The 57671-nt window shown below is 59.3% G+C and carries 43 protein-coding genes and 2 pseudogenes; 20 read left to right on the top strand and 25 right to left on the bottom strand.

Features of this window, described 5'->3' with window-relative positions:
• Positions 1-23 precede the first annotated feature (23 nt).
• From NG698_RS19465 to NG698_RS19440, 6 genes are all read right to left on the bottom strand, one after another.
• Positions 24-263, bottom strand: a complete 240-nt coding sequence (locus NG698_RS19465; RefSeq protein WP_252611798.1) for a hypothetical protein — start codon at positions 261-263, stop codon at positions 24-26.
• Between the two features lie 507 nt (positions 264-770).
• Positions 771-1952: a cellulase-like family protein gene (locus tag NG698_RS19460; RefSeq protein ID WP_252611797.1), complete on the bottom strand. Its 1182-nt coding sequence runs from the start codon at positions 1950-1952 to the stop codon at positions 771-773.
• 54 nt (positions 1953-2006) lie between these two features.
• Positions 2007-2933 carry a carbohydrate ABC transporter permease gene (locus tag NG698_RS19455; protein ID WP_252611795.1) on the bottom strand — a complete coding sequence of 309 codons (927 nt, stop codon included), beginning with the start codon at positions 2931-2933 and terminating at the stop codon, positions 2007-2009.
• Positions 2930-3877, bottom strand: a complete 948-nt coding sequence (locus NG698_RS19450) for a carbohydrate ABC transporter permease (protein WP_252611794.1) — start codon at positions 3875-3877, stop codon at positions 2930-2932. Before NG698_RS19450 ends, NG698_RS19455 begins: the two co-directional genes overlap by 4 nt.
• 75 nt (positions 3878-3952) lie before the next feature.
• Complete coding sequence (locus NG698_RS19445) at positions 3953-5230, bottom strand: ABC transporter substrate-binding protein (protein WP_252611792.1); 1278 nt, start codon at positions 5228-5230, stop codon at positions 3953-3955.
• A 132-nt stretch (positions 5231-5362) separates the two neighbouring features.
• On the bottom strand, positions 5363-6370 hold the full coding sequence (locus tag NG698_RS19440) for a sugar kinase (protein ID WP_252611790.1): 1008 nt from the start codon (positions 6368-6370) through the stop codon (positions 5363-5365).
• Positions 6371-6510: 140 nt separating this feature from the next.
• On the opposite strand from NG698_RS19440, the gene manD reads away from it, so the two are divergent.
• Positions 6511-7731: a D-mannonate dehydratase ManD gene (gene manD / locus NG698_RS19435; RefSeq protein ID WP_252611788.1), complete on the top strand. Its 1221-nt coding sequence runs from the start codon at positions 6511-6513 to the stop codon at positions 7729-7731.
• A gap of 14 nt (positions 7732-7745) precedes the next feature.
• Here the strand turns inward: manD and NG698_RS19430 are convergent, their stop codons facing one another.
• Positions 7746-8585, bottom strand: coding sequence for a FadR/GntR family transcriptional regulator (locus NG698_RS19430; RefSeq protein ID WP_252611787.1), 840 nt, complete (start codon positions 8583-8585; stop codon positions 7746-7748).
• A 91-nt stretch (positions 8586-8676) separates the two neighbouring features.
• Here NG698_RS19430 and NG698_RS19425 point away from each other — a divergent pair, with 91 nt between their 5' ends.
• From NG698_RS19425 to treS, 4 genes are all read left to right on the top strand, one after another.
• On the top strand, positions 8677-9726 hold the full coding sequence (locus tag NG698_RS19425) for an alcohol dehydrogenase catalytic domain-containing protein (RefSeq protein ID WP_252611784.1): 1050 nt from the start codon (positions 8677-8679) through the stop codon (positions 9724-9726).
• Positions 9727-9787: 61 nt separating this feature from the next.
• On the top strand, positions 9788-10441 hold the full coding sequence (gene eda, locus NG698_RS19420; protein WP_252611783.1) for a bifunctional 4-hydroxy-2-oxoglutarate aldolase/2-dehydro-3-deoxy-phosphogluconate aldolase: 654 nt from the start codon (positions 9788-9790) through the stop codon (positions 10439-10441).
• The gene (locus tag NG698_RS19415; protein ID WP_252611781.1) at positions 10438-11532 is read left to right on the top strand and encodes a lactonase family protein; all 1095 of its coding nucleotides are present in this window, start codon (positions 10438-10440) and stop codon (positions 11530-11532) included. The genes eda and NG698_RS19415 overlap by 4 nt, the downstream gene beginning before the upstream one ends.
• Before the next feature lie 468 nt (positions 11533-12000).
• Positions 12001-14244 (top strand): maltose alpha-D-glucosyltransferase, encoded by a 2244-nt coding sequence (treS, locus tag NG698_RS19410; RefSeq protein WP_252611779.1) that lies wholly within the window; start codon positions 12001-12003, stop codon positions 14242-14244.
• A 321-nt stretch (positions 14245-14565) separates the two neighbouring features.
• On the opposite strand, the gene NG698_RS19405 is transcribed toward treS, so the two are convergent.
• The 4 genes from NG698_RS19405 to NG698_RS19390 all read right to left on the bottom strand — a co-directional run bounded on the left by NG698_RS19405 (position 14566) and on the right by NG698_RS19390 (position 19804).
• Positions 14566-14775, bottom strand: a complete 210-nt coding sequence (locus NG698_RS19405; RefSeq protein WP_252611777.1) for a hypothetical protein — start codon at positions 14773-14775, stop codon at positions 14566-14568.
• Between the two features lie 166 nt (positions 14776-14941).
• Positions 14942-16456, bottom strand: a complete 1515-nt coding sequence (locus tag NG698_RS19400; RefSeq protein ID WP_252611775.1) for an APC family permease — start codon at positions 16454-16456, stop codon at positions 14942-14944.
• 684 nt (positions 16457-17140) lie between these two features.
• Entirely contained in the window at positions 17141-17800 is a 660-nt protein-coding gene (locus NG698_RS19395; protein ID WP_252611773.1) for a ThuA domain-containing protein, read from the bottom strand.
• Between the two features lie 213 nt (positions 17801-18013).
• Positions 18014-19804 (bottom strand): thiamine pyrophosphate-binding protein, encoded by a 1791-nt coding sequence (locus tag NG698_RS19390; RefSeq protein ID WP_252611771.1) that lies wholly within the window; start codon positions 19802-19804, stop codon positions 18014-18016.
• Between the two features lie 372 nt (positions 19805-20176).
• Between NG698_RS19390 and hisD the strand changes: the two genes are divergently transcribed.
• The 3 genes from hisD (at position 20177) to NG698_RS19375 (ending at position 24027) form a co-directional block, all read left to right on the top strand.
• Positions 20177-21472 (top strand): histidinol dehydrogenase, encoded by a 1296-nt coding sequence (gene hisD / locus NG698_RS19385; protein ID WP_252611769.1) that lies wholly within the window; start codon positions 20177-20179, stop codon positions 21470-21472.
• The gene (locus tag NG698_RS19380) at positions 21469-22923 is read left to right on the top strand and encodes an aspartate ammonia-lyase (protein WP_252611767.1); all 1455 of its coding nucleotides are present in this window, start codon (positions 21469-21471) and stop codon (positions 22921-22923) included. Before hisD ends, NG698_RS19380 begins: the two co-directional genes overlap by 4 nt.
• A gap of 138 nt (positions 22924-23061) precedes the next feature.
• Positions 23062-24027 (top strand): alpha/beta hydrolase, encoded by a 966-nt coding sequence (locus tag NG698_RS19375; RefSeq protein WP_252611765.1) that lies wholly within the window; start codon positions 23062-23064, stop codon positions 24025-24027.
• A gap of 720 nt (positions 24028-24747) precedes the next feature.
• On the opposite strand, the gene NG698_RS19370 is transcribed toward NG698_RS19375, so the two are convergent.
• Positions 24748-25773: a Gfo/Idh/MocA family protein gene (locus NG698_RS19370; RefSeq protein ID WP_252611763.1), complete on the bottom strand. Its 1026-nt coding sequence runs from the start codon at positions 25771-25773 to the stop codon at positions 24748-24750.
• Positions 25766-27034, bottom strand: a complete 1269-nt coding sequence (locus NG698_RS19365; protein ID WP_252611761.1) for an MFS transporter — start codon at positions 27032-27034, stop codon at positions 25766-25768. The genes NG698_RS19370 and NG698_RS19365 overlap by 8 nt, the downstream gene beginning before the upstream one ends.
• A gap of 425 nt (positions 27035-27459) precedes the next feature.
• On the opposite strand from NG698_RS19365, the gene NG698_RS19360 reads away from it, so the two are divergent.
• On the top strand, positions 27460-28404 hold the full coding sequence (locus NG698_RS19360) for a LysR family transcriptional regulator (RefSeq protein WP_252611759.1): 945 nt from the start codon (positions 27460-27462) through the stop codon (positions 28402-28404).
• A 15-nt stretch (positions 28405-28419) separates the two neighbouring features.
• Here the strand turns inward: NG698_RS19360 and NG698_RS19355 are convergent, their stop codons facing one another.
• The 4 genes from NG698_RS19355 to NG698_RS19340 all read right to left on the bottom strand — a co-directional run bounded on the left by NG698_RS19355 (position 28420) and on the right by NG698_RS19340 (position 33297).
• Positions 28420-29652, bottom strand: coding sequence for a glycosyltransferase (locus tag NG698_RS19355; RefSeq protein ID WP_252611757.1), 1233 nt, complete (start codon positions 29650-29652; stop codon positions 28420-28422).
• A gap of 543 nt (positions 29653-30195) precedes the next feature.
• A complete protein-coding gene (locus tag NG698_RS19350; RefSeq protein ID WP_252611805.1) occupies positions 30196-31302 on the bottom strand; it encodes a substrate-binding domain-containing protein in 1107 nt (368 codons plus the stop codon).
• 76 nt (positions 31303-31378) lie between these two features.
• On the bottom strand, positions 31379-32155 hold the full coding sequence (locus NG698_RS19345) for an ATP-binding cassette domain-containing protein (protein ID WP_252611754.1): 777 nt from the start codon (positions 32153-32155) through the stop codon (positions 31379-31381).
• Positions 32156-32196: 41 nt separating this feature from the next.
• Positions 32197-33297: an ABC transporter permease gene (locus NG698_RS19340; protein WP_252611752.1), complete on the bottom strand. Its 1101-nt coding sequence runs from the start codon at positions 33295-33297 to the stop codon at positions 32197-32199.
• 218 nt (positions 33298-33515) lie between these two features.
• On the opposite strand from NG698_RS19340, the gene NG698_RS19335 reads away from it, so the two are divergent.
• A complete protein-coding gene (locus tag NG698_RS19335) occupies positions 33516-34496 on the top strand; it encodes a sugar ABC transporter substrate-binding protein (protein WP_252611750.1) in 981 nt (326 codons plus the stop codon).
• A gap of 141 nt (positions 34497-34637) precedes the next feature.
• Entirely contained in the window at positions 34638-36194 is a 1557-nt protein-coding gene (locus NG698_RS21840) for a GMC oxidoreductase (RefSeq protein ID WP_252611748.1), read from the top strand.
• A gap of 690 nt (positions 36195-36884) precedes the next feature.
• Here NG698_RS21840 and NG698_RS19325 read toward each other — a convergent pair.
• The 5 genes and pseudogenes from NG698_RS19325 to NG698_RS19305 form a co-directional block, all read right to left on the bottom strand.
• A complete protein-coding gene (locus NG698_RS19325; RefSeq protein ID WP_252611747.1) occupies positions 36885-37256 on the bottom strand; it encodes a hypothetical protein in 372 nt (123 codons plus the stop codon).
• 443 nt (positions 37257-37699) lie between these two features.
• Positions 37700-38206 (bottom strand): annotated as a pseudogene (locus NG698_RS19320) (recombinase family protein).
• Positions 38207-38424: 218 nt separating this feature from the next.
• The gene (locus tag NG698_RS19315; protein ID WP_252611745.1) at positions 38425-39093 is read right to left on the bottom strand and encodes an HAD family hydrolase; all 669 of its coding nucleotides are present in this window, start codon (positions 39091-39093) and stop codon (positions 38425-38427) included.
• 40 nt (positions 39094-39133) lie between these two features.
• The gene (locus tag NG698_RS19310) at positions 39134-39913 is read right to left on the bottom strand and encodes an SDR family NAD(P)-dependent oxidoreductase (protein WP_252611743.1); all 780 of its coding nucleotides are present in this window, start codon (positions 39911-39913) and stop codon (positions 39134-39136) included.
• Positions 39914-40039: 126 nt separating this feature from the next.
• Positions 40040-40798, bottom strand: coding sequence for a DeoR/GlpR family DNA-binding transcription regulator (locus tag NG698_RS19305; RefSeq protein ID WP_252611741.1), 759 nt, complete (start codon positions 40796-40798; stop codon positions 40040-40042).
• A gap of 907 nt (positions 40799-41705) precedes the next feature.
• Here NG698_RS19305 and NG698_RS19300 point away from each other — a divergent pair.
• The 6 genes from NG698_RS19300 (at position 41706) to istB (ending at position 46711) form a co-directional block, all read left to right on the top strand.
• A complete protein-coding gene (locus NG698_RS19300) occupies positions 41706-42044 on the top strand; it encodes a DUF3892 domain-containing protein (RefSeq protein ID WP_252611739.1) in 339 nt (112 codons plus the stop codon).
• 97 nt (positions 42045-42141) lie between these two features.
• Positions 42142-42948 (top strand): adenylate/guanylate cyclase domain-containing protein, encoded by an 807-nt coding sequence (locus NG698_RS19295; protein ID WP_252611737.1) that lies wholly within the window; start codon positions 42142-42144, stop codon positions 42946-42948.
• Between the two features lie 15 nt (positions 42949-42963).
• Positions 42964-43575, top strand: coding sequence for a type II CBASS E2 protein (locus NG698_RS22110; RefSeq protein ID WP_509908529.1), 612 nt, complete (start codon positions 42964-42966; stop codon positions 43573-43575).
• Positions 43576-43666: 91 nt separating this feature from the next.
• Positions 43667-44140, top strand: coding sequence for a Pycsar system effector family protein (locus NG698_RS22105; protein ID WP_509908528.1), 474 nt, complete (start codon positions 43667-43669; stop codon positions 44138-44140).
• A gap of 376 nt (positions 44141-44516) precedes the next feature.
• Positions 44517-45983 carry an IS21 family transposase gene (gene istA, locus NG698_RS19290; RefSeq protein ID WP_252611735.1) on the top strand — a complete coding sequence of 489 codons (1467 nt, stop codon included), beginning with the start codon at positions 44517-44519 and terminating at the stop codon, positions 45981-45983.
• The gene (gene istB / locus NG698_RS19285) at positions 45980-46711 is read left to right on the top strand and encodes an IS21-like element helper ATPase IstB (RefSeq protein WP_252611733.1); all 732 of its coding nucleotides are present in this window, start codon (positions 45980-45982) and stop codon (positions 46709-46711) included. Before istA ends, istB begins: the two co-directional genes overlap by 4 nt.
• A gap of 1318 nt (positions 46712-48029) precedes the next feature.
• Here the strand turns inward: istB and pntB are convergent.
• The 3 genes from pntB to NG698_RS19270 all read right to left on the bottom strand — a co-directional run bounded on the left by pntB (position 48030) and on the right by NG698_RS19270 (position 52478).
• Positions 48030-49550, bottom strand: coding sequence for a Re/Si-specific NAD(P)(+) transhydrogenase subunit beta (gene pntB, locus NG698_RS19280; RefSeq protein WP_252611731.1), 1521 nt, complete (start codon positions 49548-49550; stop codon positions 48030-48032).
• Positions 49547-51106, bottom strand: a complete 1560-nt coding sequence (locus NG698_RS19275) for a Re/Si-specific NAD(P)(+) transhydrogenase subunit alpha (RefSeq protein ID WP_252611803.1) — start codon at positions 51104-51106, stop codon at positions 49547-49549. The genes pntB and NG698_RS19275 overlap by 4 nt, the downstream gene beginning before the upstream one ends.
• Positions 51107-51251: 145 nt before the next feature.
• Positions 51252-52478 (bottom strand): lipase family protein, encoded by a 1227-nt coding sequence (locus NG698_RS19270; protein ID WP_252611729.1) that lies wholly within the window; start codon positions 52476-52478, stop codon positions 51252-51254.
• Between the two features lie 569 nt (positions 52479-53047).
• Here NG698_RS19270 and NG698_RS19265 point away from each other — a divergent pair.
• The 3 genes and pseudogenes from NG698_RS19265 to NG698_RS19255 all read left to right on the top strand — a co-directional run.
• Positions 53048-54574: a class I adenylate-forming enzyme family protein gene (locus NG698_RS19265; RefSeq protein WP_252611727.1), complete on the top strand. Its 1527-nt coding sequence runs from the start codon at positions 53048-53050 to the stop codon at positions 54572-54574.
• 387 nt (positions 54575-54961) lie between these two features.
• Positions 54962-56317, top strand: coding sequence for an MFS transporter (locus tag NG698_RS19260; RefSeq protein WP_252611725.1), 1356 nt, complete (start codon positions 54962-54964; stop codon positions 56315-56317).
• Between the two features lie 701 nt (positions 56318-57018).
• Positions 57019-57671: pseudogene (locus NG698_RS19255) on the top strand (transposase family protein); the annotation flags it as partial.

Raw genomic sequence — 57671 nt, 5'->3', positions numbered from 1 at the left:
CGATAGCCACGTCGGGACCCACACTAGAGCCCAGTTGTAGGGAAAAGTCTTGTCCAAATCTGATAACCGCTGGCTTTGTCGATGTACTCGCGTGGGTGAGCGCCATCCGCTGCAAGCCACAGGCCCGAGGCATCTGGCATTGCCTCGTCCACCAAACCGCATCGGTAGAGCTTTTCATCAAGAAAGACCTGCACGGTCTCGCCGGGGAGAGACTGCCACTGGTCCGTACAATGCATGTTTTCAGGCGTGGTTTTGATGTTCACCGTTCTTTCCCTTCACGATCGTTGCGGGTTTCGTCTGCTTGTTGTCCGGCGCCTCCAGTCTGGCCGACCGAGCAAACGCCCCCTTGAAATGGGCGGGGCTTCGCAGGAATAAGTCCCTGCGAAGAGGCAGGTCCAGTCCATGGGGCTTTGGCTGAGATACCTCTTGTGATTTTCCTGACGACAACGTTGAGCCCTAGGCGAGTGCATGTGTTACTGAGGTCAGATCCCAGCCCTGCATCGCTTTTCGACGAGGATGATGTGACCGTTGCTGGCGAGTTCTTGGGCGCCGGCGGCAGGGAGGGCGAGGGTATTTCGTTGTTCTTGATCTCTTTCGGCATTGAAATGATGACTTGGCGCCACATGGAGTCGCTCCATAAATTGTCTAGCTGCCGGGCATTTCCCGCCGTCGTTCTTGGCTTCTGTAGTTTGTGCCTTCTGTATAGGCAGAGCGAGGGCGGTCGCTTAAGGGGTGAGCGACCGCCCTCGCTTTATGTTTCGAGGCGGGATTTAGCTGGGGGAGGTACGGGAAGCGGTGACCTCTGCCCGGCGATGCAGGCGTATATCCTCATCGATTGGTGCAGACTTGATGATCTGGGTGAGACGTTGGTGCCATTCGATGTCACGCCACATGCCGACGAACTGCGGGCCGCAAAAATTGCTGGTGGCCATTCCTACCCAACGGCCCTTCGAAGCGGCGTATTCGAGGCCTTTCGCTGTGAGGTCCTTGATCCAATCCCATTCCAGTCCCGGCCAGTCCTTGTAGTCCACCAGTGCCCAGCATTCGGTGATGTACAGGCCTTTGTGGGTTGCTCGTGACCAGTCGGCGATCTGATCGATCTCACGGAACAATGCAGCATCCCAGTGCGCTTTGTTGCTTTCATATTCTCTTCGGGCGTTTGCCACGACATTATCGAAGCCGATCGGATCGAAGCGTTCGAAGTTGTAGCCCACCCGCTTATGGAAGTCGCCGGTTTCAGGGTGAGACATCCAGATGTGGGGTTCCAGGACGTCGAAGGTTTCTACGTCCTGGTCCTTCCAATTGTCGAACTCATCGCTGAAGGAGTAGGTGTAATCGAGGTCGGGGTACTCGCGGCGTACGGCCTCGATAGAGTCGCGCATCCATGCTCCAACGCGGGGATCGGCGCGGCTGATCATTTCTTTGTAGGCTTCGCCCGTCTCGGGGTTTCGGATCGCCTCAAACAGATACGGTGCCCACACATCTGCCGGAAATTCATTGCACAAATCGACGTAGAGGATGGTGTCCAAAAGCCCGGCTTGATCGATGTGGCGGAGGGTGTCGATCCAGATCTGTGCCTGATCCTGGGCGGTGCGGATGTTCATGCGGGTGTTATCGCGGTCTTCGCGGTACCAGGTTGAGAGAGCGACAACGATATTGTGCCGTTTCGCTGCCCGGATAAACTCAAGCAGTTCCGGGAGGATCGTTACGTGAATTAGTGATTGTGCTCCCCAGCTTGTCTGGTTCCAAGCCGGTGGAAGTTCCCATTTACGTTCTGGATCGGCTGAGACCAGGTGTGGGTAAGCGTCGATACGGACCGCGTCGTAGCCGCGTTCTGCAAGTTCGCTGAGGGCCTGGTCCCAGTCTTCATATCCGGCTCCAGGCCAGCGGCGCTCAAGCCAGGAAAAGTCCCACATGGTAATTGCGTAGGGGCGATCGAATGGATGGCGCATCGCGCTGGATCTCCTTAGGTTTGCTTACGAAGGGTGTTTCGAAGAGATGGTGTGCTATCCCTTCAGGGCTCCCTGCATGACTCCCGATACGAGCTGCTTGCCGGCAACGATGAACAGAAGAATCAGGGGGAAGGTTGCGAAGATGGCTCCTGCAAGGATGATGGAGTAGTCCACGAAGTAGTTCGCCTGCAGAACCTTCAGCGCTACGGGCAGGGTAGGGTTCTGCGGGTTCAGAACAATGAACGGCCAGAAAAAGTTGGTCCAGGTCGCAACGAAGGTGAACAGTGCAAGCATGGTGGCCGCCGGACGGACGATGGGCAGGATAATCCGCCAGAAGGTGGTGAAGCTGCTGGCTCCGTCCACCCTCGCGGATTCAACGATTTCATCCGGTATGGTCTGCCCGACGTATTGAGTCATCCAGAACACCCCGAAAGCCGTTACCAAGCCTGGTATTATCACCGCGCCCAGGGTTCCTGTCCAACCGAAGTTGGACATCAAAATGAACAGCGGAACCACACCCAGTTGTGAGGGAACGGCGGTGGTTGCGATCACCGCGGTGAGAAGCCATTTTCTTCCCCTGAACCGCATCTTTGCGAATGCGAAGCCGGCAAGCGTGGAAAAGAACACGACTGAGGCCGCGGTGACCCCGGAAACAATGATGCTGTTGCGAAGTGCCGGCCAGAAATTGACGTTCGGGTTCTCGACGACGGATTGGACGTTCTGGACGAAGTTGCCCCCGGGGATCCAGGACATGTTCGGGTCGTTCACCGTTGTCGAATCACCGCTGCCGATCAGGAATGACCAGTACAGGGGAAAAACTGATGCCAGGACTACGAAGGACAGGAATCCATAGACCAGGAGGCTCGGCTTTCCCACGGCGCGCCGGTACCACTTGCGGCGGGACCGTGGGCGATCGTCCGGGCGCGGACTGCGTTCAGGTGCAGCGGCCCGGCTTGTTGGGGTTACGATGTTATGGCTCATTTGCGCTTTCCTTGACTGCTCGAAATGCGGCTACTGATAAACAGGTTGAGGAGTCCGATGACCACGATGATGAGGAAGAGTAGCCATGCCACGGCGGACGCGCGCCCGAAGTCCAGGTCTCGCCAGCCGAGGTTGTAGAGGTAGAGGGTGAGAGTGAGCCACTCTTTATCGGGACCACCGGTTCCGGCCAGGTCGTAGAGAAGCGCTTCATCGAAAATCTGCAGGCCGCCGATGGTCGCCGTGATAACGACAAAGATCGCGGTGGGTTTCAGTTGAGGCAGGGTAATGGAGAAGAACTGCCGAAAGGCGCCGGCTCCGTCGATCGTGGCTGCTTCGTAGTAGTCCCGGGGGATGGCCTGCATGCCTGCCAACAGGATTAGCGCGGCATACCCGGTCCATCTGAAGTTGACCATCGTGGCGATCGCAACATGGCTGGCCAGGACATCGTTGTGCCAGGCCACAGGACTCAGTCCAAAAGTACCTAGGACGTTGTTCACCAGACCGTATCGGTCCCCGAACATATTGCTGAAGATCAATGCGACTGCAACGGGCATCATCACGTAGGGCAGAAGGACCGCCATTCGCCAGAAGGTCGCGTTCCGCAAATTGCGGTCCAGTGCGGCGGCGATGACGGTGGCAATGATCAGCTGCGGCACGACCTGGATCACGAAAATGCTTAGTGTGTTGCGCAAAGCGATCCAGAAATCTCGTTCGTTCAGAACGCTCGTGAAGTTGTCCAGGCCCGCAAAATCGCCTTGTCCGCCCAGAAGGCTCCACTCGTTGAGGGAGACCCAGGCCGTATAGGCCAGCGGGAACAGTCCGACCAGCGCGAATAGAATGAAGAAGGGGAGTATGAAGATGTAAGGGGAGTACTTTACGTCCCAGCGCGCGGCCCTACTCCGCTTTTTTTTGTTCTGCTGTGTTCGCTCCTGAAGGATGGACACGCTGGCTCCTTTAATGATTTGCCAATTTGGTTTGATTACCGTGGAGGCTGGAGGCGCCAGCCTCCACGGTTTGGATTACTTCAGGGATTCGATTTCCTGAACAAATTGCTTCCAAGACTCGTCGGTGGTTTGGTTCCCACTCTGGACGCGGGAAATGGCTGAGCTTGCCGCAGCGGTGATTTGGGCGTGACGGGGACCCTTGAATGCGAAGTCTTTGATCGCTTGGGTCCTCTCGGTGAAGATTTCCCCTGTGGGCGCTCCGTTGAAGTATTCACTTGTGACTTCAGGCAGCTTGGGGGAATCGAAGGCCTGAACACGGCCGGGGAACGGACCGGCGACCTTGAAGGCTTCAATCTGCTGGGGGGCGGCTGTAAGCCAGGAAGCCAGCTGTGCCGCTTCCTCCGGATGCTTCGTCTGCTTGGGAACCGTCAGATAGGACCCACCGGCGTTACCTCCGCCATTGGGAAATACATTGGCGACGTTCCAGTTCTTTACATCCGGTGCAGCGCCCTCGATCAATCCGAGCATCCAGCTGGGGCACATCATCGTTGCGAAGTCACCACTGGCCATTCCGGTGTACCAGTCATCTGTCCACTGGTCGAATCCGGCCGAGAGCTCCGGCGCGACGGCCAGAGTTTCGCGGAAGGCTTTCTCTACTTCAGGGTTACTGGCCGCGATAAGCGTGCCGTCTTCCTTCTCGTAGGGATTAGCCATTTGCTGGATCGTGGCATCGTAGATGCTTTCGGCGGAATCGAACCATTTGGCGTCCTTGCTGCCGGCGGCGAACTTTTGGCCGACTTCGAAGTAGTGCTTCCAGTTTCCCTTAAGCAGCGCAGCAACTTCATCGGGAGCGGAGGGAAGGCCGGCCGCCTCGAGGAGGTCGCCCCTGTAGCAGATGGCAGAGGGACCAATGGCGACCCCGTAGGCGAACAGTTCGCCGTCCTCGGTTGTGACGGGTTTTTTCTGGAAGTCGACCCAGTCGCCGTATTCGGCGATGTCTTCTCCAGGAACTGGATGGAACTTGTCTGCGTACTGCCTCAGTTCGGTCGTCCAGTTGATCTCGATGGCTTCTACATCGGAGAGCCCGGACCCCGCCGCGAGTTTTGTAAAGAGATTGCTTCGTGCGGCCTCGCCATCGGCGGCGATGTTATGCGTTACGTCAATGTTCGGATGTTCGGCCTCGAACTGTTCGATCAGTTTGTCGGTGTAACCGAAGTTTCCGAACGTCGAGAGCGTCAGCTGCACTTTTCCGTTCTGATTTCCGGCGTCAGGGCTGCATCCGGACAGGACCAGCCCCAGTGCGCCGGCTGCGGCGATCGCGGTCAGGGCTGTCATTTTCTTGCGAGGGAACACTGTCACTCCTTTGTGGGCGGTGGTGAACTCAGCTGTTGAGAACGTATGCGATCAATCTACACTGGTATTACCGGCAAGGCCAGAGATGTCGCGATAAAACCTATGGCCTTTGTCCTGTTCCGTCTCGCTGCCTTACGGTCCGGTGGTTGGGCCCTGATGTGCCAATGGTGAACCGACGACCACCGAAGCCCAATCTTCGTCACTGAGAACCAACTTTTCCTCGATGTCCGGCGGCGGCGCCGCCATCTGATCGGCTGGCTGGCCTAGGACGTGTGCAGCCATCAGATGCCCGAGGCGCGCACTATGCCTTACTGATCGCCCCTGGGTGCGCCCAGCGATATAGCCAGCAGCGAAGGCGTCTCCGGCGCCAATGGGTTCGATCACGTTCACAGTGAGCGCCGGTATTGTGACAGGGCCGCCCCTGGTGTAGACGGTGACCGCGTGAGCATCGTCTTTGATGACAAGTTCGTCCGGTTCGGGGAACATGCTGCGCAGCTCTTCGGGGTCCCCTGTGTCGAACAGGGCCAGGGCCTCATCACTGCCCATGAACACTGTGTCGGAAGCTCGGATAAGGGGTGCAAGTGCAATCCGCGCCCGCTTCTTTTCGTCGTTCCACAAGGTTGGCCGCCAGTTGAGGTCGAAGCTTAAACGGAACGAACGCAAAGATCGGCTGGAGAGTCGACGGCAGAGTTCGGCTGTGGTCCCGGAGAGGGCCGGCGTGATTCCAGTAAGGTGCAGGAGGCCAATATCCGAGAGGGCGGCCGCTATAGGGGGTTCGTCCAGGAGGGACGGGGACATGGCACTTGCGGCAGACCCTGCCCTGTAATAGCGCATTCGACTCTTCGCGCCGGTCCGCTCCTTGATGTAAAGGCCGGTTTGGCGTGCGCCATCAAGGATGGTCGCCCGGGTGTTCACTCCCTGGCTGGTCAACTGCCCGAGAATATAACGCCCGAACTCGTCGTCTCCTAGACGGGAGATGAACCGGGCGTCTAGCCCCAGGCATGCGAGGTTGGCGGCCACATTCGCTTCAGCTCCTCCCACCGCGCGGGACAGCGACCCGGGTACAGAATCGTCCCCGGCCCAGAGGACCACCATCGCTTCCCCAAGGCAGGCGATCCCGCGGGACTTGTCGTACTGCATGAGTGGTCCTTCTGGTCGTGGGCTGGGGTATTGAGCTGGCTCTGTCGCCTTAGTACGGTTACGACTATAGTATGGTATTACCGGTTTGGCCACTTGTTGTTTGGACCATTCCTAACCGCCCCTTACTCCCAAGGAGAACAATGAAAATCGAGTCCGCGGAGGTATTTGTAGCCAGTCCTGGGCGCAACTACGTCACTCTGAAACTGACGACGGATACTGGGCTGACTGGTCTTGGTGACGCTACTTTGAACGGCCGGGAACTCGCTGTTGTGGCGTACCTGCAGGAGCACGTCGCGCCGCTTCTGGTCGGCCGCGATGCGCACGCGATCGAGGACACGTGGCAGTACCTGTACCGTGGCGCTTACTGGCGCCGAGGGCCGGTGACGATGGCGGCCATCGCTGCGGTGGATATGGCGTTGTGGGACATCAAGGCAAAGGCCGCGCAGATGCCGCTTTACCAACTCCTGGGTGGGCCTAGCCGCACGAAGCTCCGCGCTTATGCCCACGCGACGGGATGGTCGACCGGAGAACTGATCGCATCAGTGCAACAGCGCATTGATGAGGGGTTCACTGCCGTGCGGATACAGCCTGGCGTTCCGGGCCTCAACCGCACCTACGGGGTCAATGGTGCTGGAAGCGCACTTGGCGCCTACGAACCGGCCGCGCGCCTCGCACTTCCTGAAGAGGAGGACTGGGACACGTCGGCGTATATGCGCCACATCCCAGGGGTCTTCGGAACGGTGCGGGATAAGTTCGGCCCGGAAATCGATCTGCTGCACGATGTCCACCACCGGCTAACGCCGATCCAGGCGGCGAAACTCGGCGCAGCTCTGGAGCCTTTCAATCCGTTCTGGCTCGAAGACGTTACGCCTGCGGAAAACCAGGCAGCGTTATCCCTTGTCCGCACTCACACCACCGTCCCGCTGGCCATCGGTGAAACATTCAACTCGATTTTTGACTACCAGATCCTGATCCGGGACCAGTTGATCGACTACGTTCGCTCCGCCGTCACGCACGCCGGCGGTATCACCGCCATGCGTAAACTCGCCGACTATGCAGCTCTTTATCAGATCAAACTCGCGATCCACGGCCCCTCGGACATCTCTCCGGTGGGATTTGCCGCTGCTCTGCATCTTGATCTTGCGGTCCACAACTTCGGGATCCAGGAATACATGATGCATCCGGTCCAAGCCCGTGATGTGTTTGATGTCGACTACACCTACGCGGACGGGGCACTTTACCTCTCGGACAGCCCCGGCTTAGGCGTCCGCTATGACGAAACCGCAGCCGCCGCGTACCCCTACGAGCGCGCCTATCTCCCGGTAAATCGCCTCAAAGACGGCACGCTCCATGACTGGTGAACCCAGCGGGGGACTCAAATGCTCCGGAGAACATCCTCGATGATGTCTTCCAGCCTCACCGAGCCACCCAGGATTCCGTTGACCTTACGTCGCGCGACGCTTTCCAAGGGATATTCAAGATCCTCCCCATATAGGTCCTCCGCGAGCATGACATGTTTGAACATAGCGTTGCCGGCACCGTCGGCATCCCCTGCTTCGATCGCCTCCAGGACCACCCGATGCAACGGGGCCCCTTCCTTCGCAACGGCCTGGTCATCAAGGCTTCGGATCATCTGTTCGAACACGAGCGGAGCGATTGAGCTGAACATGATTTCAATCACCGGGTTGCCGGAAATGCGGGCGATCAGGCTATGAAACGCGATGTCGCATCGTGCACGGTCGAGCACATCACGAGTATCGTCCATGGCGTCAACGAGTATCCTCAGCCGAGCAACATCGGCATCCCCTGCACGCTCGGCGGCAAGTCTGGCAGAAAGTTCCTCAAGCATCCCGCGGACCTGAATAAGGTCGCGGGCTGTCGCCCCGCGTTGCCGCGCGAAAGAACCGACTTTGGAGGCAACGTCGAAAGATTTGGCCGCGCGGACGAACGCCCCGCGGCTTGGCCGGATCTCGATAATGCCGCGCTCCTGAAGACTTCGCAGCGCCTCGCGGACGACCGGACGGGACACACCATACTCGATGGCCAGTTCCCTCTCGGAGGCCAGCTTTGATCCGGGACTAAGTTCTCCTGCCCCAATCCGCTCCTCCAACAGATCCACCAGTTCATCAGCCGAGGGCAAGGCCTTTGGGTTAGCGAGGGATCCACTTGATGGCAAAGAGGGGCTAAGCGCATCGGGCAGGTTATCCAGAGTCATAGCAATAACAGTATCGCCTAAAGTGGTACCGGTCAGGCCGGTAACGCCACACGTGCAGTAAACCGATCCAACTGAAAGGGGACAGGAACCGATGACGACAACTCGCCCGGGAATGTCCGCCCTGCGATGGCACTCCCAAAAAGACATTCGCCTGGAAACCATCGAACGCCCGGCATCGCCAGAGGGAAGTGACCTGCTTATCCGGGTTGAAGCCGCCGGCATCTGCGGAACCGACATCGAGGAATGGCAACACGGGCCGATCAACATTGCCATGACGCCCCATCCGCTCACAGGTCGCAGCGCACCCCTGACGCTCGGACACGAGTTTTGCGGGACCGTTGTGGCCTCCGGACCCACAGCAGCCATCAAAACCGGGACCCGCGTCGCCGTCGAGGTCAACCTTTCCTGTGGCATCTGCCAACGCTGCCGGACCGGGTACACGCAACAATGTGAACAGCTTGGTTCCCTCGGCCTGCACGGGGATGGAGGGCTGGCCGACTTCGCCGTCGTGCCAGAACACATCTGTGTTCCCATCCCACCAGAGATGCCCGCCCTCGATGCAGTTCTGGCCGAGCCCCTCGCTGTTGCCATACGAGCAGTCCGTCTTTCCAACATCGCCGCAGGGGACAATGTCACGGTCCTCGGAGGCGGCACAATCGGTCAGCTCGCAGCCAGGGTGGCCAACCGGCGCGGCGCACAGGTCACCCTCATCGAACCACACGCCGCCCGCCGTACCGTGGCAGCCGCCGCCGGAATCCGCGCCATCAGCCCTGATGAAGAGACAACACCAGAAAATCACGCTCCCGCAGATGTGACCCTCGAATGCGCCGGTTACAAAGGCGCGGTAAAAGATGCCATGCGTCTTACCCGGGCTGGCGGCAGCATCGCCGTTCTGGGAGTATCCAGCCACAACCTGACCCTGAGCGCATGGGACCTGATCAAGCACGAACAACAACTGCTCGGCGTCCTATCGCACACTCTTGCCGACTTCACAGAAGCTGTGACCCTTCTATCTGAGCATCAACTCAACGTGCAGGGCATAGTCACTGGCGTTGTCCCCCTCAGCGACTCAATCGAAGGCGCCTTTACGGTCCTGCGCGACAGGCCTTCCGATCACCTGAAGATCGTCATCGTTCCGTAGCAACAAGCCAAATTCAGATCCCCACAGAATCCTCTGCCCATTCCAATTCAAGGAATCAACAATGAGCACAACTGTCACAACACCTGAAGAAACCATTGAGCGGGCAGGCGTTGTTCCTGTTGTCGTCGTCGAAGCACCACAGGCCCTGCACCTCGGCCGCGCGCTGCTGAACGGGGGCTTGCCGCTAGCAGAAATAACCTTCCGTACGGCAGGCGCTGTCCAGGCCCTCGAAATACTCGCGTCACAGCTGCCCGAGCTCCTCGTTGGTGCCGGCACTGTTCTCAATGCCCGCCAAGTCGATGACGCCGTCTCTGCAGGAGCCCGGTTCATCATCTCGCCCGGGCTCTCCGCCGAGGTCGTGCACCGCGCCCGCCACCACAACGTCCCGGTTTTTCCCGGAGTTGCGACACCCTCAGACATCATGGCCGCCCTGGACCTGAACATAACCACCATGAAATGCTTCCCGGTCAAGACTCTGGGCGGGCTGCCAGCAGTGAAAGCACTATCGGCCCCGTTTCCGCAGGTGAGATTCATCCCCACCGGCGGCATCAACGCCGAATCTGCTCCGGACTATCTGCAGCTTTCCAACGTGCTCGCCGTTGGTGGTTCCTGGATGGTGGACCCCGCGCTTATCGCTGCCGGGGACTGGAACGAAATCACCCGCCGCAGCCTTGAAGCGGCCGCGCTGACCGGAAAGGCCCGCAGCAAGGCATGAACCCCACCACCAAGGAAACGACCACCTTATGGATCGGGACCTACCCCGATAACGCGCCTGCCGGGAGCGGTGAAGGGATCTGGCATGTCAATTTGGACCTCCGCACCGGAGAGCTTTCCGGCCAGCACCTGGCCATAACCACTCCCGCCCCGTCGTTCCTGGCACAGCACCCCAACGGGCATGCACTCTATGCCGTCAATGAGACTGAAGTAGGCGAGGTGTCAGCCTTCGCGATATCAGCTTCCCACGACGGGCCGCCCACCCTGGTGCCCTATGGACCGCAACCGACGCAACCCACCAACGGCTCCTATCCCTGCCACATCGTAGCCCGGCACGATTCACTCTGGATCGCGAACTACGGCAACGGAACCTTCACTTCAATCCCGCTCAACCAGCACGCGGAAATGAACGGAGCACCACAATCATTCACACATCACGGGCAAGGGCCCAACCGCACGCGACAGGAAGGATCCCACGCCCACTTCGTCGACGAAGTAGATGGCACCGCTTGGGTAACAGATCTGGGCACGGACGAGATACGCCGCTACCGACTGTTCCCAGACCATCTCGAACCAGACGGCATAGCCGCAACCTTGCCACGCGGATCAGGCCCAAGGCACTTCGTCACCTACACCACCGGGATCATCACCGTAACTGAATTGGACTGCGCACTACACGTCCTCAACCGGGACACTGACGGCTCGTTCCGTGTCACGGCGACATTCCCAGCCACCAAGGTAGACGCCGGCAACCCGCTAAACCTTCCCTCCCATATCGCGCGTAACGAAGACGGCAGCCGCGTTTACACAGCCATACGAGGTACGGATACCCTCTCCGTCTTCGCCGTTGCACACAACGACGGACTACTCACCACGGAACCCCTTGCAGAGTTTCCCACCGGAGGAAGCTGGCCACGCCACTTCGCCGTCATCCCCAGCGCGGACAACCACGCGGACTTCATCATCACCGCAAATCAATACTCATCGAACCTGACGGTCCTGCGCATCGACCGCAAAACCGGAGCGGGCCAACTCTTGGATAGCATCGAAATACCCGCCCCAGCATGCGTGCTCCACTCCAGCCGAGGATGACCCAGCAGGCGACCACAAGGTCGGTGTTTTGTCGGTGCGGACTCGCGGTAGCCGTCGCAGGTCGGCCCATACACGCAGACCACCTAGGTAAAGCATCCTGCGCAGGAATCTTTAGCACCGCCCAAGGCCAACGCCAGCGCCGTAGGCGCACTGGGTTTGAGCGCACGCGCAGAACCGCGAAGGAGTTCTGGCTTTCGGCCACTACTTTGAAGCCGTGGATCGCCATCAGCGAGAGCGCTCACTGCAAAGAGAACCACTGGCATCCTCATCGGAGACACTCAGAATGACGGCAGCGTCCGCCGCAGCCTACACGTACTACAAATCACTGCAGCACAAGAGGAAGCGCTCCCGAAGAAGGGACACTTCGTCGTCGTCTTGGAATGGGCTAGAACCGGCTGTCCGGCATGGCAGAGTAGACACAGTCGATTGAGGGAGGAACCCGTGCCTAGTTCGGGAACAGCTAGCAGCATGTCAAACCCCGATCCAAAGGACACGGGTGGGGGTCCCAATGGCGGGGCAACTACCGAAGTACCTGAAATCACTTTCGATGAACAGTTCTATCCGGCCCGTCCCAAGGCACTGAGGCCGGTGGCGCGCCGCCGTCAGTACTTTGCCAATGCACCCTCCTTGGAATTCGACGGTCGGAACAAGACGTACGTGGAGTGGCTGCGAAACCAGTCAATGCTTGGAGATGCAGACGTCCTTGCCCGGCAGCTTTCGGGTCAGGCGAGTATGTGGCAACACTCCTTCGCGCACCCCAACCCCAGGGCAGCCGTCGAACGGGCGTCAGTCTGGTTTACTGCCTACCCGCTGTCCTTTGTGACCACGCCTGGGCAGTCGTTTCTGGCGGCGTTGGGTGACCCAGCGTTATGGCAGGCATTTCGGGAGATAGGAGTTCGGGCTCTTCATACGGGTCCGGTAAAGAAAGCCGGAGGCCTTCGCGGGTGGGCGGAGACACCGAGCGTGGATGGTCATTTTGACCGCATCAGCATGGCCATCGATCCGCTCTTCGGCTCGGAAGAAGAGTTTCGACGGATGTGCGAGGTGGCCGCCGAATTTGGCGGCACCATCATCGATGACATCGTTCCGGGGCACACTGGTAAGGGCCCAGACTTTCGGCTGGCCGAGATGAACTACCGCGATTACCCGGGCATCTATCACATGATAGATATTCCGGAATCAGACTGGCATCTCCTTCCGGCCGTTCCGGAGGGGGAGGACTCCGTCAACCTCAGCCCGGACGCTGAGTTGGCTCTGCAACAAGCTGGTTACATCATTGGCAGGCTGCAGCGGGTCATTTTCTATGAGCCTGGTGTCAAAGAAACTAACTGGAGTGCGACGGGCCCGATTGTTGATACAACAGGTCAAACGCGCCGCTGGGTATACCTCCACTACTTCAAGGCCGGACAGCCATCCATTAATTGGCTGGATCCCACGTTCTCGGGTATGCGTTTAGTCGTAGGTGACGCGCTGCATTCGCTCCTTGATTTGGGGACAGGCGCTCTCCGGCTAGATGCAAACGGCTTTCTTGGTGTGGAAAAAAGCGCAGAGGAACAGCCTGGGTGGTCCGAGGGGCATCCCCTGTCCGAGGCTGCGAATCAGCTGATTGGCAGCATGGTCCGCAAGGTCGGGGGTTTCTCTTTTCAGGAACTCAATCTCACCATCGACGACATCAAGGCCACGTCAGAAACAGGTCCGGATCTGTCCTATGACTTCATCACCCGGCCGGGTTACCATCATGCGCTCGTCACTGAGGACACTGAGTTTCTGCGCCTGACACTCCGTTTGGCCATGGAAATCGGAGTGGACCAGGCGTCACTGGTTCACGCGCTACAGAACCATGATGAACTCACGTACGAACTCGTCCACTTTGCAACACGGCATAAGGATGACGTGTTCCAGTTGGGTGGTTCCGACCTGACCGGTGCCGAACTGGCCGAGCAGGTCCAGACCACGTTGCGGGATAGGCTAACGGGAGAGAACGGGCCATACAATGCGGTGTTCACGACGAACGGCATTGCGTGCACGACAGTCAGCGTCATCATGGCAGCTCTGGGCATCAAGGACCAGGCCTCGCTCACGCCCGGAATAATCGAGAAAGTGCGCGGCGCGCACCTACTCCTGGCCATGTATAACGCGCTACAACCCGGAGTTTTTGCGCTCTCGGGTTGGGACATGAGCGGCATGACCACCTTGGACATGGACCAGGTCAAAGAGCTCACGTCCCAAGGTGATACTAGATGGATTAACAGAGGCGCCCACGATCTCATGGGGACAAACCCTGGGGCCCTTACCTCGGCCGCGGGAATGCCCCTATCACGCAGTCTCTATGGTCCGCTGCCGGAGCAGCTCAAGGACGAAAACTCCTTTGCACGAGGACTCCAGAAAATTCTGACCGTACGCGAGACATGGGGCATAGCGACCAGTGTGCTTTTGGATGTTCCTGATGTCTCCCATCGGGGTCTGCTCGTGATGGTGCACCGGCTTGAGTCAGGAACGATTCAGGTAACAGTTCTGAACTTTTCGGGTGAAAGTATCGCCGGCAGCGTCAATTCCCAGCATCTTGAGCCAGGCGCAGTCGTCCGCGATCTCTTCACCGACGAAACCGTCGGCGCTGTGGATGATTTGCACAGCTTTTTCATCGGGCTGGACGCTTACGAAGGCACAGCGCTTCTCATAGAAGAACCCGAAAGACCAGCCGCGCAAGGGTAGATCCGGAGCGCGGACGCGCACTTAAGCACAGGGAGGCTCCGTCCGGCAACCAGAGGGTTGCGGACGGAGCCGTCCAATCGGATCGCAAGGGGTTCCATCCCTGAGTTACTGTCCGCGGTTTGTGTCGCGTACAAAGTCCTGTGCCACCGCAGATGTCTGTGCCGCGCACCTACGTAAGGCTCCCCACAGCCGAGCAGCAGGACGTACCAAACGAGGGAGTTTGGTGGCCGACATGGACCCGAATCAGCCACCGATCAGCGGTGGGCGCATCGGTCATTCCGTGAATGGGGTGACGAACCGGGCAAGTAACCTGAAAACAGGCTAGCCGACTTGCTCGCGGGTGATGCCATATGGAACCCGGTCGGAAAGGGCGGCCGTGTACGTTCCAGGCTCATGACGGGTGACAATAATTCCATGCGTTCGGGCAAGCGCTGCAACACCCTGAAGTTCCTTCACGGCAGCATCGAGCCGTTCATTCAGAGCTTGTCGGCTCGTCACGTGAATTTCAATGGTGTCAATGTCGGTCGGCATCGAGTCCTGCTCTCATGTGTTCCATGGCTTCTTGCTGTCTTGGGCTTGCCGGCCGAGGTAGCCCACGGTTGGTTCAGGCCTCGCAGATCTGCACTCGACTCATAGTGAAGCGATGCCTGGCCTGGCATGTGGTGTCGGACGCAGGCACCGCACGTCCGCTCAGAACCTATGAGAATTGGCGGATCTTTTCAGCCACGTGGATAGCGTCTCCCTGCGGCGCCGTTGAAGCTCGATCTGGTTTTGCGACCAGGAGATATGCCAGACCCGATAGGGCCACCACGAGGAATCCGATCAATGCGATCCACTGGTCATACCAGGGCGCTTCAAGGCTCAAATCAGGTTTGGTAAGAACGACCATGCCAAATACCAAGTAGCACAGCGCCGCGATGTTAATCGTGAGGCCCCATCTCCCGAGGCTAAAGGGGCCAGCAGGCCGCCAGCCCTTCAAGCGTGCGCGTAGCGCGGCCGTTACGACTACAGCGAACGCACAATACCCGGCGACCATCTGGAAAGCAGCGATCCTGAACAGAGAATCCGGGGAGAAAAAGACGTAGGTCGTGATCAGAACTGGCAGAATGTTGATTACCAAGAGGGCGTTGACAGGAACATGCGAATTCTTGCCGGTCTTAGCGATGGCGTGGCTGCCTGGGAACATCCCGTCCCTGGCAAAAGAGAATACGAGCCGAGACGAGGCTGTCTGCTGCCCCATGACGCCGGCAAGGAAGGAGATCAGAATGACTACGAGGAAGATCTTCATGCCGACGGTACCGAGCGAACTCTGCAGAATGCTGGGGACGGGGTTGGCGTCCTCACCCGAGACGATCTCAGCGAGGTTCGGTGCAGCGAGCACATAGCCCACAAATGAGAAGACCGCCGCTGCGCCACCGATGATGACTGTCATTACCATCGCACGCGGAATGCTCCGTCCGGGATTAGGGGTTTCTTCCGCTACCTCGCCGCAGGCCTCGAAGCCATAGAACATGTAGAGGCCCACCAGGGACGCACCTAGGAACAATGCCAGGAAGGACCCGCCGCCGTCCGCGCCCATTCCACTAAAGAACACCGAGATGTCGTTCTTCCGCTGAAAAATAATGAGGTAAAGGCCGACGCCGATAATGCCGATAAGCTCCCCTGCGAGTCCAATTTGGCTGATCCGGGCCAAGGACTTGGAGCCGCGGAGATTAAAAAAGAGTCCGATGCCGATTACCCCGAGCGTGATTAACAAAGTCTGGATGGGGTTGGCCGTGACAGAGGGCTCGTCCGGTGTCCCAAAAAGGAGACTGGCGACGAAGCCAGAACTGAACAGCGCGGTGGTCGTGATTCCAACCGTGGTACCGCCAATATAAACCCACGACATCCACCACGCAGTGCGGCCATTCCACAGCCTTCTTGTCCATTGGTATAGTCCGCCCGCGAGGGGAAACTGAGACACGATTTCACCAAAGACCAGCGCGACGAGGAGCATACCGGCACCCACGATAAGGATCCAGAAAACCGAGAGTGGACCCGCCTTGGTCATTCCCAACGCGAAGAGCGCAACGACGCCGACCATGGGTGAGAGGTACAAAAAGCCTAAGGCAAAGTTGGCAATGAGGTTGATCTTGCGTTCAAACTTGGGCTCGTATCCTAGTGCTCGCAGATGATCATCGTCTCGATGCCTCAGTGATTCTGGATGTGACATTAGTAGGTTCCTTGAATAGAAAGTAGGCCGGCGCCTTGTGATCGTCGTTTGATGCCTGGAGTGACGTGAACGTGATTCGCGAATCAAACGCTCGCCTTTTGTTGCCGCCAGACTTGCGGCGGAAGGCTAGGTCACCGTCTAGGTAAGAGGCGGTTGAGTGATGATATTTTCACCTGTGGCATGGAAAGCAACGTCAGGTCTTATGTCGTTAGCCCAAACGTATTGATACTCGTTCGAGGCCTGCCCAGCAGGTGAGCTCCTACAGTTTGGGTCCAGGCGTGGAAGGATTGCACACTGGCAAGCGCTCATGCGTGGCGAAGTGTGACTCCGTCGAGGTAATGGAAGAGCGTTCTTTGGCCCGCCCGTTCAAGCCATACCCAGACGACGGTACCGTCCTCAGCAACGCAGTCCACGACTCCACGATCTGTTGTGGCGTCCTCCCCGCCAATCTCTATGCGCGTCCCCGGGGTGAGCTCATGCCAATCTGTGTGGCGCCTTTCACGATTTGACGAGGCTTCAGCTGTTGTTGAAACTTGCATGTTTGCTCTTCCGCTCACATCTGAGCTGGGCTAGTCGGTTGCGGTACACCCCGTCTGTCATGACGCGGTGACGCCGTTTCCGGCTGCGACACAGTGTTTTGGTTGTGCGCGTCGCAGCCGGAGTATGGCTTATCTGTAACATCAGCTACTTGCGTGCGGCCCATTCAAGCCCTTGCTTTGTCAGCAAGCGCACGTTGGGCTCGTCCAGGTCCTGCGGGCTGTGTCCAATGGAATGGAAGAAGACTCTCCCCGCACCCCAATTGCGCACCCAGGCCACGGGGCTTTTATGCCCTTCGATCCAGGGGAGATGCTCGCCGGAGAAGATAGTTTCAGCCAAGACGTGGTTGTTCGGGTCCACGTGCATGTAGTACTGCTCGGAGGCCACTTTGAAGTCGCCGACGCTCTTGGTGACTTCATGAGATGGATCCGTGATGGTCACTTCGTAAGGCTGTGGGTACGCTTCGCCCGCCGGATGTTCGATGAAGTCCCCTCCCAGCAGAAAGTGGTACTTCAGGCTGGCGCGGAAGGCTGCTGCTGCTCCGTGCCAGGCAGCGAATCCGGTCCCAGCCTGCACGGCTTCCAAGAGACGATTCTCCTGGGCGTCGCTCAAATCCTCGGTGGTCAATGCGTTGTTCCAACCGATAATGATGAGGTCATAGCCCGTCAAGTCACCATCGAGACGGAAGATGTCCTGCGTTTCCTCAACCTCAAAGTTCAGCTCGTTGAACAAACCACGCGCCCACTCGGCGATGACGTAGGGCGTGTGGCCCGGCCAGCCGCCGTATAAATAAAGTACCTTCGTCATGGAGCTCTCCTTGTTCTTTCCAGATCTTACGGAATCTGTACGCGGCCATTTCCAGGCGACGCCAACTATCCAGGCTAGTTTTTCCGGTGCCAGTCTGGAGCCCGGCAGGGCTCCCATTCGGCGCACCCGACGTATAACCCGGGGCGGAACCGCTGGTGCGGATTCGCCCCGGGACCGCGAAGTGAAACCGCACGCCGGCCTAGGGGGCCTAGATTAGAGGTGCTGCTCCCTGTCACGGAATTCGCGGTATTCGTCCTGGCGTTCATCCTCGATGTAGGCGGGAACCGGGAAGTCCCACCACCCCGGGACCCAGGGGCCAGCGGCGTCGCGGTCCGTTGGAATTTCCACGAGTGCCGGTTGGTTGGATTCGATGGCCTCGCGGAGGATGTCCTCCAGCTCATCAGGGGCGTTGACACGGTAGGACTTAAGACCAAATGCCTCGCCCAAAGCCTTGTAGTCGGGGGAGTACGGTGTGCCGTCAGGCAGGTTGAACTCAACACCGATGTGGCGGTCCGTCTGCTTTCGTTGGCCACCTCGGATCGACATGAACCCTGAGTTGTCCTGGACTAGGAAAACAACCGGAATGTTATTGGTCACGCACAATCCAATTTCCTGGGAAGTCATGAGGAAGTCACCATCGCCGACGATGCACACCACAGGCCGGTCGGGTGCCCCGAGTTTGGCACCGATGGCCGCCGGTACTGCCCACCCCATCGACGAGAAACCGCCGGAGGTCAGGTGGGTTCGCGGTTCATAGACGGGAAATGTCTGCTTCACCGCACCCTGAGCGTTGCCCGACCCAACAACAACAATGCCGTTCCGCGGCAGAACCTTACGCAATGCCCCCAGTGGACGTTGGAATGTGAAGGGGAACCGATCCGAGTCGCGGCGCGTAGCCAGCTTCGTTTCCCATTCAGCCTTCTTCTCGGCCAGCTCGGCCAAGTATTCTGCTCGCTCAGGAGTTGCTTCGGAGTCCAGCTCCGTATTGATGGCTGCAACAGCGTGGCGTGCGTCGGCAACGATCCCCACCTCGGCAGGATAGTTCTTGCCGATCTCCTGGGGGTCAATGTCAATGTGGATCAGTTTCCCCGGTGGGATGGAGAAGCTGACGCCCTGTGCGTAGCTCGACGCAGACCAGTCAGTAAACCGACAACCGATGGCGATAACAAGGTCAGAAGTGGAGGCCATGGCGTTGCCGGGGATGGTTCCGGTCTGGCCGACGCTTCCTGCGAAAAGGTCGTGGTCTTCAGGGAAGGCACTCTTGCCATTCCACGTCGTCACGACGGGAATGTTCCACTTCTCGGCCAGTGTAAGGACTTCATCCGTGGCATTTGCCGTAATCGTTCCACCGCCGACGACAATCACAGGCCTCTGGGCGTACTTGATCAACTCGCCTGCTGCGGTAGTGGCTGACGGATCCGGGAATGCCTGTCCCACCGGCAGGCGCTTTGCGAGATCGTGAATCTCGACGTCGGCGCGCTCGGCCTGGACGTCCATGGGAATTTCCACGTGCACCGGACCGGGACGGCCCGTAAGCATCGAACTAAACAGCCGCTGCATAATGAACGGCAGTTCCTCGACCCTGCTGACAGTCCAGTGACGCTTGGAGACGGCCTCGGCAACCTTGGGGAAGCTATTTGCGGTGAACCGCTCCAGTTCCTGAAGCAGGCCGTGACCTCGCATGTGTGTGGGCGGGCCTCCGGTGATTACAAGAACATTTGTGGAGTCGGTGTAGGCCGTTGCCATGCCTATGACGGTGTTGCTGGCGCCGGCTCCGATGGAAGTTACAGCAGCCATGGGCTTGCCTGTTACCCGGTAGTACCCATCGGCGATGTGCACTGCGCTCTGTTCATGGAACGTGTAGATGAAAGGTATCTTTGAGTCCTCGTCCAGGAAGGCGTCGGTCAGAGACCAAATACCGTGTCCTGGAATTCCGGCAACATATTCGACGCCGTAGGACTTAAGAGCCTGGGCGACGATTTGGCCGCCTGTCAGCTTAGTCATGCTTCCTCCGTAGTTGTTCGAGACAACCCATTCATTGATTTTGGTCCGTCTTCTAAGGGTTGAACACAGTTGGCGATGTAGCGGTGCCTGTCGGGCCGTGCCGATCCCTTAGCCAGGAGCGAAGTGCTTCCGGTATGTGCGCCTCGCCACAGCGTTTGATTGCTTCCACATTAGGGGGAGTTCTGGCATAGCACAACCAAAGGCATTCCTTCAATTCCCATAGCTTTAGTTTATGCCTTAAGTCCATAAGGTTTGCTTTTGGCATCTCTAACACTTAGGTCCGTTGTGCTATACAAACGACCTAATCTACGGTGTAAAAAAACGTCGGCTCTACGGCGTTGCCATTGATCATCAATCCTGTAGGAGAGCCCCATGGCCCGTCATCTGAAATCTGCAGCCGCACCGACCGACACAGACAGTGCCACCCCCGACGTCCGTGGGGTCGTAGAAGGCGTGATCGCGGACGTCCGGACGCGAGGAGACGCAGCAGTGCGCGAGTACTCCGAAAAGTTTGACAAGTGGGGCCCCGAGAGCTTCCGGCTGACAGCGGGGCAAATCGAAGAAGCGATCTCCCGTGTACCCGCGCAGACGTTGGAGGACATTCGGGAAGTCCAGGAAAACGTGCGCCGCTTCGCCCAGCTTCAAAAGGAGTCGCTTCGGGACTTCGAAGCAGAAGTTCAGCCAGGCATCATTCTGGGCCAAAAGAATGTCCCAATTAAAGCGGTCGGAGCATACGTTCCGGGCGGTCGCTACCCTCTTCTGGCTTCAGCCCACATGACCATTGTTACTGCCAAGGTGGCTGGTGTGGAAAGGGTTGTTGCTTGCACGCCACCCTCCCAAGGACAGATTCCGGATGCAACGGTGGCCGCCATGCACATGGCAGGCGCGGATGAGATCTATCTGCTGGGCGGAGTGCAGGCTATTGCCGCCATGGCGGTCGGAACCGAAACAATTCGAGGAGTGGATATGCTGGCGGGCCCGGGCAATGCTTACGTCGCCGAGGCAAAGCGTCAACTCTTCGGCGCTGTTGGGATTGACCTGTTCGCAGGACCGACCGAAGTACTCATTGTTGCTGACGAGACGGCTGATCCGTTCCTTGTTGCCGTTGATCTCCTCAGCCAGGCCGAACACGGTCCCGACTCGCCTGCCATCCTCGTGACAACGTCAGCTGAAGTCGGGGGGAAGACCATCAAGCACGTGGCTGAACTGCTGAAGAACCTTCCGACAGCAGCGATTGCGGACCCCGCCTGGCGGAACCACGGTGAGGTCATCCTTGCCGATTCCCTGTCAGAGGCCTTCGAAATTGCGGACGACTTCGCCAGCGAGCACGTTCAAATTCTCACAAGTTCTCCACGCGACGCTCTTGTCGCCATGACGAACTATGGCGCCTTGTTCCTGGGCGAAAACACCTGTGTTTCATACGGCGATAAGGTGATCGGGACGAACCATGTCTTGCCGACGCTGGGTGCCGCCCGCTACACGGGAGGCTTGTGGGTTGGGAAATACCTCAAGACCCTTACGTACCAGGAAGTAACGACCCTCGAGGCTAGCGCGCGGCTGGGCGAACTATGCGGTCGCGCCGCCCGCGCAGAAAACTTTGAAGGCCACGCCCGCTCAGGTGACCTGAGGGCCGCCCGGCTCGACAACTCCACGCCCGCATGGGCATGACGTCTGCCGAACCCGCGATAGCACACGTTGGTGACGCCGCCGTAGGGTCCTCCGCGGCGGCGTCACAGCCAACGACCCGTATCGAAACCGATCTCCTGGGCTCAGCCCATGTCCCGCTCGACGCGTACTGGGGCATCCATACGCAACGAGCCGTGGAGAACTTCAGCCTCGGCGCAGACAGGCTTGAGGCGTTCCCGGCCCTGGTTGCCGCATTGGCCCTGGTCAAGCAAGCCTGTGCCCGCGCTAACCAAGAATATGGCTTGCTCCCGCCGGGCGTGGGAAGTGCCATTGAATGGGCATGTGAACAGCTTCGCGACGGTCGCCACCTCGAACAGTTTCCCGTCGAAATGATTCAAGGAGGTGCCGGGACATCAACCAACATGAACGTCAATGAGGTCATCGCCAACTTGGCACTGGAACGGCTCGGTCTGGACAAAGGCACGTACGCGGTCGTCCATCCAAACGAGCAGGTGAACAAGAGCCAATCAACAAACGACGTCTACCCGACTGCTTTGAAGATCGCCATGATAACGAGCACTGATGTTCTTATTGCATCGCTGGACCGCCTCACAACATCGTGTGATCGAAAAGCCGCGGAGTTCGGCGACATTGTGAAGATGGGCCGCACCCAGCTGCAGGACGCAGTTCCCATGACACTGGGACAGGAATTCGAGACCTACGGCGTCACGTTGCGCCGTGATCGGGACCGCCTCCTGGAAGCAGCGGCCCATCTTCATGAAGTGAATCTCGGTGCAACAGCCATCGGCACCGGGATTACGGCACCTTCCGGCTTTGCAAGCTCAGTGGGACATCACTTACGCGAACTTACCGGCCGGCCAATGCGGACCTCAGACCACCTCATCGAATCCACGCAGGATGTCGGAACGTTCACTTTGTTCTCGGCGACGCTAAAGCGTCTGGCGGTCAAGCTCTCGAAGATCTGCAATGACCTTCGGTTGCTGTCCTCGGGACCACGATCGGGTCTTGGTGAAATCAATCTCCCGCCGCGCCAGGCCGGATCCAGCATCATGCCGGGAAAAGTCAACCCCGTCATGCCAGAATTCGTGAATCAAATTGCGTTTGAAGTAATCGGTTCGGACCTCACGGTCACGCTCGCGGCGGAAAGCGGGCAGCTGCAGCTCAATGCCTTCGAACCAATAATCGCGTACTCCATCTTTAGATCCATGGCCCATCTGAGTCGGGCGATGGATCTGTTGGCCGACTACTGCATAGATGGAATTACAGCCAACACAGAAACTCTCGCTGGGTATGTCGATGGCAGCATCTCCATCGTCACCGCACTCGTCCCGCAGATCGGGTACGTAGCTGCGACGGATATAGCAAACGAAGCACAACGAACAGGTGCCAGCGTGAAGACGCTGGTGCTGGAACTTGGGCTACTGACGCCGGAGGCGTTCGACGAGCTCATCCTTGCCCGGCCGAATCGTTGACCCTCATTGCGCGATGCGGCTGTTCGCTGCCTCGTTCCAATGAAGTGCCGGTCACACGGCGGGCCTCGGTGCTTTAGCCGCGACAAACTGAAGTCATCGAGCCCTGGCTACGAACCGTATCAAAACAGGAGAAAACACATGGGCTTCCTCGATCGCGTGGACCAGCAGCTATTGCCAGGGCTGACGGACATGGAGACAGTCCGGGCGCCGACATCCTCCGACCAGCTTCGGGCGTTTCGGCTTGAATACTCTCAACTTCTGCTCGAGCGTTCCAAAACAGTGGCTTCCATGGAGGACATCCGTCGCGAGGACCACCTGGTTATCCGACAGGGTGGCTCCGCCTCGCTCCTACTGCGGCGATACGCCCCAGTGGGGCTGTCCGGACCCAGTCCGGCAATCTATTGGATTCACGGCGGCGGAATGATCGTGGGCAGCGTTCAGGGCGATGACAACTACTGTGAGACGCTGGCCCAGGAAACCCAAGCCGTGGTGCTCTCCATTGAGTACCGGCTCGCTCCGGAAAACGGCCCAACAGCCCCGGTGGAGGATGCGTTCGCTGGCCTCCAGTGGGCGGTAGATCACGCCTCCCTTCTGAAAATTGATCCCAACAAAGTCGCTGTTGCCGGCGCCAGTGCCGGTGGCGGCATCGCGGCAGGAGTGGCGCTGCTCGCACGCGACCGTCAAGGCCCAGAGATCCGTTTTCAGCACTTGATGTACCCAATGCTTGACGACCGCGAAATCACAGTTTCGTCGCGGGAGTTCGCCGGAATCCCGAGCTGGAGCCGCGAGAATAATCGGTTTGCTTGGCAATGCCTTCTCGGGGCCTTATATGGGACGGACGAAGTTAGCCCCTATGTCGCGCCCGGCCGGATGACTGACCTCTCATGTCTGCCTCCAACGCTGATACAGGTCGGTGAGCTCGATACCTTCAGAGACGAGGACATCGACTTTGCCTCCAGACTGATGCAAGCAGGGGTACAGACTGAGCTTCACGTCTATCCTGCCGCGTACCATGCGTGGGACGTATACAACCCTGATGCACGTTTGACGGTTCAAGCTCACAGGGACAGAAACGCTGCCATCAGGCAGGCCTTGTGGACGTAGCCAGACTGTCATCCGGCCGGGCGCACATCCGTCCTAACAGCCGATCGAAGCCGCCGCGGCACCAGGGGATCCTGCAGCAGCGCAGAGGACGATTAGCACCGGAACAACAGGGAAATTCCTCGCGAACTCCTGACAAAAGCGCTCTTACTGATCCGAGCAATGGGCGACCGCGACCGCGGCACCTTCCTGACTCACCCATTGTGGCGGCCACGGGGGCCCTGGGGCAGTAAGGCGCTCCCCGAACATGCCGCCACGTTCCCACATACATACGAGCGCCTGGCGAATCCCGCGCCGGTCCCATTTTACCGCGGCTGAGTGGCCAGCCACAGCAGCCACAGCAGCCGCACCAGACGCGATAGAAGGAGAAGTCTTGAACGAAGCTGTCACCGCAACGGCACGGTCAGTTCCTGAATGCCCCGGAGGGGGAGCGAAACAGCAGGAGGTCGAGAGAGAATCTGTCTCGCACTCCATAATTTTCCATGATCCCTTCGAGGACAGCCCAGCGCAGAGTCAAATACCGAACGTGATTCAGTCAGGTGGCAGACGCAAGGACCATGCACGCGGCGGAGTTCGCGGTGCAAAACACAGGAAGGACAATGCCGACCGGGTGAGGGCGAAAGCCCAGGTGTCACGTGATTTGCTGTTGCTGGCTCACAGTGTTTCCGACCGATGAACCAAGATCCTCTGTGGATCAGATCAAAGCACTTCTAGCTGCTTCGGCTAGCGGAGTCTAACGACGGCGCCGCTGGACGCGGACTCTTCGGCAGCCAGCGCCACTCTGAGCGCCATCAGACCTTCTTCACCGGAAACCGCTGGCCGGCCGACCCCACGAACGGCCTCGGCGAACTTTTCAAGAATCACGACGTAAGGGTCCTCGTTTGAGTCGACAGGAAAAGCAGTGTTCCCCTCTGCGTTGGTCAGAGTGATCGCTCCGGACGAGTCTTGGGTCATGGCGTCGGTCACCTGCAGAGAACCGTTGGTCCCGTAGAGGTACAATGAGGTTTTCGCGTGCGGCATGGCAAATGAATCGATGGTTTGAGCAAGAACTCGGTCCCCGTTTTTATTCTCATACTCAATGAGGGTCATTGCAGTGTCGACGCCACCCTCGCGGTTCCATTCCGCCTGGTTGGCGGCCACGGCAGTCACCGCCGTGGGGATGCCCAGGAGGGGGTTGAGCACGGAAGCATCGTGGCAGGTAAGGTCCAGAATGACTCCCCGACCTGTTCCTGGTTCTGACAGACGCCAGCCGCGCAGTCGCGGATGAAGCAGACCAGCGTTGGAAATCTGGGCCGCCAGTATCTTTCCAATTGTGCCCGCAGCAACGACTTCCCGAATTTTGCGGTGCAGTGCACTCTGCGGCAGATGGTGGTTTATGGCAAGAACCAGCCCGCGTTCGTCGGCAAGTCTCACCATTGCGCCCGCCTCGTCAGCTGTCAGCGCCATGGGCTTTTCGCACAGGACGTGTTTGTCGGCCAGAAGAGCCATCCTGGCCTGGGGGTAGTGTTTTTCGTTAGTCGAGGAAATGTAGACGGCATCTATGTCCAACTCCAGCAACTGGCGGAGGTCCGTCGTGTGTGCGGGGACGGTGTTAGCTCGTGCGTAGTCTGCTGCGTGGCTGCTGGAGCCACTCATCACCGCGTGGACGGCCGCGCCTGAGGACCTCATCGCCGGAATCATGCGGGTGGCTGCAATGTCACTGGCCCCAATCAGTCCCCACTTGATCATGTTGTGCTGCTCTTCAGTCATTTGCGTTGTCTCCCTGCCTAAGAGCGGTTCGCTCAGGCGTCAGCGTGTCCTGGTTGGGCCCTGCCGGAGCTGGAGCGGAGCTGATGGGACGTGTCGATTGGGAGAAGCCGATGGCTACGGCAACGCCGGCAAGGACGATGAGCAGTGCAGAACGAATGCCGTTGTGGTCCCCCAGAAGTCCGAGCACGGGCGGCCCGACCAGGAAAGCGATATACCCGGCCGTCGCCACCGCACTGACGCGGGCAGCTGTACCATTCGGATCATCTCCGGCCGCTGAGAGGCCCAAAGGGAATCCCAACGCAACACCAGCGCCCCAAAGTCCTACTCCGACCATCGCCAGGGCCGGTGTGGATCCAAAGATGACCAGCAGGAGACCCGCCGCAGCAAACAAGCCCAATCCCTGCAGAGTCTGACGTCGCCCAAATCTGGCAACTAAACGGGCGCCCAGCATACGGACCAAAGTCATCAAGCCAGCGTAAACGGCAAAGCCAAGCGAGGCATGGAACTCGCTTATTCCATAGCCGTCGACCAAAGCCAACGGGATCCAGTCGTTGCCCGCGCCTTCCGCGAATGCCATCCCCATGACAACGACGCCCAAGATCATGGTTCGAGGCTCGCGCCAAACTTTAACCCGGCCGCTAGCGGAGCCGGTGGCTTTGGGCGAGCGAGGCTCGACTCCCGTACCTGCCGCCACCAATCTCACCGCTGCAGCAGTACCGGCAATTACCAGCGCCCCGGTCATACCCAGGTGAAGCAGAACAGGCGTGCCCGCAAACACTGCGCCCGCTCCCAGCCCGGAGCCTACTAACGTGCCAATGCTGAATGCGGCATGGATGGCAGGCAGGCATGTTCTGCCAACATGGCGTTCCAGTGCGGCCCCTTCAACGTTCAGTGCCACTTCGAGCAACCCAAACCCGGCACCCGTAATCGACAGCCCTATGAAGGCGAGCCAGCCTAATGCGAGCTCAGTTCCGGCACCAGCTGCGATAAGACCCGCACCGATGCAAATGGCACCAGCTAGCATTCCTGTCCGTCCGCCCCATCTGGCGACCACACGACTCGCCACCAGAAGGCCAGCAACTGATCCCACCGAAATGCCGAAGATGATCCAGCCCATCTCACCGACCGTAAGATCCAGGGCAGCCCTGATGGATGGTGTGCGCGTAATCCATGCTGCTTGCCCTGCCCCTGTCAGGGCGAATACCACAAACAGGGCATTGCGCCACAGACGAGGACTCACGTGTGGGTGGCTGAGAAGCATTAATGTTCCTTTTGGCTCGAGAGAAGTCTTAACGGCCACTTGGGGCGCTGAGGTACGTTGCTGGGCGCAACAAAGCCAAACCGACTGCGGATCCATTCGTCAGGCAGATCGGGAGTCCTGGCAAGGCTGGCGGGGGTTCGCTTCGCTTTCGTCCCCGGCCGGGGGCTCACGGCAAGTCATGCGATGAAGCGCCACGGCAATTTTCACGTGATTGCTTCATTTGCGCAAACCCGTTAAGCCCGAAATATCACGTTTCCTTGGGTTTCGCGAAAGCTAGGCTTATACGTGACATCTACTTGTCCATTCAGCTGAATATTCTCGAACGTCCAATTCAATTCATGAGGAAATACCTCAGAACGGAGTTTGTTCACATCAATGGTCTAGGGTTGCGTGTCGGTTTGCGCTACTTGGCATAGGATGGGCTTATGACACTTACGCAGCTCCAGGCGTTTCTGGCCGCTGTTCGCCACGGTTCATTCAGCGCGGCAGCGCGCGAACTGGACATCTCCCAGCCTGCGATCTCCGATCTTGTACGGCGGCTCGAGGCCGAACTGGGCGCTTCCCTGTTTATGCGCGGGGCTCGCAGACTGCTTCTGACGGCGGCTGGTGATGAACTGCTCCCGTTCGCGGAGCAATCGGTGGTTGCGGCCGAGGGCGGCGCCCAGGCCGTAAAGTCGTTGACCACCCTTGAGGGCGGAACTGCTACATTCGGGCTGCTGCGAAACGCCGACTATTACCTGTTGTCGAATCTTGCCAAGGAGTTTCATGCAAAGCACCCGAAGGTCAAGATCAGGCTAGTCGGACTAAACTCAGCGGAAACGGCCGAAGCCGTCCTCGCCGGAGACCTTGAGGCCGGCCTTATTGTGCTGCCGGTGGTCCTCAATGGCCTCAAGGCGATTCCTCTGGTGCGGGACGAGATTGTCCACGTCACTAATGACAAAGAAGTCCTGCAGGCAGGCCCAACAACAATCGAGTCCTTCGCTCAGCGTCCGCTTATTCTCTACGATGCGCATTACGCCCAGCGCGACCCCACACGGCGGCAGGTCACTGAACGAGCAGAGACCGCCGGCTTGACGTTGACGCCTCAAATCGAGGTAGAGCAGGTGGAGTCCGCTCTTGCACTGGTGTCCGACGGCATTGGTGACACTTTCACTTGCCGTGCGGTTGCTGCCAGCCCAACTTTTCCCAAGGATCTAGGCGTCGTGCCGTTTGACCCACCGCTTTATGACACGATTGCGCTCGTCAAGAAGGAGGGGCATACTCTTTCAGCCGCAACGGGTGAACTGGCAAAGCTGGCCAGAATGACGCTATTGAGCATGGCTCAGTCGGGCAATGGGACGTGGCAGCCCGTGGAGCGCTCAAAGGGCTGATCATCCTCACACACGTCACTTTGTTGACGCGGCCGCCGGCATCGGGGCATGGGGAAGCGCAGCTTCATCGCGTCGATGGCTGCGGTAGATCGCCTCAAGGGTGAACATTGAGCTGGAGAAGCTATGCCCCTCGACCATGGCACGACTTGCTAATCCCATGGCCTCTCGGCCTTCCACGGGCAGCCGGAGGATGTACTCGATCTTCCGTGCGAATTCTCGCCTGTCACCGGGTGTGAAAAGGAAACCGTTCACGCCTTCGCGCACCAGATGGGGCAAAGCGAGGGCATTCGCCAAGACCAAGGGCTTGGATGCCGACATAGCCTCGAGCGACACCAACGACTGCAGGTCAGCGGTACCTGGCATGGCGAACAGCGTAGACCGAAGGTAGGCAAGTCGAAGTTCCTCCTCGTCTACGAAACCGAGGAATGTCACCCTGTCGCTGATTCCAAGACGGCCCGCCTGTAGCTCCAGAGCAGGCCTAAGCTCTCCAACTCCCACAATTTCAAGCCGCGCATCCAGTTCGTCGGGCAGCTGAGCGAAGGCGTCAAGGAGTTCGTCAACGTTCTTTTCCTCAGCCAGACGCCCTACAAACAAGATAATCGGATGGTCCGGGTTTTCGAGCTGCTCGCCGGAGGCTCGTTCGTAGCGTTCTGCTGCGATGCCATTGGAGACAGGTACAACAGTGCGCGAGAACCCATGCCTGTACATCGTCTCAGCTGACTTGGAAGTCGGCGTCGTAATGACGTCTGCCTTACCAAGTACCTTGTCCATATCCCGCCAGGAATTGCGGGCCACAATCTTGAGGAACCACTTCGGGAATGGAAGAAATGGATTCATATTCTCTGGCATGAAGTGATTAGTCGCAATAAGGCGGGTGCCGTTCCTAACTGCTTCTTTGACGACTGCTCCACCGACCATGTAGTGGCATTGCACGTGGGCCACGTTGGGGGCAACTGTCCCGAAAATTTTGCGAACGTCGCGCCTAATCTGCCAAGGGACGCATATCCGCAGAGTAGGGTGCGTTGGAGCTGCATGGGATCTGAGACGGTGGACCGTGATCCCGTCCTCCCGCGCGGTCACGGTGGGTCCACTGGAACTGCGCGCAGCGATCACGTGCACAATGTGGCCCCGCGCTTTCATACCCATGGCGAGTCGATGCGTCGAGACTGCTGCCCCGTTGATGTCTGGCGGGTAGGTGTCCGCAGCAATCAGTATGGTCAAGGGCTCGTCTTCGGCAAGCGGATCCAAACTTAACTCCTTGGTGATATTGCGCCGATCGATGGATGCAAGCGCGCACGAATCGAGGGACGTTCCGGTGCCTCTTGCGGGCCGGGCTAACTTGTCTTATCCGGCTGAAGGACGCTTGAGATCCAGAGACAAATGCCGGCCAGCAGGAAAAGCCAGATGGTATCCGGTTGGGCCCTCCCGCTGGCAATAATGTCCATTCCGGCGACTGAAGCGAAGGCCGCGAGCACTAAGCAGCTCACGCGGGCCACGCTCGTCGGCGGCAGCTCTTCCCCTTTGAAGTGCCACATTGTCTTCCCACTTTCATTGGGGCCGACGGCTTCCCGGCGGCCATGCTTAACTGCCTAAGAGTCTGAAGCTGTCGAGGGATACGCGGCCTCCGCTGAATGCCTGCTACCCCTCGCCGGTGAGAAAATACTATCAGCTTGTCTTTAGGCTTGCTCCCAAGCCATAAGAGATTCTTGTGGGATCTAAAGGAATTGAGCCCTTTATCGTCGGAGGACATCCTCGAGCAAGGGCCCGGGACTAAACGTCAGGGACTTCCCCTTATCCAGTAGCCGCTGGAGCTATTTTCGTCGTTACGGGACCTGTAGATGCCCGGACGTGCAAGGTGGTGGGAAGTAAGATGCTCCCTACTGTTTCCCCGGCGACGCTTTGAATGATGGCTTCAGCCGCGCGCCTGCCTTTGTCCACCAGGGGCTGGCCGACGGTAGTAAGTCCGGCGGCCGCCGACTCGGGGAGATCATCGAATCCAATTACCGACACGTCATCGGGAACTGTCTTCCTCATGGTCCTCAATACTTTCAGGGCCGACAGGGCGAGGACGTCTGTGGTTGCAAGTACCGCAGTCAGATCGTGACGGTCAAGGAGCCTCTCAGCAGCTTTTCGGCCTTCATCAAACAGGAAGCCACCGGCTTCGACGACTGGTACCTCCGACGGAATCAACCCCACGCGGCGGAACGCAGAATAGTAGCCGTCCAGCCGTGCTCTGGCAACCCCATCCTCAGCATTTCGGATGCGGCTTTGGGAGGCGAACCCACGAGATCCGTCCGGCCGGAGCCTGTCGACCAGAATACCTATCCGCCGATGGCCAAGTTCCAGCAAATGCTCGGCGGCCTTCTGCGCGGCGTCTTTGTCATCTATACCAACGAAGGGAATACCTTCAATCCTGGGAGAGTCGATAATGACACAAGGCAGGCCACGGTTGAGGACGCTCGTTACAGCCGAGTGGTCATCGGGCAGGCTGTAGATGAGGAATCCATCTACGACGCTGCGCTGGACAGCGGGCCATACGTCCTCAACTACGGGCGCCCCCCTGTGGCCGTTAGCCCTGCGGGGGACCGCTTCGCTGCCCGACGGCAGCAATGCCAAAGACACGTTCGCCATTTGGCTGACCTGCGCGATACCGCGGAGAAGCAGCACGGTGGCCGGGTCCTCGAACGCATAGGACAACGAGTCGGTGATGAGCAGACCAAGCGAGCCGACACTACCCGACCGTAAGCTACTGGCACCCGGGTGCGGACCGGAGTAACCCAGGTCCTGGGCTACGCTGAGGATCCTTGTGCGCTGGTCGGTTGAGAGTTTGTCCGGCCGGTGATAGGCGTTGGAAACGCTCGCCGCGGAAACCCCGGCCGCCACGGCCACGTCTTTCATGGTCACCAATCGGTGTCCTCCTAGCTATTGTCCGCAGCGCAAGTCAACGATCCGTGACGGGGTGGCAGACGAACCATTATACAAACTCGCCGGCTTCGGCCCCGCCGACGCCGGTAATCATGGCGACGATCTCCTGGGGCGTCGTAGTCGCGACGTCTCGGCGTCCAACCAGTTTGCCCCGGCGGAAGACGTAAATCGTATCCATGAGATCAAAGACCTGACGGAGGTTATGGCTGACGAGAACGACGCCCGTTCCTGCCTGCTTGAGTCCTCGAATAATGTCTTCGACTTGGCCTGTCTCCCTGACGCCGAGGGCGGCAGTGGGTTCATCAAGGATGATCAGCTTGGACCCCCAGCCCGAAGCTCGCGCAATGGCAACGCCCTGGCGCTGGCCGCCCGACATGCCGCGGATGCGTCCAGACAAACTCGGGATCCTCACGCCTACCTCGTCCAGCAATTCATGGGCACGCTTGCGCATTGCCTTGCGGTTGAGGATCGAAAGTCCTCCTAGCTTCAGGTGGAACAATTCACGGCCCATGAAGAGGTTGTCAATGACATCCAAGTCGTCGGCCAGGGACAGATCCTGATATACGGTTTCGATTCCTACTCCACGGGCTTCCAGCGGAGACCTGAAGTTGCACTCGGCGCCGTCGAACATTATTGAGCCTCCGTCGGGTCGCTCTGCCCCAGAGATCATTCGAACAAACGTCGATTTCCCTGCGCCATTGTCACCGACAACGGCAGCGTGCTCGCCGGGCATGAGCTGAAGATCCAGTTCGGACAGAGCTATCACTCCGCCATAGTGCTTTTCGAGGTCCGTGACCCTAAGAAGGGGTGCAGTTGCGACGTTCATTGGGGTATACCGTTCTTTCGTGATTAGCGTGACGCCGGATTTTAGCGGGATCGTTTCATGTGCCGGTAGCGCTCTACGCTGACGGCCAGCAAGATCAGCAGGCCGGTAGCCGCGGGCTGCCAGTAGGGAGAAACGCTCATGATGTTCAGGGCGTTAGACATCACGCCCAGCAAAAGAGTTCCAACGATCGTCTGCCCGATTCCGCCAGCACCCCCGGTAAGGGGCGTTCCACCAACGACTACTGCGGCAATTGCAAGCAGCGCCCAGGTTGCCCCTGCTGACGGCTGACCGGTGTTGGACTGCGTGACCAGCATCAGGCCACCTGCTGCGGCAAGAACGCCGCCGATGGCGAAGGCCGTAATGACGACGCGGTCCACGGCAACTCCCGAGCGCCTCGTTCCCTCACGGTTTGAACCAACCGCGTACATCAACTTCCCAATCAGGGTGAAGCGTAGGAGGGCCCAGCACGCAACGGCGGCCACGATAAACACGATAACTGTCGACGGGACAAATCCAACTCGGTAGAAGCCGAAATCGCTCCACGTGTCAGGCAGCCCAAAAACAGGCTTCGCCTCGGTCTGTATGAACAGGACCCCTTGGACGATCGCCTGCATACCCAAGGTGGCAACGAACGGGTTAATGCCCATTTTTGCCACCAGGAAACCGTTGATCAGGCCGGTTCCAAGTCCCACGACCAGGCCGGCGATGATCGCCAGAGGTAGTCCATATTCGATCGACAGGGCGCCGGCCAAAACACCTGAGGCCGCGGCGACGGCGCCGACTGAAAGGTCAAATCCGCCAGCGATGATCATCAGTGTCATCCCACAGGCGACCACCCCAATGATGGCGTTCTGCTGCAGGATGTTGATCAGATTTTCGGGCCTGCGGAACTCCGGGGAGACGATGCTCATCACAATGACGCCCAGAACCAGGACGGCAACCATTGTGTACTTGAATGCGCTGTCCGAGGCGAGCCAAGCCCCTAGCGTCGGACGCGTCGTCGCAGCCGACAGTTCGGCGGCTGAACCGCGTGTAGTTGCTTGAGGCATTTCGTTCTCCTGCTGTCCTCGGTCGAAAATGTGTACGCTCACGAGCCCGGCGAGATGCGGGGATCGGCGGCAGTTCTGACCAGTTTCGGCCAAAACAAAGTAAATCGTATTACCGATGCATCGATGATGCCCGTCACATCTCCAGACTGTCAATAGGGGTAAACCTATGGGTATCCCAAGGAAAAGCATTAGGCCGAGACCCTTGACAGGGACCTGTACCCCGGCCCAGTCTTGTAAATGCATTTACCGAACGTTTCCAATCGCCGGGTGGTCGGCGCAAGCGCGGAACGAAGGTCTAGGGAGAGCGAACAATGAAAAGAACCATCAAACTCTTAGCGGCGATTATTGCCGTCGCGCTGGCTTGTCTGGGTGTCTCGGCATGCAGTCAGGCGGGACCAGCTGGGACGACGACGTCCGGCACAGAAAAGCCCAAGATCGGTTTTATGGCCTATGACATCGGTTTGGACCCCTTCGTGGCGGTCATGGTCGACGAAGTCAAGAAACAGGCCGACGAGATGGGCGTCGACCTCGACGTCCGGAACGGCGGAGGCGATCTCAACAAGCAGATCTCGACCGTCCAAGAATTCGTCACGGCGGGCAAAGACGCCATCATCGTCTACCCGGGAGATCCAGAAGGTATCGGACCGGCTGTTAAAGCGGCAGACCGGGCGGGAATTCCTGTGTTCACGGTGAATCTCGGTCTCGAGAAAAGCATCCCTATAAAGGGGTTTGTTGGGGCCGACGACAAGGACTACGGCCGCAAGCAAGGCCAAATGCTTCTTCAGGCGATTGGCGAGGAAGGCAACGTGGGTTTGGTCATGGGCGCCCTCGGAACATCCGCTCAGATCCTCCGCACGGAGGGACTGAAGGAAGTTCTCGCATCGCATCCGAACATCAAGATTGTCGAAGAGCAGTCAGATGGCTGGCAGGCGGAGAAGACCGTCGCTCTTACCCAGGACTGGGCTAACAAGCATCCTAAGGGCGAACTTGATGCTGTCGTAGTCCAGGGACCCGAAGCCATGGGCGCCATCACCTGGGCCCACGCAAATGGCCGCTCAGAGATCAAATGGATCCTCGGAGACTACCCGACGGAACTCAAGGAACCCATTACAGACGGCAGAGTCTTCGGCACCGTCAGCCAGGACCCGGCCGAACAGGGCCGTGAAGTACTAAAAGCCGCATACGAGTGGCTCCGTGGGGATAAGAGCAAGGTGAAGCCCGAGATGTTCACGCCGCTGCCACTCGTCACCAAGGAGAACGTAGCCACCATGGAGCCCGTCTTCGGACTCTGAGTAGCTGATCGAGTCGGTCTAGATGTGACACAACGCTGGCTAGGTTGGACGGCGGAGTCGCCGTCCAACCTAGCTTCGGGGGTTTCAGAGCTCCTATTGCACAAACGCTTTCAAAAAGCACCCGAATAAGGAGAAGTAGAAGTGCCAGAAATTTCAACCGCTTTACGCCCCGGATCAGTCCTCGAGGCCCAAGGCTCAACCATCGAAACGGATATTCTTATCATCGGTTCGGGGATGGGCGGTGGAACACTCAGTTGGGCACTCCGGAATTCAGGTCGCCAGGTCCTGGTCGTCGAGCGCGGCGACTTTTTGCCCCGCGAACCGGAGAACTCCCAGCCGGAAGCCATGTACCTGGATAAGCGATACAGCAATGCAGAAGACTGGTACGACGGCAGCACAGGGAAGCCTTTCCGACCCGGTGTCTACTACTGGGTCGGCGGCAACACAAAGTTCTATGGGGCCTGCCTTCCCCGCTTCCGGCGTGAAGACTTCGAAGAGACTGCCCACCATGATGGAAGCTCTCAGGCATGGCCGTTCGACTACGACACCATTGAGCCTTTTTACGCGAAGGCCGAAGAGCTCTTTCAGGTGCACGGAAGACTGGGTGAAGACCCGACAGAACCCCACCACTCAACGGAATATCCGTCTCCGGCCCTGGAGCACGAGCCGACGATTGAACGCTTCGCCTCCAAACTGCGCCAACAGGGCCTGCATCCCTTTCACATGTCCAACGGCATGAATCTCAACTCCATGGAGGAGCGTCGGGCGGACACTATTTCCGACGGGGCACCATCGGAATCGGGCGTGAAGAGTGAGGCAGAAAACCGGGCCCTCCGTCCGGCCTTGCAGTCAGAGAACGTCAGCCTGCTCATCAACGCCAAGATCACCAAGCTGATCACCAGCCCCGACGGTGGCACCGTCGTGGCTGCTGAAGCAACACTCGGCAGTCGGAAGCTCCGAATTAATGCCAAGCAATTCGTCGTGTCAGCCGGCGCCGTAAACTCAGCCGTCCTGCTCCTGAACTCCGCTAACGAACAGCATCCGAACGGACTCGGCAACTCCTCCGGCCTGCTGGGGCGAAACTACATGGTGCATAACAGCACATTCTTTATGGGTGTCAATCCGATCCGCCGCAACCCGACTGCATGGCAAAAAACGCTCGGATTGAACGATTGGTATGTTGCGGGGAAGAGCAACCCCTACCCGCTGGGCAACCTTCAAATGCTGGGAAAGCTTCAGGCCCCAATGGTCAAGGCTGCCAGGTCCTGGGCGCCGCTCTGGGCATTGAAAATGGTGACCGACAGAAGCCTGGACATATATCTGACCACCGAGGACCTCCCCGACCCCAACAACCGTATACGGGTCGAGGATGGGAAGATCATAATAGATTGGAAGCCGAACAACATTGCACCCCATGAGGAGCTTGTCCGCCGGATTTCAAGGGCGGTGAGGAAGGCCGGATATCCCATCATTCTGACCGAACGAATGGGCATCGCGACAAACTCCCACATGTGCGGTACCGCCGTGGCAGGCTCAGATCCGGCCACCAGCGTCCTGAATGAGAACTGCAGGAGCCACGACCTCGAAAATCTCTGGATCATTGACGGTTCGTTCTTCCCGTCGTCTGCAGCCTTGAATCCCGCGTTGACCATCGCTGCAAATGCGTTGCGGGTCGCTCCGATAATTGCTCACAGCTAATAGAACTTTGTGCGCTTACGCGGCGTCTAAGTCCCCCGGACCAAAACTTGGCGTGCCTAGCGCCGGCGCCCTGATCGGTCGGCCGGGTGTGGAGCTGTTAGGAGGGCTCACCCGGCCCACCTACGGCTAAAGTCCCTCAGCTGTTGCCGCGTTGTCTGCCTGAGAATTGAGCGTCCGCGAAGCGCTGACAGCTGCCCTAACGCCTACAAGGACCCCTAGGTCGTACTGGTGGTTCACGCGCCGGGATCGGTGTTCATTGGAGGTAGCGGAAGGCTGTCCAGACCGGGCTGAAAACCTTGCATCCGCTGGCGTGCCACGCCCCGAAGGTGGGGAGCACATTGCGGCCTGACTTTCCTGCACCAACGACAAGAGGATTCATGGAATCTTTTCCCATGGCTTTTGCCCTTATCTCCAATATGAACCCCGAGAGCCGCAGCGCCCTACCTAAAGCGCCAACAGAAGCGCTTCGCAGCTGCGCGGGGTCAGCCAAGCTGTCGCACCTCCGGGGAAGGTTGGCGAACTTCCTCCACAGAGCAGCCTGGGCAATCGAAGTGGAGTAAGAACAGACGCTCCACGGCATCGCTAGAAGCAGGCTGGTGATACTCGCTGATCGTTCCCAGCCAAGGCGGAGGCTGAGCGTTCGCACGAACATGGGCCTCGTGAAATCCGCCCCCCGCCGCTCCGAGCCGACTACGCGGCAATATAGGCTCCGCAGGCTCCAGCCCCAAGCGTTACATGACGCCGAGCGTTGCGGTGCCCCACCCCAGACACTTGCCCTTCGCGAATACCGAATGCGTAGGGCCCAACCGCTTGCGGCAGTGTCGTCAGGTAGCTGAGATGGGTAATTCCAATACAACTCCATTGGGTGCGGTCAAGCTTCGGACTGATCGCGGGATCCCCGGGCCGCTCAAAGATTGCCCACAACTGAAGCTCATCGCCGTGCCGGGACGTGAAGGTGCCACCGTCGACCGCAGTTGATTCGTAGAGCCACCGCTGTGCAGCTTCGTCGATTTGGCCTTCGCGCAGCCTGGCAGGTGGCACGTCAACCAGCTGCGGGTTCATGCCTTGGAACCATGCCTGGACCACAACCTTGGAGTCACTCTCGGCCAGTAGCGCCGCGACATGATAGGAGTGCCGCAGCCGAGTCATCACCTCCGTGGAGGGTTTCCGTTCATCGTCGGCCCATTGCCGTACCGCGCGGGGATTCCTTGACCGAAGTGGTCCTTTTCCTATTTATTCGCTGATGATTCTGGTTGCGTCACCTGGCCTGCGGGCACTCCTCCAGTCAAAGGTGCTACGCACAAGCCGCCGCAACACCCCTTCGCATGTGCCATCCCAAAGACAAGCTAACAGACCCGCGAAAACACAAAAAACGCCTGTGGACGGGTTCTCTCATCTGTTTGAACTCGTCCTACCTGAACGCCGTTAACGAGCCTTCCGTCAAGCTAACGCCGCTTCGGCCACGGCCGTGATGGCCGTGACGGCCGTGCCGATAGGGGAGCGGTTCACTCCAGTTTGGCGTGGCGCAGGTACTGGTAGACGGTCACCCTGCTGATTCCATATTCACGGGCAAGGAGAGCTTTCGGAACACTGCTGCCGGCGCGCTGGACCAGGTCGGCGGCCCGGTCTGGGGTGAGGGTCTTTTTCCGTCCTTTGTAGGCGCCGCGCTGCTTGGCCAGGGCGATGCCTTCTCTTTGGCGTTCCCTGATGAGTGTGCGTTCGAATTCGGCGAAGGCTCTCATGACGGCGAGCATGAGGTTGGCCATGGGGGAGTCCTCGCCGGTGAAGAGCAGGCTCTCTTTGATGAACTCCACCCGCACGCCTTTTGCGCGTCAGCCCTGGACGAGGGCGCGCAGGTCGTCCAGGTTGCGGGCGAGCCGGTCCATGCTGTGCAAGACCACGGTGTCCCCGTCGCGGGCGAACCGGAGCAGTTCCTTGAGCTGTGGTCTGGCGGTGTCTCTGCCGGAGGCCTTGTCTGTGACACGAAGTCTCCCCGCCTCAGCAGATCGCAAATCAGACGATGACGATCTGCACTGTTCTCGATTGCAGCAACCTACACAATGACGATGGATTCATTCGCAACTAAAGTCCTTTCCGGGACCCAGGGGGTCGCCACGGCTGAGCGACCGTCAGCCGTCTGGGACATCATCAATGCATGCCGCCGAGTCGTACCGATCCAACATACACAGCCGGGGTGGGCGTCCCGGAAGAAGGTGCGGCTGCCGGCACCCTACACGAGTCTCCCATTGATTTGCGGCCGGTGCGCGAGCTTTGAGAGGGGCAGGATTTGATTGGGTCCAGAGCTCAGGCAGTGGATGAGAGCTTCCGGTGATCTGAAGAGATGGCCCTGGAGCCCAATTTTTGCGGCTGCACGGATATTCTCGGCCCGATCGTCGACGAATAGCGCCTGCCTGGGTTCAATGCCTAGCTCGTTGAGGCACCATTTGTAGGCATCAGGGTCAGGTTTCGCGAAGCCCATGTGGTGTGAGAAGGCCCGGACCTCGAACAAGTCCAGCCACCTATGGCGTGCTATGTAGTGGTTAGCGATCTCGTACGGAATGTTAGACAAAATAGCCAGCCGCGTGGTCGCTGAAAGCTCTTCGAGGAGCTCAATCATCCGATCATCCACCATCGCCCAGCTCGCAACGTCGTGGGCGATGAGATCATGTTTTTGAACAATGTTGAAAGTCGTGTTCAGTCGCTCAGCAACCGACGTCCAATAATGCAATCCCGTGACATCCCCGCGATCATAGGGAGGGCGAAGTGCCCAGTAGGCCGCCCAGAAATCAGCCTCCGGCACCGAAGCTGTCACCACAAGTCTGGACCTGCTTGCCTGGCTTTGGTTATCGGCGATCACACCAAACATGTCAAAAATGAGTACGTCCGGCGTGCGGGTCATCCGTTCGCAATGGGGCCCCATTGTCTCCGCAAGCCCCACCCTAGGAGGACCAGTTCGTGCGGAAGTCGTTGTAGAGTGTCAGGCCGCCGTCGACGTAGAGGGTTTGTCCCGTAATATAGGCGGCATCGTCACTCGCGAGAAATGTGAATGCGCCCGCAACCTCTTCGCTGGAAGCGGATCGGCCAAGCGGGATGTGACTCTCGACTTGTGCCCGTTTATCGGCGCTCTCGACCCAAGCCGCATTTAGTGGGGTGCGAGTTGCCCCTGGAGCCACCGAATTGATTCGGATGCCGCGATCGGCGTACTCAAGTGCCAGTGTGCGAGTTAGGTTCCCCAGCCCGCCCTTACTTACGGAATAGGCCAAGTATTCGGGCTTCGGTACCATTTCGTGGTTCGAAGAGTTGTTTACAATCACGCCTGACCCCTGGTCCAAGAAGATCTTTACGGCTTCACGACTGCATAAGAAAACGCCCCGCAAGTTGACGGCGAGCACCGCGTCGAAGTCATCGGTACTAAGCAGGTGGCTTGGACTGTGCCAATTGATGCCCGCGTTGTTAACGAGGACATCCAATCCGCCCATCAGGGCGCGCGCCTGGGCGAATGCCGCCGCTACCTCTTCCTCATCGGCAACGTTGAGTCGCAGATAATGGACACGGTCGCCGCCCCCCAGCTTTTCGACCGCTTCATTCAACGCGGCGTCGGCAGCGATGTCGGTAATAGTGACGCTGGCCCCCTCCTCGAGAAACCGTTTGGCGACTGCATGTCCGATGCCTTGTGCTGCGCCCGTAATTAAGACCTTCTTGCCGTCCAGACCCTTCATTAGGTTCTCCTGCCTTTGTTGTTGTGAGGTGACGCGATGCCATGGCGGAGCCGCGTCCGCCGTCAGATATAGAAGATTCCAAAATTAAACCTTTTCCAACGGTCGGTCCAGGTCGGCCAGCGCGGACTACACGACGATTACTTCGACGCCATCATGATGGAGGCGCTGTCGGAGTTCATGTGGTGACGAATCGTCAGTCACGAGTACGTCGATGGACGATAGCGGACAAACAACCGCCATCGCAGATCGGGAGAACTTCGCCCCTTCGGCGACCAGGACAACCCGCCGCGCCGCCGCAATCATCGCTCGCTTAACCGCAGCGTCTTGAAGGTCGTGAGCCATTATCCCGTCCTCCAAGGAGGCTCCGCAGCAAGTCAGAATGGCTGTATCGAAACGGAGTGACTGCAAGGACGCCTCCGCCAAGGGGCCGATGAACGAACCCTCGGCCACCCGAACGCTGCCGCCGGGCAACACGAGATTGACGCTCGTGCTACCAGCCAATTGTGCAAGAGCTTGAATCGAAAACGGCGCCACGGTCAGGCGCCGATGATGCAGCCGTCGGGCCACGGCGGCTCCCGTGGTGCCGCTGTCAACAGCGACTGCCTCTCCGTCTTTGATCAGGGCGGCGACGGCCACTGCCATATGGTCTTTCACTTCAGCTGAATCCATTTCGCGCATTGCGAAGGGCAGCCCTTCCCCCCGCGTCAGGACACTGACCGCACCCCCGCGGACACGTCGTAAGACGCCCGTCTCGGCGAGCTCCTCAAGATCCCGGCGAATCGTCACACCCGAAATGCCCAGTTCGCCGGCCAGCTCCGCGACCACAACACGGCCGTCGCGCTGGAGCTGCCCGAGAATATGCCCATGCCTTTCAGTTACGTTCATGCGATAAACATACATCACGCATGACCAAATGAAAGTTAAGTATGACCGTTCCAGTCCAGATTGCCGTGGAAAATGGCCTCTCAAAGCTCTGAAGGCGTATGGGCGCCAGGTTCGGGGCTGGCGGCCTCCGGTCAAGCAAGGCGACGGGGAGTGGCGTATTCGCTCCTCCGAGCTAGGCCAAGCCTCTGGAAGGCGTCCTTGATCGCCTCACTGTCGTCGTGAATTTCCTCGTGCTTGGCGTGCCTGAGCTTTGGGCTGACGTAGGGGTCGAAGGGCCGTTCGAAGATTGCCCATAGCCGCAGGTCGTCTCCATGGCGGGATGCGAAGGTGACACACGTTCCGACCTTCGTGCACTGACCACGAAGTGTCCGTTCTCAATGTAGTTGTCAGTGGCGACGTGGGAACTGACAGATTGGATGAGAAAAATCTGGCGGATTCTTTCTCATTCATGTTGTCAGTTCCGTAACTTAGGACGAGCTCGCGGGGCGGCTGAAAGGCCATAAGCCTTCCATTCGGTGCCGTGACGGGACGCTGACAACTTAAATGTGAATTATCCAGAATCCGTACACTGACGCGTTCAATGCGAAAACTGACATCTGAAATGAGAACGGACACAGCCCCTTCTGAGGTCGCTCCCCCACTCATTTTAAAACGCCGATAACGGACGTTACGTAAAGTAAGCAGGCTGATAGTTGCAGACGACGCCTATTTCAGTTTAGCTTGCGCCCTCCCTGATCGTCATCTTCAGGCAGTAGTGCCGGAGCTGGCATAGCCTGCTCCGGATCGATTCATGGGTCGTATGGGCCCCGTCTGGCAGGCGCGTCAGTAGGCGTGGCGTTGCCGGCAGGTTCGTCCTTTCGGCCTTCTTGACCGGATCTTGACTTGCAATTGATAAACGTTTGCAATAGTGAGGCTAGGTGATCGGACGCCTAATATCCGCCCAAACCTCCACGATAGGAAATCCTTGCCAGTCAGAATCACTCACATACGCCTTGCGGGTACTTCCGCCAGCCACGAGAACATTACCGATCTCAAATGGATCGATGAAAGCGACTCCAAGTCGGGCACCAGCAGCAAGGCCTCTCTAGTGGAGTGGATCGACGTTCAGGGTGGCCATGCGTATGTTGGTCCGCGCAATAGCAAGGTCACAGTGGGGGTAGTCAAGCCGGTTGGACTCCGTCCCTACATCCGGACATATGCCGACCAAACGTGGAACAACAACCTCCTCGCCCTTCCCCGCTTCTAAGCGGATTTCCGAGCGCAGTTCAGTTCCCTACGCAGATTGTCGGCCCTTGGAAGTACCTTTCACATAGCGATGCTTCGCCCCCAACACGGGAGACAACATGAGCGATTACACAGCAAGTATGTTCGGTAACACCGTGATGACGGATTTCTCGGTACGCCGCTCCAGCGGTGGGGTGGTAAAGGAGTCGCTCCGGGCTTCCGCGGCTCTTGAAACCAAAGCTCTCGGCCATCCCACTTTTGAAAACCTTCGCGTAGGTGAACGCCTCACCGCGCCCATGGTTGTGGCGTTCATCGATCTGACTGACTTCACTGGACGCAGTTTTTGGGACGATGAGACGGAAGTCGCAGACCTCGCCCATGCCATACTCACCGGATTCATTGAGACTGTCAGCGCCTTCGGAGGCTTTCCGTTAGGACTCCGTGGCGACGGCCTCTTCGCTGGATTTGGTCCAGGATTCGCTCCGATAGACAGCTCCATGGCGTTGAGCGCCTGCGCTTTTGCTCTCGATGCCGTCCAGAGAGAGGTGAATCCCCGACTCGCTTCTCTGGGGATCACTCCCGTGCAGGCCCGTGCAGGCCTGGACTACGGGAGGATTACGTTCGTCCGGAGCGGGAACAATGAGCAAAGTGAAGTCAACCCCCTTGGTTTCGCCGCTAACTTCGCGGCAAAGTGCGAGAAGCAGGCAAATTCTTGGGAGATCGTGATTGGGCAAGGCATAGCTGAGCAGGTTCCCGACGCCACGACGTTCAGCAGGCATGAAAAATCTCCGAAGACCTACCAGCGGGATGGATTGGTTAAGAAGTACAACTTCTACCAATATCACTGGCGCAGAACCCTAAAATTCATCCCCGGCACCGTCCAACAGATTAATGGAAAATCCACTGCCAGCATCAGCATCGACTAAACGAGGATTACTGTCATGACCATCGCTGCCCTGCTCCGACACCACGGCATCAATGTGCCCAGATGGGTAACCGTGGACGGACAAATCATCTTCGACGACGTCACTACTTCTTCCTCGAGGTCCATTCACCCGACATACGGCGCCGTGACTCCCGTCAGCAGCCACACCTTCCACGGAGGTGAGGACGAACCGACTGATAACGCCAGCGATTCCCCTTGGTGGGAAAATGAGGATCAACTCACTCGTCATCGATCGGCGATGGACAGCGCATTTCCTACCTGGTCGTATGTTCCGGCGTCCGACGATCGGGGTCCCTCCTGGGTGGGTCCCTTGGATACAGGGCGCGGCAAGTTTTGGGTCGCCATCTGGACCCGCCATGATCAGGGTCTCCCCCGGGTGGCTGTCCTAGGCCCGAGACTTGGCGTCAACGCAGGCAGGCGCTGGATCCCAGCTCCGCACCTGTACTTGAACGGCAGCCTATGCGTTGCGTCGACCGGCGACTGGCAGCCGGCTGAACATACGGTCGCTACAGTCGTGTCGTGGGCTGCCCATTGGCTTGCTGCCTACACGGAATGGCGGATGACCCGAAGCTGGCCCGTCGAAGGGATGCAGAGCCTTGCGGCTTAGAAGGGAGCCGAACCCCACTCCTACACGACCGGAGAAGGGTGCCGAACATAAACCGGCTGACGGGAAACCTGCTGACGGTGGCTTCCAGGCCATGGACCAACTCGCGAATTGGGTCCGCTTTGCTGACACAAAGGCAACCATCCTGACAGCCGGACTAGGCGTCGTCCTAACAATGCTGATCAACAATTCTCGGGTAATCGCCCAGGCCATGGGGGAAAGTTACATCGCGGCCTCCGTCGTGAGTTGCCTTGCCACAGGAACTGTCCTCGCAGTTATGTGGACACTGTTCTGGCTTGTCCGAGCCATCGGACCGCAGAACAGGGTGTATTACGCACGCCTTAATCGCTTCGCTTGGCCTTCCCTCGTACAGGCAACCACAGAGCAGTTAATGGAACATACCAGCCAGATAGAAGTTCGAATGGACGCATGGCAACAAGTCCTCGATCTGTCACGCCTCGCTGATCGGAAGTTCAGTGCTTGCGGTAAGGCTGTAAATGGGTTTGCCGCGCTAGTACTCCTTGGCATGGGATGCGTCGGCGTATCCATTCTCTTCACCACCGCCTAATAGGTGAGCTTTCTCTGGGAGTCCTTTATTGAGGCAGGCCGCCCGGTCCGGCACTCCGCCGTAGCTTGACGGAAGGTCCATTATCGGCTCGGCGAAAACGGCTGTGTGTGATCGACTATCTGTAGGCCGTTTCAGCCAGGAATTTGAGCCAAGTTGGTGGCTCGTTTCAGGCCAAAAGAGCGGTAAGAATCAGGCCAGTTTTTTCTTCCCGAAATCATGGTTTCGGGGGTTTGCCTGGAGATAGAGATCACCCGGTGGCCGGTGCCCTTCCCAGAGTGTCAGGGACATGGGCCCGCCACCCCCAGATAGGTTCCTTACGGCGCTGCCATTGCGAAGCGTGTGCGCCGGAAGGGCTGGAAAGCAGATGACGGTACCCATGTCCGTACAAGAAAATATCAGAAGGCTGGACTCCCAGGGAGTCCCGGGCCGGGAGATCGCCCGGAGGCTGGGCGTCAGCCGGTCCTCGGTGACGAAGTACGCCGATCAGGAGAACTACTCCCCTGAACCGCCGGTGCCGCTGGCCCGGCGCGGAGCTTCGGTGCTCACCGGGTTCGAGCACATTATCGAAGCGTGGCTGGGCGAGGACCAGCGCCGGAACCGCAAGCAGCGGCATACGGCCAAACGCGTCTTTGACCGGCTCGTGGATGAGCATGGTTTCACCGGCACGTATTCCCCGGTGCAGCGGTTCGTGAAGAAATGGACGGCCCGTAACAGGATCGCTGGTGAGGGTTTCACCGAGTTGGTGTGGCCGGCCGGGACCGCGCAGGTCGACTTCGGGCAGGCTGAGGCCATCATCGCCGGGATCCGGCAGATCCTGCACATCCTGGTGGTGACCTTCCCGTTCTCGAACATGCGCTTCGTGCAGGCATACCGCGGCGAAACCGCCGAATGCGTCTGCCACGGACTGCGGAGGGTGTTCGAGCACATCGGGGCCGCACCGAGGCACCTGGTCTTTGATAACGCCACCGGCATCGGACGCCGGGTCGGCACCAAGGTCGTGGAGACGAAACTGTTCGGCGCGTTCAAACTGCACTACCGCTCCGAATCCCGCTACTGCAACCCCTACTCCGGGCATGAAAAAGGGAACGTGGAAAACGCGGTCGGGTTCCTGCGCCGTAACCTCATGGTTCCCGAACCTGTGGCCTCCAGCCTGCAGGCCTTGAACGAGGTGCTCATGGCCCGGTGCGACGCGTTGGCCACCACCACGCATTACCGCAAGGGCCTGCCCTTGGGCGAACTGTTCACCCACGACGTTGCCTCATCCCTGGCGTTGCCCGGGGTCGGGTTCGACCCGGTGCGCTACGAATCGCGCAAGGCCGACAAAACCGGGAACCTGCTCATTGACGGGAACACCTACGCCGCCGGGTCCTCCTTCCATGGGCGGATGCTCACCGTCGGTTTGCGCCACGACGTGGTGCAGATCCTGGATGAGCACTCCGAGCCGATCCGGTCCTTTGACCGGGTGTTCGGCCGGCAGGCCGAGACGATCTTCGACCCCGAGTCTCTGGTTCCGCTGCTGGTGACCAAGCCCGGCGCCTGGAGCCATTCCCCGTTGCGGGCCCTGGTCACCGACCTGGTCCGCGACTGGCTCGATGCCGCGGCGCCCACGGACCGTCGCCGCCTGCTCAACGCGGTGGATGCCGCGACCGGGTCCGCCGGCTTCGACGCCGCGATGGCCGCCGCCGACACGCTGATCCGGCGTGGGGACACTCCGGACATGGCAGCTCTGGGGATGCTCGCCCGCCGGCTGGCCCACGGCACCGAACCGGCCGCCGCCAACGTGGACTTAAGCGTCTATGACACCTTCACCACCCTGAACACGAGCACCGGAGAAGTCGCATGAACCCGATCACCGTCCAGGACATCCTCGAAGCAGGCAAACATGCCTCACTGACCGGCAGCGTGTTGACCGAATGGGCCGAGAAAGGCACCCCGAAACAGCGCGAATACCTGCACGGGGTGCTGCTGGCCGAACACGAATCCCGGCAGGAATCACGCCGCCAGCGGTTGCTGAAATCCGCGAGGCTCCCTGCCCTGAAAACACTCACGGGATTCGACTACACCAGTGTCAGGTTCCCCGAGGACTACGGCCGCGAACCCCTCGAGTCCCTGGAGTTCATCACCCGGGCCCAGGACCTGGTTCTCTACGGGGATGTGGGGACCGGCAAAACCCACATGGCCAGCGCCCTGGTGGCAGCCGCCTGCCGGCAGGGCATCCCGGCCAGGTTCTTCACCACCTCGGCCCTGGTTATGATGCTGCGCAGGGCCAAGGACGAAGACAGGCTGGACAAGGAGCTCGCTGGCTTGGCCAAAAACAAGGTCCTGGCCATCGACGAACTGGGCTACCTCCCGATCGACACCGAAGGGGCCAGACTGCTGTTCCAGGTCATCGCCGACAGCTACGAAAAACGCAGCCTGATCATCACCACCAACCTCGAATTCTCCCGCTGGGGAACGGTGTTCGGGGACGACAATATGGCTGCCGCCGTCATCGATCGGCTGGTGCACCACGGGCGCCTGCTGCAATTCCGTGGTGAGTCCTACCGGGTCAAAAATGCCCTGATGAAATAACCAAACAGCTGAAATGGCCCGGAAACGTGCCGAGGTGGCCTGATTCTTAGCGCTGAAATGGCCTACTTAAAGTTGACGAAACACAAACGGCGGGGGAGCGGTCCGACGGGTCGTTGGCAGCCAGCCAATCAAGCCCCATTTTGTAGGGGTTTCGGGTGCCCTTCGTGTCCCGGCAATAGCGGCATCTGGCGTCCACCTGCAGCGCAGAAAGGTCTGGTCGGCTAGCAGTTTGGCGGGCCTACCAACGACCACAGAGATGCTTTCTATCTCAGGATCCGTTGTCCTAGGGAACGGGATCCTTCCGATGAGAGCGTCTCTGGCTAATGCTGCGGGAGGGCGGCGTTCTACTTCGGCCAGTCCAATAATAGTGGCTTCGATGTCGTCCAGGGATCGTCGAATCCAACTGAAGGCGGTCACATTGTCGGGGTCTCGGGACGAATCAGCAGATGACGCCTCGAGGAGCATGACCTGATGATTGATTTCGACTGACAGTTCCTGGATTAACGAAGAAGCTACCTGAAAAATGTCCTGCGTCTTGATTGATGGCCTCTGTGGCTCATGCCTTGCCTCGCGGGTTTCCATGCTCTCCAAATCATCCAGTCGACATAGTAGCGCCGAAGCCCCATCGCATTTAGTGAAGACCCTGCGATTATGGAACTAGTGTTCGCCCGCCAATAAAAAAGCCTTGGAGCACCTGAATTCGGTCCCCACCGCCGACGTTTTCATCAGATCCTTAGTAAACGGATGCCCGTTCTCCTCACAGCAAATCGACTTCCCGGGTGAGGCCGTACGCGACATCGGTGCTGAGCGCAATGCTGAATGTTGTGTACTTGATCCTGGTTACGAGAATGCCACAATCCGTAGCCATCTCGCGAAGTAGTGAAGTGGCCTCCTCTAGTTGTCGGTCTCTGGAAACAGGATCCCCGACTCTAACCGTGATATTGGAGCTGGCTGGCAGCATGGTTTTTCCTAGTCCTCTCGGTAAGAGCTGGCACTCTTCACGCCATTTTGGGCAGTCGCTGCAACAGTAACTCTGCTTGGAGTTCCGTGGCAGCCTCCATGAGCAGCTGGCATGCTACTCCAGTAGCTCGTGCTTGTAATGCAGTAGGAACTCGTGTCTATAGTGCAGTCCAACCCAAGGTGAACCAGTGATTTCGTCGATAGTGCGAGCCGGGCGGGAAAGTCCTTGTTCGTCGTCTGCTCGCTGTGCCTGTTTACGGACAGAGGGGCGTGACGAATCCGGTGACGGATTATGAGGAGTCACTCTGCGTTTAAACATGGCCTTCAATCAGACGGGGCGAGTTCCAGAAGAGGTTGGTCAGCGGAAATTTAGCTGTTGTGGGCTGGCGGGCGCGGGGAATTCTGCTAGAACTCGGAGGATGTCTTCGACGCGTTGTTTGGCGTCGCCGAATAGCATTTGCGAGTTATCGCGGAAGAATAGAGGGTTTTGTACACCTGCGTACCCGGTGGCCATGGAGCGTTTGAACACTACGACGTTCTCGGCTTCCCAGACCCTCAGCACGGGCATGCCTGCAATAGGGCTGCCCGGGTCTTCGGCCGCTGAGGGGTTCACCGTGTCGTTCGCGCCGATCACGAGGACTACGGAGGTGTCGCCCAGGTCTTCGTTGATTTCGTCCATTTCCAGGACGATGTCGTAGGGGACTTTTGCTTCGGCGAGGAGCACGTTCATGTGCCCGGGCAGGCGTCCGGCGACCGGGTGGATACCGAACCGGACGTTCACGCCGCGTTCGCGGAGCTGGTGGGCGAGTTCGGCGACGGGGTACTGGGCCTGGGCCACTGCCATGCCGTAGCCGGGGGTGATGACGACGCTGGAGGCGTTGGTCAGCATCTCGGCGGTGGCCTGGGCCGTGATTTCGCGGTGCTCGCCGTCCTCTGCGTCGGCTGCGGCGGGCGCGGCGATGCCGAAGCCGCCGGCGATCACGGAGATGAAGGACCGGTTCATGGCCTTGCACATGATGTAGGACAGGTAGGCGCCGGAGGAGCCGACCAGGGCACCGGTGATGATGAGCAGGTCGTTGTTCAGCAGGAAGCCCGCGGCGGCTGCGGCCCAGCCGGAGTAGCTGTTGAGCATGGACACGACCACGGGCATGTCGCCGCCGCCGATGGAGGCCACCAGGTGCCAGCCCAGCCCGAGGGCGAGGAGGGTGACCACGATGAGGAGCGAGAGCTGGGAGTCGTTGACGTACCAGACGGTCAGGGCGATGAACGCGGCGAGGGCGCCGAGGTTGATCGCGTTCTTGCCCGGAAGCATCAGCGGTGAGGACTTCATCCTCGCCGAGAGTTTCAGGAACGCTACGATCGAGCCCGTGAACGTGACGGCGCCGATGAACACCCCGATGAACACCTCAGCATGATGAATCGCCCTCAGGTCTGCGGACAGGTCCGGGGCTTCAAGGTGGCCGTTCCAGCCCACCAGCACCGCGGCGAGGCCCACGAAGCTGTGCAGCAGCGCGATCAGTTCAGGCATGCCGGTCATTTCCACGACCCGGGCGCGCCAGAGCCCGATGGCGCCGCCGACCAGCACCGCGGCCAGGAGCAGGACCAGGCCGGTCAGACCATGGCCGGTGCCCCAGGCGTCCTGCAGGGTCAGCCAGATCGTCGCTGCGAGGGCGATGACCATTCCGGTGATGCCGTAGATCACCCCTGCCCGGGCTTTCTCATGCTTGCTCAGCCCGGCGAGGCTGAGGATGAACAGCAGGGCCGCGACGATGTAGGCCGCCCCGGCGATGGAGTCGGCGGTCAACGGACCGGAGACGGTGTCAGACACGGTAAGGCTCCTCGAGACGATTCGGGCTGCTGCTTCGGTTACGGCGCTCATCTACGGGCCCCGTCTCCACGGGAGAACATCGCGAGCATCCGCCTGGTCACAGCGAAACCACCGAAGATGTTAATGCTGGCCAGGAGCACCGCGACGGCGGCGAGAACCTGCATCACCGGGTTCTCGGAGGTGACCTGCAGCAGCGCCCCGACCACGATGATCCCCGAGATCGCGTTCGTGACGGACATCAGCGGCGTATGCAGGGCATGGTGGACCTTCCCGATCACGTAGAAGCCGACCACGATCGAGAGCATCAGCACCGTGAAATGCTGGGGCAACGGCGCCGGGGCAACAGCGTTCACCAGGAACAACGCAGCAATGCCCGCGGCGAACAGCCCGGCCTTACCCGCGGCGCTGAGGCCTTGCTTCTTCTTAGGGGCAGTGCTTTCAGCGGCCGGGGCTGCGTCCATCTTGGCCGCGGGTGCAGCGGAGACCTGGACCGGGGGTGGCGGCCACGTCTTCTCGCCATCGCGCACCACCGTCACCGAACGCTGCACCACGTCATCAAAGTCGATCCGAAGCACCCCGTCTTTGTCCTTGGTCAGGAGTTTGAGCAGGTTCAGCATGTTCGTCCCGTACAGCTGGGACGCCTGGGCCGGCAGCCGGGCCGGAAGATCCGTGTAGCCCAGGATCACCACCCCGTTGTCCGTCATGATCCGTTCCCCAGCGACGGAGCCGTCCACATTCCCGCCCTGCCCGGCGGCCATGTCCACAATCACGCTGCCCGGCTTCATCCCCGCCACGTCCTCGGCCGTGAGCAGCTTCGGCGCCGGACGCCCAGGAATCAGGGCCGTGGTGATGATGATGTCCACATCCCGAGCCTGCTCCGAATAGATTTCAGCGGCCCGGGCGTTGTACGCCTCAGACGTGGCTTTCGCGTACCCATCGGAGGAGTTCATCTCCTCCTCAACCTCAACCTTGAGGTAGGTCCCGCCGATGGACTTCACCTGGTCGGCGACCTCCGGCCGCGGGTCGGTAGCCCGGACGATAGCACCGAGGCTGCTCGCCGCACCGATCGCCGCCAACCCGGCGACCCCTGCCCCAGCAACCAGAACCTTCGCCGGCGCAACCTTGCCCGCCGCCGTGACCTGGCCCGTGAAAAATCTGCCGAATTCATGCGCAGCTTCAATCACCGCCCGGTACCCGGCAATGTTCGCCATCGAACTAAGCACGTCCATCGACTGCGCCCGCGAAATTCTCGGCACAGCATCCAATGCCAGCGCTGTGATAGGACGGGCCGCCAAAGCCTCCACCAGCTCCGGGCGCAGGCCTGGGCTAAGCGACCCGATCAGCGTTGCCCCTACAGCTAGGCGGCCTATCTCGTCCTCAGTGGGCGGATTTACCCGCAACACCACGTCACTGCCCCAAGCCTCATCAGCACCCACAATCGCAGCACCCGCTTCGGCATACGCCTCATCCCGGAACGACGCGGACTCCCCCGCACCCTTCTCGACCACAACCTCGTAGCCCAACCCCAGCAGTTGTTTTACGGTTACAGGCGTGGCCGCCACGCGGCTCTCCTGGCCTAACTCCGCCACGATCCCTATAGATGTCACTTTGCTCTCTCTCATGCCTAACGTGTCTGGTGGTCAAATGCCGGTGCTGAACACTTCCTCCTAAGAGCCCCTAGCCTTCTCGATGGTGCTCGGTCGAGTCGTGTGTTGCCCTCTTAGGAGACACGCCCTTTGTGGCGACCAGCCGTTAACAACTGCTTGGGGCCGGCTTCCCGGCGAATCGGTCGGCGAGCCAAGCAACGGCTCCGGGGAACCCCGTGACTTGAGCTGTGACGTGTTCACCTGGGTACTTTATGTACTGCACCTTCACGCCCTCTTCACAGTAATGCTGCACGAGCTTGTCCGCGTTAGCTGGAACCACGAGCTCGTCGTGACTGGCCATATAGAAGTGGACAGGCGCGTTCGGCCTACCGTATTGCCCGCCCTCAATCTCGTTCATCACAGACTGAACCTTCGCCAGGTTTAGAGGGTCGATACCGTCTACGGTATAGCTCTCTATACTTTGTGTCGCATAGGTAGCGATGAACTCTTCGATGCACATGCTGCCGATATCCTCTTTCATTTTCTTCCCCTCGGCACTTAGCAGTGAGTCGATGCGCATCTCCGGGTACGCGCGGTCCAGGCCGAGGAGACCTGCGAAATAGACACCCGCGAACGCGCCGCCGTTGGCCCCTCGAAAGACATCTTTAACGTTAACGGCGAGACCACCTGGCGCCGCGCCAACGATGTTCAGCTCTGGCGCATAGGCACCAGCTAGTTCGTTTGCATATGCGGTACCTCGGGCGCCGCCCGAGTATCCGGTCAGTCCGACCGGGGTTGCGGTGCCACTCAACCCTGCCGGGGCGAAGGCTATTGCCGCGCGGATCCCATCCAACGTACCTTTGGCCTCCACATAACCGGCGGCCCACTGGTGGTCGGGTCCAAGGAAGTCAGGCACAACAACGGTCCAACCTTGAGCGAGCAGAGTTTCGATGTTCCTCAACTCGTCCTCGGAGCCATTCCGCAACCTATAGGACGGGTCGCAGCTGTAGGAAAGACTATTTATTGGGGTCTGGTAGGACACCAATTTTGGGGCCCCAGTCGTATTCAGCGGCTTAAGGATGGTAGCGACGTTGGCCTGGGCTTTCCCAACAGTGTCCGTACTGACGTACTGCACCTGGTGGGCCTCGAACGGCACCGGGACGCCGAGCTGAGTCACTGTCACCTGCCGACTATTGAGAATCTCGCCCGCTGCCTTGCCGCCGAAGGACTTCGGCTGAGCATAGAAGGCGTCCGAAAGCGGGTGAGGGACCGTGTTCACCGCCGGGTCCAGAACAATATCTGCGTGCGCGACTCCGCCTGCGGATAGGACAGTTAAGAGGGAGGCGAGCAGAGCAGCGGTGACCGTCCTGCTGCGCTTTTGGAAATTTCTCATTACATTTCTCCTCGATGGTTTGACCTGATCACGTCCCTCTGGAGACGCGCGCAAAGCGCGTACGGGGCTATGTTGGCGCCTGAAACATGCCATTATCGGGCCGCATGTCTCTGAAGTGATAACTTATTGAGCGCAGTCCCAACCTTACGACCGTTCACTTGAGCTGTCTATGGCCGCCGAGACTAAAACAGCGAAATAGGACGGCCGCCTAGTTTGGGAAGCCCTCGCGACACGGGTCCGTCCTTAGGTGCTGCGCAGGGTTACCTGCACGGACCTGACCATCACCCGGAGAACTTGTCACGACAGGTGGTTCAGGTCCTTGTCCCGCCCCCGTGCACCGCTGCTTGGTTGTGACGGTTTGTCGGCGTTGCATCAGCGAGCCTGAACAGGACAGCGGCGATGAGGAATGCGGCGCGGTATTCAAGGAGATTGTCCGTGCTGTCGCTTCATCGGTTGTTGGGTGGAGTATGCGACGGCCGTAAATGGGCATCGACAAGCAGGGGGCTGGCCTGCTACATTCTCCCTAACGCTCAGTCACTTCGCACGATTACTTATAAAAGGCGGCAACGATGCCATCACTATCGGACATACTGCGAGCTACCGCAGCTCGCAACCCATCTCGGCCTGCCCTGATTTTCGAAGGGCGTGTCCAGACCTACCATCAGCTCGCGGCCCGGGTCGAGCGGATGGCTGCTGTCATTGCCGAAAAGGGAGTCACTAAGGGCGATCGAGTTCTGCTGGTGTCGGGAAACTCGGACTCCTTTGTCGTGGCCGCCTACGCGATTCTCCGAACGGGTGCGATTCTTGTGCCGGCGAATCCACGTAGCGCGCCGCCGGAAATGACCTACTTGATCGAAGATTCAGGTGCGTCATTGGTGATTGCGGCACCGGCGCTTGCTGACCTGGCTGAGGCTGGAGCTGCGAGCACCTCGACGATCGTGATGACACTTGGGCCCGCGGCAGGCCTGGAAGATCTGACGGCGGCCGCCGAGACCAGCACGCTCGCTCCGCTTGCGGACTGGCCAGCCGAATCAGACGATGCGATGCTCATCTACACCTCTGGCACTACCGGCCGTCCCAAAGGTGCACTCTTCGACCATCATCGTTCAATCTGGGTCGGCATCAACATGTCGGCAGTGTGGGGAATGCGCGAGGAGGAAAACATGCTCCATGTAGCGCCGCTCTATCATGCTGCGGAGCTGTGCTTGATGCTGTTCCCCGGAACGATGACGGCCTCCACCCACACCATCCTTCCTGCTTTCGATCCGGCCGTTGTTGCCCAGGCGATGTCCGACCAGAAGATTAGTGTTTTTTTTGGTGTGCCTACCATGTACCAGGCACTACTTCGCGTGGAGAACCTGGCCAGTTTGGACCTCACGCAATGGCGCGTCGGCATGTTCGGCGCGGCTCCAATGCCAGCCTCGGTAGTTGGCCAACTGATTGAGAGCCTCCCGTCCGTTAACTTGTATCAGTTGTGTGGTCAGACCGAAGGGGGCCCAGGTGGCATCTACTCCGGACCTGCTGACGTACGCGCGAGGCCTGACGCGAGTGGTCGGTTCGCGTTGCCCAACACGGAGTTTCGGGTAATCGATGCATATGGCGACGACGTTCCCGCGGGCGAAGTCGGGGAAATCGTCCTGCGCGGAGAGACGATCATGAAGCGATACTGGAACAAGCCGGACGCGACGGAGGCCGTGCTTCACGACGGCTGGCTCCACACGGGGGACATCGCCAGGATCGACGAGCAGGGATACATCACTCTGGTTGACCGGCTCAAGGACATGATAATTTCGGGCGGCCGAAACATCTATTCGGTCGAGGTCGAGAACGCACTTATGGCCCACCCTGACATTATGGATGCAGCTGTTTTGGGGGTCCCCCATCCTGAGTTCGGCGAGAGTGTCCTCGCGGTCATCGTACCCAGGGAAGGAACGAACCCCACTCTTGAGGAGCTGCGCGTGTGGAGCATGACGCAGATCGCCGACTACAAGGCCCCGAGGCAGCTCATCGTTCATAACATCCCGCGGAATCCGTCCGGAAAGATCCTGAAGCACGTGCTACGGGCGGAACTCGAGTCGGTGGGTATCGGGCGATGAACCAGTGGCCGTCGGCATTAGGTCCGGGTGTTTAGACCTAGGCGGTGGGCTGCTGAGATGGAGCCTGCAGGCGGTGTAACGGGTGTCCTCAACGGTGCCGCCACCATGCGTGGCGGGTAGAACTTTGTCCTGATAGTAGTCGTGGCTGGCCGGTAGACCTCGAAGCCCCAGTCGTCGGGTAGCCGGCGTAGCTGGCGGCACAACGGCAAGATCTTCCCTCCGGACAGCACGGCCTCGACATAACGAACCGGCCCAGACGCGAACCTCCAATCCACTCGATCGTTCTTACGGCAGCTCAAAACGTCCGGGACCGAGCGCTTTCCCTTCAACTGACCCCGAATATTGCACTACCCAGCTCAAATCAACTTTTTCAAAGGAGAAAAATTCATGAGCTCTATCGATAGGCCCAGCGCAGATCGCGCAGTCGTAAATAAAGTCCTGTGGCGCATCATGCCCTTCATCGGACTGCTGTACTTCATTTCCTTCGTCGACCGGATCGCCATCAGTTTCGCCGCCCCCCACGGCATGATGAAAGATCTCGAGATGTCGGCCACCCTCTTCGGACTGGCCTCTGGCATCTTCTTTGCCGGCTACATTCTGTTTGAGGTGCCGAGCAACGTCGCGATGCAAAAGTTCGGCGCACGTATCTGGCTCACCCGGATCATAGTCACCTGGGGCATCATTCAGGCACTCATGGCCTTCGTTCCGTCCTCCGGATGGTTGATCGGTGCCCGCTTCCTGCTTGGTGTTGCCGAGGCCGGCTTCGCCCCGGGCGTGCTGGTCTACCTCATGTACTGGATCCCCAAGAGCCGCCGGGTTTGGGCATTTTCACTCTTCCTCCTCGTGCCCTTTGCCACCAACGCGGTGGCCGGCCCGGTCATGTCCTGGCTCGTGAGTGGATCAACCCAACTCATTCCCGGGCTGGCCGGATGGCGGACCATGATTCTGATCACCGGCATCGCGGCGATTGCCGCCGGCATCGCCGCGTGGTTCATCCTGCTCGACTCACCGGCCAAGGCCACTTGGCTCAGCACCCAAGAGCGCACGGCTTTGCTGGCTGCCATCGCCCGGGAAGAAGACGTCCCCACGGACACCAGCCACAGCGTCGGGGCAGCACTGAAAAACCCCAAGGTCCTCCTGCTCTCCCTGGCCATGTTCGCACTCCCCTTCAGCGCCTACAGCCTGACATTCTTCCTGCCCTCGATTGTGGCTGGCTTCAAGGCCCAATACGGCATCGTGTTCTCCGCAGCCGCCCAGTCAGGGCTGACCGCGATCCCTTGGATCTGCGCGATCGTCGGCGCACTGGTCCTCTCCCGGGTAGCAGACCGGACCGGCCGGCCCGGCAAGGTCACGCTGATTGGCGCATCCATCGGTGCCCTTGGTGCCATCGGCGCTGCCTTCGTGGACAACCCTTATGCCCTGATTGCTATGTTGTCGGTCACGGCCTTTGGGCTCTCCTCGATCGCCCCGACCATCTTCGCTATCGTTCCAAAGGTCGTCGCCGGTGTGGCAGCCGCCGCCGCAACGGCGTTGATCAACAGCCTCGGCGGCATCGGCGGGTTCGTCGGTCCGTATCTGACAGGCTTTGTCACGGACCTCACTGGCAATCAAGATGTGGTCTACTTCCTGATGGCTGGACTGCTTCTCATGGCAGGAGTCATCGCCCTGCGAATGGATGACAACTACCGGCGCACCGCTTCGGCTTCACGCGCTGAGGAGCAGGCTGATCCCCAAAAGGTGTAGCCCACCATGAAAGTGACGCTCTGAAACAGTCAACGTCACCTACCACCTGAGCCCCTGATCACGTCAGGGGCTCAGGTTGGCCTTCCTGAATGTCATCTCGACGATTATGCCTCTTCTCTGACTATGGTTGAGTGAAGAATGCTCAGGCTAAAGGGAGGGTCGAGGAAGGCAATCCGCTGTGGCTGGTTCTGAAGCACGACCGTCTTCCTAAAATCAGCCCCGGGGGTTGCAGCCGGCCTGTTCCTCGAGGTGGTTGGCTACAATATCCCGACCACGTGTCGAGGCGCCCCCCACTTATTGTCAAGAATGCTGGTGGCGAGTGGAGGATGAGAGGTATCCCGGACGCAGAAAATCAGCTCCGGTCACCCGCCCTGCGTGGCCACTACTCGGTAGACCAGGACACTGCGGCCTTTCTGCATAGGACAGTATCGTTTGGGGAGACCGGGTGAACCCTGCGAGGAGGTTCGTGAAGAATGACTCGGGTGACCAGTACGCTGCCTGACACATTAATCCCCAACCAGCGCGTTAGTCCCCAGCCAGCGCAACGAAAGCGGGCAGCGGGGCAAAGCTGGTGCTTAGCCTTGATCCACCGATGTTGCTCGGGGCGCCGACGGCGGTTTAAACCGAGAATGCCCTTTTCAAGGAAAATGGAGCTTGTCTAGAACCCATTGACCACCGAAAAGAGAGGCATCTCGTAAANCCTGCATGGGCTCGCCGATGAGTGGCTGTCGGTCCCGACGGACAAGGGCGCGAACGCCGGGCTGAAGGTCGCGTCCCTGGTCGCCGGGATGGTCGCCGGCGCCGATTCGATCGAGGACATGGCCTTGCTGCGCCACGGCGGGATGAAGCGGCTCTTCAGCGCCTGTTACGCGCCCTCGACGCTGGGTTCGTTTCTGCGGTCCTTCACTTTCGGGCACGTGCGGCAGCTGGACGCGGTCGCGTCCCGCTTCCTGGCCAATCTGGGGACCCGGGCCCCGCTGCTGGGAGCACCCGCCGCCAGTGACTTCGTGTTCGTGGATGTCGACGACACGATCATCGAGGTCCACGGCTATTCCAAGCAGGGCTCCGGCTACGGGTACTCCGGGGTCCGCGGCCTGAACGCGCTGCTGGCCATAGCCTCGACGAAGGACACCGCCCCGGTGATCACCGCCCAGCGGCTGCGCAAGGGTGCGGCAAACTCGGCCCGCGGCGCCAACCGTCTGATCACCGACGCCCTGTCCACCCTCAAGCGCGTCCACGTCGGCGGGCGGCTGCTCTGCCGTTTCGATTCGGCCTTCTACGGCCATGCCGCGGTTTCCGCGGCCCTGGCCGGCGGGGCGGAGGTCTCGGTGACCGCGCGCATGGACCCGGCCGT

Source organism: Pseudarthrobacter raffinosi (assembly GCF_023913735.1).
In the GTDB taxonomy this organism is placed as follows: Bacteria; Actinomycetota; Actinomycetes; order Actinomycetales; family Micrococcaceae; genus Arthrobacter; species Arthrobacter raffinosi.
Note: the sequence above shows the minus strand (reverse complement) of the source record. Positions and strands in the feature narration are given on the sequence as shown.

Excerpts from the sequence above, each read along its gene's own strand:
- NG698_RS19430 (WP_252611787.1), bottom strand. The coding sequence starts at position 8,585 with ATGACTCTGGATAACCTGCCCGATGCGCTTAGCCCCTCTTTGCCATCA.
- NG698_RS19265 (WP_252611727.1), top strand. The coding sequence starts at position 53,048 with ATGCCATCACTATCGGACATACTGCGAGCTACCGCAGCTCGCAACCCA.
- NG698_RS19395 (WP_252611773.1), bottom strand. The coding sequence starts at position 17,800 with ATGACGAAGGTACTTTATTTATACGGCGGCTGGCCGGGCCACACGCCC.
- NG698_RS19270 (WP_252611729.1), bottom strand. The coding sequence starts at position 52,478 with ATGAGAAATTTCCAAAAGCGCAGCAGGACGGTCACCGCTGCTCTGCTC.
- NG698_RS19345 (WP_252611754.1), bottom strand. The coding sequence starts at position 32,155 with ATGAACGTCGCAACTGCACCCCTTCTTAGGGTCACGGACCTCGAAAAG.
- NG698_RS19405 (WP_252611777.1), bottom strand. The coding sequence starts at position 14,775 with ATGCCGACCGACATTGACACCATTGAAATTCACGTGACGAGCCGACAA.
- NG698_RS19315 (WP_252611745.1), bottom strand. The coding sequence starts at position 39,093 with ATGACCCGCACGCCGGACGTACTCATTTTTGACATGTTTGGTGTGATC.
- istB (WP_252611733.1), top strand. The coding sequence starts at position 45,980 with ATGAACCCGATCACCGTCCAGGACATCCTCGAAGCAGGCAAACATGCC.
- NG698_RS19310 (WP_252611743.1), bottom strand. The coding sequence starts at position 39,913 with ATGAAGGGTCTGGACGGCAAGAAGGTCTTAATTACGGGCGCAGCACAA.
- NG698_RS19390 (WP_252611771.1), bottom strand. The coding sequence starts at position 19,804 with ATGACTAAGCTGACAGGCGGCCAAATCGTCGCCCAGGCTCTTAAGTCC.
- hisD (WP_252611769.1), top strand. The coding sequence starts at position 20,177 with ATGGCCCGTCATCTGAAATCTGCAGCCGCACCGACCGACACAGACAGT.
- NG698_RS19460 (WP_252611797.1), bottom strand. The coding sequence starts at position 1,952 with ATGCGCCATCCATTCGATCGCCCCTACGCAATTACCATGTGGGACTTT.
- NG698_RS19370 (WP_252611763.1), bottom strand. The coding sequence starts at position 25,773 with ATGACTGAAGAGCAGCACAACATGATCAAGTGGGGACTGATTGGGGCC.
- NG698_RS19360 (WP_252611759.1), top strand. The coding sequence starts at position 27,460 with ATGACACTTACGCAGCTCCAGGCGTTTCTGGCCGCTGTTCGCCACGGT.
- eda (WP_252611783.1), top strand. The coding sequence starts at position 9,788 with ATGAGCACAACTGTCACAACACCTGAAGAAACCATTGAGCGGGCAGGC.
- NG698_RS22105 (WP_509908528.1), top strand. The coding sequence starts at position 43,667 with ATGGACCAACTCGCGAATTGGGTCCGCTTTGCTGACACAAAGGCAACC.
- NG698_RS19295 (WP_252611737.1), top strand. The coding sequence starts at position 42,142 with ATGAGCGATTACACAGCAAGTATGTTCGGTAACACCGTGATGACGGAT.
- NG698_RS19415 (WP_252611781.1), top strand. The coding sequence starts at position 10,438 with ATGAACCCCACCACCAAGGAAACGACCACCTTATGGATCGGGACCTAC.
- manD (WP_252611788.1), top strand. The coding sequence starts at position 6,511 with ATGAAAATCGAGTCCGCGGAGGTATTTGTAGCCAGTCCTGGGCGCAAC.
- treS (WP_252611779.1), top strand. The coding sequence starts at position 12,001 with ATGTCAAACCCCGATCCAAAGGACACGGGTGGGGGTCCCAATGGCGGG.
- NG698_RS19425 (WP_252611784.1), top strand. The coding sequence starts at position 8,677 with ATGACGACAACTCGCCCGGGAATGTCCGCCCTGCGATGGCACTCCCAA.
- NG698_RS19375 (WP_252611765.1), top strand. The coding sequence starts at position 23,062 with ATGGGCTTCCTCGATCGCGTGGACCAGCAGCTATTGCCAGGGCTGACG.
- istA (WP_252611735.1), top strand. The coding sequence starts at position 44,517 with ATGTCCGTACAAGAAAATATCAGAAGGCTGGACTCCCAGGGAGTCCCG.
- pntB (WP_252611731.1), bottom strand. The coding sequence starts at position 49,550 with ATGAGCGCCGTAACCGAAGCAGCAGCCCGAATCGTCTCGAGGAGCCTT.
- NG698_RS19305 (WP_252611741.1), bottom strand. The coding sequence starts at position 40,798 with ATGAACGTAACTGAAAGGCATGGGCATATTCTCGGGCAGCTCCAGCGC.
- NG698_RS19380 (WP_252611767.1), top strand. The coding sequence starts at position 21,469 with ATGACGTCTGCCGAACCCGCGATAGCACACGTTGGTGACGCCGCCGTA.
- NG698_RS19350 (WP_252611805.1), bottom strand. The coding sequence starts at position 31,302 with ATGAAAGACGTGGCCGTGGCGGCCGGGGTTTCCGCGGCGAGCGTTTCC.
- NG698_RS19440 (WP_252611790.1), bottom strand. The coding sequence starts at position 6,370 with ATGCAGTACGACAAGTCCCGCGGGATCGCCTGCCTTGGGGAAGCGATG.
- NG698_RS19455 (WP_252611795.1), bottom strand. The coding sequence starts at position 2,933 with ATGAGCCATAACATCGTAACCCCAACAAGCCGGGCCGCTGCACCTGAA.
- NG698_RS19335 (WP_252611750.1), top strand. The coding sequence starts at position 33,516 with ATGAAAAGAACCATCAAACTCTTAGCGGCGATTATTGCCGTCGCGCTG.
- NG698_RS19400 (WP_252611775.1), bottom strand. The coding sequence starts at position 16,456 with ATGTCACATCCAGAATCACTGAGGCATCGAGACGATGATCATCTGCGA.
- NG698_RS19325 (WP_252611747.1), bottom strand. The coding sequence starts at position 37,256 with ATGAACCCGCAGCTGGTTGACGTGCCACCTGCCAGGCTGCGCGAAGGC.
- NG698_RS19365 (WP_252611761.1), bottom strand. The coding sequence starts at position 27,034 with ATGCTTCTCAGCCACCCACACGTGAGTCCTCGTCTGTGGCGCAATGCC.
- NG698_RS19260 (WP_252611725.1), top strand. The coding sequence starts at position 54,962 with ATGAGCTCTATCGATAGGCCCAGCGCAGATCGCGCAGTCGTAAATAAA.
- NG698_RS22110 (WP_509908529.1), top strand. The coding sequence starts at position 42,964 with ATGACCATCGCTGCCCTGCTCCGACACCACGGCATCAATGTGCCCAGA.